General features: G+C 54.5%; 40 protein-coding genes, 1 tRNA gene and 2 pseudogenes (2 of these 43 running past the window's edge). 24 read left to right on the forward strand and 19 right to left on the reverse strand.

Going from position 1 to position 57,671, the window contains the following annotated elements:
* Together RYB66_RS02205 and RYB66_RS02210 are read right to left on the reverse strand one after the other, a co-directional pair.
* Positions 1-295, reverse strand: the beginning of a protein-coding gene (locus RYB66_RS02205) for a hypothetical protein (protein ID WP_316893632.1). The gene continues 503 nt to the left of window position 1, outside the view; only the first 295 of its 798 coding nucleotides appear in the window; its start codon is at positions 293-295; its stop codon lies beyond the left edge, outside the window.
* A gap of 230 nt (positions 296-525) precedes the next feature.
* Positions 526-1,944 carry a mannose-1-phosphate guanylyltransferase/mannose-6-phosphate isomerase gene (locus tag RYB66_RS02210; RefSeq protein ID WP_004661780.1) on the reverse strand — a complete coding sequence of 473 codons (1,419 nt, stop codon included), beginning with the start codon at positions 1,942-1,944 and terminating at the stop codon, positions 526-528.
* Between the two features lie 278 nt (positions 1,945-2,222).
* Between RYB66_RS02210 and RYB66_RS02215 the strand changes: the two genes are divergently transcribed.
* On the forward strand, positions 2,223-3,371 hold the full coding sequence (locus RYB66_RS02215; RefSeq protein WP_057401259.1) for a glycosyltransferase family 4 protein: 1,149 nt from the start codon (positions 2,223-2,225) through the stop codon (positions 3,369-3,371).
* Between the two features lie 46 nt (positions 3,372-3,417).
* On the opposite strand, the gene RYB66_RS02220 is transcribed toward RYB66_RS02215, so the two are convergent.
* Genes RYB66_RS02220 through RYB66_RS02230 form a run of 3 tightly spaced genes read right to left on the reverse strand, consistent with a single transcriptional unit; the run spans position 3,418 to position 7,920 of the window.
* Positions 3,418-4,824, reverse strand: a complete 1,407-nt coding sequence (locus RYB66_RS02220; RefSeq protein ID WP_219170994.1) for a TolC family outer membrane protein — start codon at positions 4,822-4,824, stop codon at positions 3,418-3,420.
* The gene (locus RYB66_RS02225) at positions 4,821-6,143 is read right to left on the reverse strand and encodes an HlyD family type I secretion periplasmic adaptor subunit (RefSeq protein WP_219170993.1); all 1,323 of its coding nucleotides are present in this window, start codon (positions 6,141-6,143) and stop codon (positions 4,821-4,823) included. Before RYB66_RS02225 ends, RYB66_RS02220 begins: the two co-directional genes overlap by 4 nt.
* A 13-nt stretch (positions 6,144-6,156) precedes the next feature.
* A complete protein-coding gene (locus tag RYB66_RS02230; protein WP_004663900.1) occupies positions 6,157-7,920 on the reverse strand; it encodes a type I secretion system permease/ATPase in 1,764 nt (587 codons plus the stop codon).
* An 804-nt stretch (positions 7,921-8,724) separates the two neighbouring features.
* On the opposite strand from RYB66_RS02230, the gene RYB66_RS02235 reads away from it, so the two are divergent.
* The 11 genes from RYB66_RS02235 to rfbA all read left to right on the forward strand — a co-directional run bounded on the left by RYB66_RS02235 (position 8,725) and on the right by rfbA (position 25,180).
* The gene (locus tag RYB66_RS02235) at positions 8,725-9,543 is read left to right on the forward strand and encodes a hypothetical protein (RefSeq protein WP_019741939.1); all 819 of its coding nucleotides are present in this window, start codon (positions 8,725-8,727) and stop codon (positions 9,541-9,543) included.
* Positions 9,544-9,560: 17 nt separating this feature from the next.
* Positions 9,561-11,021, forward strand: coding sequence for a DUF4214 domain-containing protein (locus RYB66_RS02240; RefSeq protein WP_219170992.1), 1,461 nt, complete (start codon positions 9,561-9,563; stop codon positions 11,019-11,021).
* A gap of 146 nt (positions 11,022-11,167) precedes the next feature.
* Positions 11,168-13,615: a glycosyltransferase family 2 protein gene (locus RYB66_RS02245; protein WP_316893638.1), complete on the forward strand. Its 2,448-nt coding sequence runs from the start codon at positions 11,168-11,170 to the stop codon at positions 13,613-13,615.
* Entirely contained in the window at positions 13,615-16,056 is a 2,442-nt protein-coding gene (locus RYB66_RS02250) for a glycosyltransferase family 2 protein (protein WP_316893721.1), read from the forward strand. Before RYB66_RS02245 ends, RYB66_RS02250 begins: the two co-directional genes overlap by 1 nt.
* Positions 16,056-17,222 (forward strand): nucleotide sugar dehydrogenase, encoded by a 1,167-nt coding sequence (locus RYB66_RS02255; RefSeq protein WP_219170990.1) that lies wholly within the window; start codon positions 16,056-16,058, stop codon positions 17,220-17,222. Before RYB66_RS02250 ends, RYB66_RS02255 begins: the two co-directional genes overlap by 1 nt.
* A 112-nt stretch (positions 17,223-17,334) precedes the next feature.
* Positions 17,335-18,381 carry a hypothetical protein gene (locus RYB66_RS02260; RefSeq protein WP_057401266.1) on the forward strand — a complete coding sequence of 349 codons (1,047 nt, stop codon included), beginning with the start codon at positions 17,335-17,337 and terminating at the stop codon, positions 18,379-18,381.
* Between the two features lie 43 nt (positions 18,382-18,424).
* Positions 18,425-20,749, forward strand: coding sequence for a rhamnan synthesis F family protein (locus RYB66_RS02265; protein WP_057401267.1), 2,325 nt, complete (start codon positions 18,425-18,427; stop codon positions 20,747-20,749).
* Positions 20,750-20,815: 66 nt separating this feature from the next.
* Positions 20,816-22,192, forward strand: a complete 1,377-nt coding sequence (locus tag RYB66_RS02270; protein WP_219170988.1) for a glycosyltransferase family 2 protein — start codon at positions 20,816-20,818, stop codon at positions 22,190-22,192.
* A gap of 95 nt (positions 22,193-22,287) precedes the next feature.
* Positions 22,288-23,388 (forward strand): dTDP-glucose 4,6-dehydratase, encoded by a 1,101-nt coding sequence (gene rfbB / locus RYB66_RS02275; RefSeq protein WP_219170987.1) that lies wholly within the window; start codon positions 22,288-22,290, stop codon positions 23,386-23,388.
* Positions 23,385-24,290 (forward strand): dTDP-4-dehydrorhamnose reductase, encoded by a 906-nt coding sequence (gene rfbD, locus RYB66_RS02280; protein ID WP_316893642.1) that lies wholly within the window; start codon positions 23,385-23,387, stop codon positions 24,288-24,290. Before rfbB ends, rfbD begins: the two co-directional genes overlap by 4 nt.
* Before the next feature lie 8 nt (positions 24,291-24,298).
* A complete protein-coding gene (rfbA, locus tag RYB66_RS02285) occupies positions 24,299-25,180 on the forward strand; it encodes a glucose-1-phosphate thymidylyltransferase RfbA (protein ID WP_219170985.1) in 882 nt (293 codons plus the stop codon).
* A 57-nt stretch (positions 25,181-25,237) separates the two neighbouring features.
* On the opposite strand, the gene RYB66_RS02290 is transcribed toward rfbA, so the two are convergent.
* The 8 genes from RYB66_RS02290 to RYB66_RS02325 all read right to left on the reverse strand — a co-directional run bounded on the left by RYB66_RS02290 (position 25,238) and on the right by RYB66_RS02325 (position 36,066).
* Positions 25,238-26,338 (reverse strand): acyltransferase family protein, encoded by a 1,101-nt coding sequence (locus RYB66_RS02290; protein WP_122390804.1) that lies wholly within the window; start codon positions 26,336-26,338, stop codon positions 25,238-25,240.
* Positions 26,339-26,430: 92 nt separating this feature from the next.
* A complete protein-coding gene (locus tag RYB66_RS02295) occupies positions 26,431-28,497 on the reverse strand; it encodes an ArnT family glycosyltransferase (protein WP_316893646.1) in 2,067 nt (688 codons plus the stop codon).
* 49 nt (positions 28,498-28,546) lie between these two features.
* Positions 28,547-28,885 (reverse strand): hypothetical protein, encoded by a 339-nt coding sequence (locus RYB66_RS02300; RefSeq protein ID WP_004660880.1) that lies wholly within the window; start codon positions 28,883-28,885, stop codon positions 28,547-28,549.
* Positions 28,885-29,928, reverse strand: coding sequence for a glycosyltransferase family 2 protein (locus tag RYB66_RS02305; RefSeq protein WP_316893649.1), 1,044 nt, complete (start codon positions 29,926-29,928; stop codon positions 28,885-28,887). Before RYB66_RS02305 ends, RYB66_RS02300 begins: the two co-directional genes overlap by 1 nt.
* A gap of 57 nt (positions 29,929-29,985) precedes the next feature.
* On the reverse strand, positions 29,986-32,481 hold the full coding sequence (locus RYB66_RS02310) for a glycosyltransferase family 1 protein (RefSeq protein WP_316893651.1): 2,496 nt from the start codon (positions 32,479-32,481) through the stop codon (positions 29,986-29,988).
* Positions 32,481-34,061 carry a class I SAM-dependent methyltransferase gene (locus RYB66_RS02315; RefSeq protein ID WP_316893654.1) on the reverse strand — a complete coding sequence of 527 codons (1,581 nt, stop codon included), beginning with the start codon at positions 34,059-34,061 and terminating at the stop codon, positions 32,481-32,483. Before RYB66_RS02315 ends, RYB66_RS02310 begins: the two co-directional genes overlap by 1 nt.
* A complete protein-coding gene (locus tag RYB66_RS02320; RefSeq protein WP_004660889.1) occupies positions 34,058-35,275 on the reverse strand; it encodes an ABC transporter ATP-binding protein in 1,218 nt (405 codons plus the stop codon). The genes RYB66_RS02315 and RYB66_RS02320 overlap by 4 nt, the downstream gene beginning before the upstream one ends.
* Positions 35,272-36,066, reverse strand: coding sequence for an ABC transporter permease (locus RYB66_RS02325; RefSeq protein ID WP_004663883.1), 795 nt, complete (start codon positions 36,064-36,066; stop codon positions 35,272-35,274). The genes RYB66_RS02320 and RYB66_RS02325 overlap by 4 nt, the downstream gene beginning before the upstream one ends.
* Before the next feature lie 533 nt (positions 36,067-36,599).
* Between RYB66_RS02325 and gmd the strand changes: the two genes are divergently transcribed.
* From gmd to RYB66_RS02340, 3 genes are all read left to right on the forward strand, one after another.
* The gene (gene gmd, locus RYB66_RS02330) at positions 36,600-37,631 is read left to right on the forward strand and encodes a GDP-mannose 4,6-dehydratase (RefSeq protein ID WP_003414986.1); all 1,032 of its coding nucleotides are present in this window, start codon (positions 36,600-36,602) and stop codon (positions 37,629-37,631) included.
* Entirely contained in the window at positions 37,631-38,527 is an 897-nt protein-coding gene (locus RYB66_RS02335) for a GDP-mannose 4,6-dehydratase (RefSeq protein WP_122351144.1), read from the forward strand. Before gmd ends, RYB66_RS02335 begins: the two co-directional genes overlap by 1 nt.
* A 115-nt stretch (positions 38,528-38,642) precedes the next feature.
* Positions 38,643-39,755: a glycosyltransferase family 4 protein gene (locus RYB66_RS02340; protein WP_081023440.1), complete on the forward strand. Its 1,113-nt coding sequence runs from the start codon at positions 38,643-38,645 to the stop codon at positions 39,753-39,755.
* A gap of 70 nt (positions 39,756-39,825) precedes the next feature.
* Here RYB66_RS02340 and RYB66_RS02345 read toward each other — a convergent pair whose 3' ends face one another.
* Positions 39,826-42,045, reverse strand: coding sequence for a methyl-accepting chemotaxis protein (locus tag RYB66_RS02345; protein ID WP_410478397.1), 2,220 nt, complete (start codon positions 42,043-42,045; stop codon positions 39,826-39,828).
* A gap of 175 nt (positions 42,046-42,220) precedes the next feature.
* On the opposite strand from RYB66_RS02345, the gene RYB66_RS02350 reads away from it, so the two are divergent.
* Together RYB66_RS02350 and RYB66_RS02355 are read left to right on the forward strand one after the other, a co-directional pair.
* Complete coding sequence (locus RYB66_RS02350; protein ID WP_316893662.1) at positions 42,221-43,342, forward strand: J domain-containing protein; 1,122 nt, start codon at positions 42,221-42,223, stop codon at positions 43,340-43,342.
* 117 nt (positions 43,343-43,459) lie between these two features.
* Positions 43,460-43,536: transfer RNA gene (locus tag RYB66_RS02355), tRNA-Met, on the forward strand.
* A 212-nt stretch (positions 43,537-43,748) separates the two neighbouring features.
* Here RYB66_RS02355 and RYB66_RS02360 read toward each other — a convergent pair.
* On the reverse strand, positions 43,749-45,833 hold the full coding sequence (locus RYB66_RS02360; RefSeq protein WP_005747063.1) for an ATP-binding protein: 2,085 nt from the start codon (positions 45,831-45,833) through the stop codon (positions 43,749-43,751).
* Positions 45,823-47,370: an ATPase domain-containing protein gene (locus tag RYB66_RS02365; RefSeq protein WP_081004101.1), complete on the reverse strand. Its 1,548-nt coding sequence runs from the start codon at positions 47,368-47,370 to the stop codon at positions 45,823-45,825. Before RYB66_RS02365 ends, RYB66_RS02360 begins: the two co-directional genes overlap by 11 nt.
* Positions 47,371-47,638: 268 nt before the next feature.
* On the opposite strand from RYB66_RS02365, the gene RYB66_RS02370 reads away from it, so the two are divergent.
* Positions 47,639-47,902, forward strand: a complete 264-nt coding sequence (locus tag RYB66_RS02370; protein WP_005747060.1) for a hypothetical protein — start codon at positions 47,639-47,641, stop codon at positions 47,900-47,902.
* A gap of 77 nt (positions 47,903-47,979) precedes the next feature.
* Here RYB66_RS02370 and RYB66_RS26480 read toward each other — a convergent pair whose 3' ends face one another.
* Both RYB66_RS26480 and RYB66_RS26485 read right to left on the reverse strand, forming a co-directional pair.
* Complete coding sequence (locus RYB66_RS26480; protein ID WP_369812069.1) at positions 47,980-48,840, reverse strand: methyl-accepting chemotaxis protein; 861 nt, start codon at positions 48,838-48,840, stop codon at positions 47,980-47,982.
* A 45-nt stretch (positions 48,841-48,885) separates the two neighbouring features.
* Positions 48,886-49,983 (reverse strand): annotated as a pseudogene (locus RYB66_RS26485) (cache domain-containing protein); the annotation flags it as partial.
* 391 nt (positions 49,984-50,374) lie between these two features.
* On the opposite strand from RYB66_RS26485, the pseudogene RYB66_RS26490 reads away from it, so the two are divergent.
* A pseudogene (locus tag RYB66_RS26490) lies at positions 50,375-51,259 on the forward strand (methyl-accepting chemotaxis protein); the annotation flags it as partial.
* A 198-nt stretch (positions 51,260-51,457) separates the two neighbouring features.
* Entirely contained in the window at positions 51,458-52,162 is a 705-nt protein-coding gene (locus tag RYB66_RS26495; RefSeq protein WP_369812070.1) for a methyl-accepting chemotaxis protein, read from the forward strand.
* A gap of 138 nt (positions 52,163-52,300) precedes the next feature.
* Here RYB66_RS26495 and RYB66_RS02385 read toward each other — a convergent pair whose 3' ends face one another.
* Complete coding sequence (locus RYB66_RS02385) at positions 52,301-53,065, reverse strand: SDR family NAD(P)-dependent oxidoreductase (protein WP_005746516.1); 765 nt, start codon at positions 53,063-53,065, stop codon at positions 52,301-52,303.
* A gap of 465 nt (positions 53,066-53,530) precedes the next feature.
* Between RYB66_RS02385 and RYB66_RS02390 the strand changes: the two genes are divergently transcribed.
* The 4 genes from RYB66_RS02390 to RYB66_RS02405 all read left to right on the forward strand — a co-directional run.
* Complete coding sequence (locus tag RYB66_RS02390) at positions 53,531-54,799, forward strand: OprD family porin (RefSeq protein ID WP_192485589.1); 1,269 nt, start codon at positions 53,531-53,533, stop codon at positions 54,797-54,799.
* A 191-nt stretch (positions 54,800-54,990) separates the two neighbouring features.
* The gene (locus RYB66_RS02395; RefSeq protein WP_316893667.1) at positions 54,991-55,818 is read left to right on the forward strand and encodes an NAD(P)-dependent oxidoreductase; all 828 of its coding nucleotides are present in this window, start codon (positions 54,991-54,993) and stop codon (positions 55,816-55,818) included.
* Positions 55,819-55,874: 56 nt separating this feature from the next.
* Positions 55,875-56,759 (forward strand): glucurono-1,5-lactonase, encoded by an 885-nt coding sequence (locus tag RYB66_RS02400; RefSeq protein WP_057404078.1) that lies wholly within the window; start codon positions 55,875-55,877, stop codon positions 56,757-56,759.
* A gap of 56 nt (positions 56,760-56,815) precedes the next feature.
* Positions 56,816-57,671 carry the 5' portion of a TRAP transporter substrate-binding protein gene (locus RYB66_RS02405; protein WP_005746511.1) on the forward strand. 170 nt of this gene lie beyond the right edge of the window, so only the first 856 of its 1,026 coding nucleotides appear in the window; the start codon lies at positions 56,816-56,818; its stop codon lies beyond the right edge, outside the window.

Raw genomic sequence — 57,671 nt, forward strand, 5'->3', positions numbered from 1 at the left:
AGTCGGAGACCGGCTGATGCTCAACCAATGATTGCTTGTGGGTACCTATAAAGGAAAGCCCGTTACCTTTATTGGTTGACCAGAAATCAACATCGATGACATAGACATCAACGCCTTGACGCAGAGATACCTCATTCCATTCAGAACTCTTCACGCCTGTAAATCTCAGGCATCGACCACCCCTCAAATAATCCTTAACTGCATTGTCGTCTTCAAGCTTGCAGTAAAAGCTGATGGGTGAATCTTCAGTTGGTGCGGCTCGATCTGTCACCGGATCCCTCGACTGTATACTCATGTAGCTCCCTTTTTTTGATCGCTGCACTCCTAAGCCCTTCGAAGCTTATCAAATTTATTCAAAATATAGGTAACGCTGCTGAAGTCTCGGAAGACCTCTACACAGCGGCAGGATTTGTTACATCCGACGGTATCGCCACAACTACCTGTAAACATTTCCGTGCAAACAAAAACGCCCCACAAGCGAGCTTGCGGGGCGTTTTGCCAAACGTGGAGCGGTGCCTGAGAAACTTACTTCTTCAGACGCCCGTAGCGGTCTTCAAAGCGGACGATATCGTCTTCACCCAGGTACGAGCCCGACTGCACTTCGATGAGCTCCAACGGCACCTTGCCGGGGTTGGCCAGCGAGTGTTTGACGCCCAGCGGGATGTAGGTGGACTGGTTCTCGGAGAGGATCAGTTCCTGATCGTCGCAAATTACCTTGGCGGTACCCGATACTACGATCCAGTGCTCTGCGCGGTGGTAATGCATCTGCAGCGACAGGCACTCGCCCGGCAGCACGCTGATGCGCTTGACCTGATAGCGCTCGCCCAGATCGATCGTGTCGTAGTGGCCCCACGGGCGGTTGACCAGTGGATGAGTGACGAACTCGGGACGCTCTTCTGCCTGCAGACGCTTGACCACGTCCTTGACCTGCTGGCTGTTGTGCTTGTTGGCGACCAGAACGGCGTCCTTGGTTTCGATAACGATCAGGTCCTCGACGCCGACAGTGGCAACCAGTCGATGGTGCGACTGCACCAGGCAGTTGCGCGTGTCGATTGCCATCACATCGCCTTCCAGGCGGTTGCTATTGGCATCATGTGGGCCTACATCCCAGATCGCAGCCCAGCTGCCCAAGTCGTTCCAGCCAGCGTCCAGCGGTACTACCAGCCCGGCAGTGGTGTGTTCCATGACGGCGTAATCCACTGACTCGTCAGGGCACAGGGCGAACTTCTCGGACGAAACGTGCAGGAAATAGCTGTCGGCTTCGGAGTTTTCCAGCGCTATACGGCACGCAGACAATATGTCGGAACGATGCTTGCGCAGTTCGGCCAGAAATACCGAGGCACGGAACATGAACATACCGCTGTTCCACAGGTAAGCACCCGAAGACAAGTATTCGGCGGCCATTTCCGGCGATGGCTTTTCCTTGAAGGCCTCAATGGCGAAACCGCCCTCGGCAATCGCATCGCCGCAGTGAATGTAGCCAAAACCGGTTTCAGCGTGAGTCGGGGTGATACCGAAGGTCACCAGTCGGCCTGCCTCGGCATGTACCTGAGCAATCTTCACCGCTTGTCGGAAAGCTTCTTCGTCATGGATGTGGTGGTCAGCAGCCAGCACCAGCAGAATCGGGTCGGTGCCGTCGGCAGTTGCTTCCAGCGCGGCCAAAGCGATAGCTGGAGCAGTGTTTCGAGCCAGTGGTTCAAGAATGACGCGACGGCTGGCCATCTTCGCCACACGCAATTGTTCGGCGACGATGAAACGGTGATTTTCATTACTGACCACTACCGCAGGAGTGTGCTCCAGGCCATTGAGCCGGGCCAGTGTGCGTTGAAACATCGTTCCCTGATCCTGACCATCTAGGGCAAGAAACTGCTTCGGGAAACTCTGCCGCGACAAAGGCCATAACCGCGAACCGTTACCGCCAGCCAGAATTACAGGGGTGAACATAGACGCTCCATTCTTGGGCCACAAAGGCGTAGCAAAGGCCGCATTATCCGGGTGCTCCAGCAGGTATGCAACATGAAGGCCACTACAATATGCATACCATTCAGCAACTCCCCCGCCGCGGCCATCCCGCACCCCGTGCGAGCCGGGCTTACCCATGTTAGTCTTCGCGCCCGATTCCGTACCTGCCCTTATATATCCACCGCACGCAAGCGCAAATTTGCTGCCTGAGTACGCCATTGAGAAGTGATGCAATTGATCGACATCGAGAACGACAGAACATGGATATAGGCTTGAGCTGCACGGTCTGGGCAAACGGCGAGCGCGCCGGGCATCTGGACGGCATCGGCATCTATTCCAGAGCCCTGTGGCAGGGTCTGGACAGGCTTGGTCAGACTGAAGATATGCATGTGAAGCCATATGCCTTTGGCCGTGACCTGCCAGTCATAGACTGTGGCAAACCGGAACAGCTGGCCAGGGATTACCGCATCCATGCGGTGCTCAGCGGCGTACTCAAGCTGCCATTGAGCAACTCGGCGAACATTGCCAGAGACGTGCAGCTCTTCCATGCCACTGACCACCAGATCCCGCTGATCAAGGGCGTGCCTGTAGTCGCCACGATCATGGATGTGATTCCGGTGTTGTATCCGGAATGGATCAAGCAAGACCTCAAACGCCTGAAAAGCTGGCTGTTCACCACCAGCATTGAGCGCGCCGAGCACATCATCACCATCTCCGAATACAGCAAGCAGGACATGGTTCGTCACCTGGGCATTGCGCCAGAACGCATCAGTGTCACGCCACTGGGCGTGGATCCTGTGTATTTCGAGCGCATCGACACTGCCGAGCGTGACAGAGTGCTGGCTACACACGGCCTCAAACCTGGCTTCTTTCTCGTGGTGGGCACCCTGCAACCTCGCAAGAACCTGCAACGCGTGCTTGAAGCCTTCCAGCAACTGCCCGCGCAGGTGCGCAAAGAGCACCCGCTGGTGATCGTCGGTCGTGACGGTTGGAGCAACGAAGAACTGCTGCCGCAGCTTGAGGCCTTGCAGCAAAGGGGCGAAGGCCGCTGGCTGAGTTATCTGCCACAGAAAGAAGTATTGTCACTGCTGCAAAGTGCCGGGGCGCTGGTGTTTGCTTCGCTGTATGAAGGGTTTGGTCTGCCGGCTATCGAAGCGTTCGCTGCCCAGTGCCCACTGATCGCATCCAATAACTCTTCGCTGCCGGAAGTGACAGGCGATGCCGCCTGGGCTGTGGATCCGCATAACGCCGATAGCATCAGTGCCGCAATGCTTGACGTGCTGGAACGGCCTGAAGAACGTGAGCGCAAGGTGCAGCGCGGGCTGGAGCGTGCGCGTCACTTCAGCTGGGATGCCTGCGCGCAAAACACGCTCGACATCTATCGCAAGGTACTGGCAGCGCGCAAATAGCGCGCCTGCCGCCAGTACGCAGCCCTGAAACGTGCCGCTGGCGAGATCAGGGCTTCTTTTTCAGAGCAGATTCGGCTGCTTTCTCGACTGCCGGGTTAGCCCCGCCCAACCACACATTGACGCTGTCGACACTCTCTTGCGGCGGGCGGCCAGCCCATCGGTTGAGAATAAACAGGTTGGTGATGAAGTCATACTGGGCCTTGAGCAAGTCACGCCGGGCCTTGAACTCGTTCTGCACGCTGGTCAATACGTCGACCGCGTTAACCACCCCATAGGAAAATGCTTTCTGCGCAGCAATGCTCGACTGTTCTGCAGACGCCAGCGCATTCTTGTTGGCGCGGATCTTTTCGACGCTGGAGAACGCTGTCAGGTAAGCGTTGGTGGTTTCCTTGACGACCTGGCGACGCACGCTCTCGACGTCCTGCTCGGTGGCCAATTGCTCGTTGTACAGGCCCCGCACACGCGCTGACGTCGACCCGCCACTGTAAATAGGCACACGCACGCCGATGGTAGCCACATAACTGTCGCTGCGCGGCGAAAGGGTGTTGTCGTAACCCACGTCACTTTGCTGAGCGCCCAGGGTGAAGGTCAGGGTCGGGTAATGCCCGCCCTTGCCTTCGCGCACTGCCGCATTGGCAACGTCCAGACTGCTTTCCCGCGCCTTGAGCAAAGGGTTGCTGTCGATAGCTTGAGCCACCCAGGTATCCATGGACTTGGCAGGCGCCTGCAAGGCGATATCGTTTCTGATCCGGCTCAACGGCTCGTTGATCGGGCGACCGACAATTTCCGAGAGCCCGGCACGGCTGAGCCTGATCTGGTTGCGGGCATCGACTTCCTGCGCTGCAAGCAAATCGACACGGGCCTTGAGGTCCAGCAAGTCGGTAACGACAGCCATCTTTTTGTCGTACATCGCACTGACGCGATCCAGGCTTTTTTGCGTCGCCCGGCGCTCGGCCATGATCAGCTCAAGCTCGTCATCGGCAGACAGCGCCAGGAAATACCGCTTGGCTAGATCGACGGTGGCCTCAGCCTGAGCATCTTCTGCCTGATGGCTTTTCTGCTCCGTCGTGCTTTTGGCTTTCTGATACGTTTCCCAGGCCTGCTTGTTGTACAGGTACTGGGTCAGGTTGAGCGAGTAGCTGGAGTTGTTGTAGATCTCGCGCTCTGTCTCGTCCTTGCGCAAAATGCGGTTGTAGCTGCCGTTTGCAGTAACCTGCGGCAACAATCCACCAAATGCGTCACGCTCGCTGTCCACTGCGGACTGAGCGCGCAGATAAGCAGACAGTACGCGCGGGTCTTCAAGCCGCGCCTCACGAAACAGCGCCATCAGATCAACCGAGTACGCCGAAGCGCTGGTAACTTGCGGTGCAGCAGGCTGAGTGGCGTCTGCCTGGGCCTGCGCACTGATCAGACCCAGGGAAAAAAACACAGGAACGAAGCGCAGCACAATCATTCCTCGATCATCGATTTGATGAAGACGTTGGAGGCCGGTTTCATCAGGTATTGGAGCATGGTCCTTTCACCGGCATTGATCAGCACTTCGGCAGGCATACCCGGCTGCAACTTGCGGTCGCCAAGGCGCTTCAAACCCTTCTCGGTAAGTTTTACCCGTACCAGGTAATAAGGTTCGCCAGCATCATCTTTCAAACGGTCGGCAGAGATACGTGTCACCACGCCTTCTATCACAGGAGTCGTCGCACTATTGAATGCACTGAAGTGGACATCGGTCAGCTTGCCAATTGAAATCCGGTCGATGTCGTTAATAGCAACATGGGCCTCTACAACCAGTTCGGAAGATTCCGGCACGATATCCAGCAACGGCGTACCAGCACTGACAACACCGCCGACGGTATGAACCTTCATGTCCAGTACCATACCGTCTTCAGGGGCTCGAATGACCACGCGAGACAGGCGGTCCTGCAGCGCTGTAGCGGTCTCCTGCAGATCGAAAACCTTGGCCTGCACATCGCTCAACTCTTTTGCCACTTCCGAGCTGAAATTCTTGTTCAACTGGATGATCTGCAGTTCGGTTTCGCTGATCTGCAACTGAGTCTTGGTGATGGTCGATTCGTGATCCGCCACCTCGGACTTGAGCATGTCCAGCTTGCGCTCCTGTTCAAGCAGCCGTTGCTTGTCAACAAAGCCTTGGGACAGCAGATCCTTCAGTTCGGTAATTTCACTGCTGTAGGATTTTTCCAGGCTGACCTTGGTACGGATCATGTCCCTGAGACCAATGATCTGCTGCTTCAACTGCCCAATGCGTTCGCGCTGTACCGATATCTCGGTCTGACGGGAGTTTTTCCGGGTTCTGAATACCTGCTCTTCGCCTTCGATAGCCTCTCTGGCCCGCTGACTGTCGGTACCGCTGATGGTCAGCGGCGGAATCGAGGGCAGTTCGTCGCGCTCAGCGCGCAGTCGCGCCTCCCGAGCCTGGGTGGAAATCAGCTGATTACGGGTCGACTCGTATTGAGAGCGTAGTTGAGAGTCGTCCAGCACGATCAGTGGATCGTCCTTGTGAACAGTGTCGCCATCACGAGCCAGCAGCTCTTTGACGATCCCGCCTTCCAAGTGCTGAACCGTCTTACGATAGCTTTGCACCATCACGACACCGGAGCCGTAAACCGCATTGCCCAATGGAGCCAGTGCCGCCCAGGTACCGAACAGGCCAAATGTAACCAGCACGATTGCCACACCAACCCGGCGAATACCCCGATCGGAAGTAGGCATGTCATCAGAGTGCGCGTCGAGCGTGGATATTGTCTTAATGCTCATTCATGAATTCCTTTCACGCGCCAGGTTGCGCAGGTTGCGCCGGGGCAACACCGGTGGCTGCCGGAGCCACTCGCTGCTGAGCCTGCTGAGCCTTGGCCTGTTGCTGTGCCAGCTCGGCAATGACCTGGTCACGCGCACCGTACAGGGTGATGGTGCCAGCGTTCATGACCATGACCCGGTCAAGCCGCGACAGAATATTCGGGCGGTGGGAAACGATGAATACTGTGGCACCTGACTCTTTGATCAGTTGCAGGGCGACACTCAACGCGCGCTCGCCAACCTCATCAAGATTGGAGTTGGGCTCATCGAGCACAATCAATCGTGGGCTGCCATAGAGCGCGCGAGCCAGACCGATGCGTTGACGTTGCCCGCCAGACAGATTCGCGCCGTCACCGCCAATAACGGTGTCGTAGCCGTCGGGCAGTTGCAGGATCATTTCATGCACACCAGCGGTTCGCGCAGCCAGAACGACCTTCTCGGGGTCCACCTTGGTGAACCGGGCGATGTTGTCGCTGATGCTGCCCTCAAACAGTTCGATGTCCTGCGGCAGATAACCCAGGTGCGGGCCCAGCTTCTGTTTGTCCCAGGCACTGATGTCGGCACCGTCCAGGCGCACCGTACCGTGCTGTGCAGGCCAGATGCCGAGCAGAGCCCTGACCAGTGTCGACTTGCCCGCAGCACTGGGGCCGACAATACCGACGATGGTGCCTGCTGGCGTAACAAAGCTGATGTTACGGATTACCGGATTCTTCCCGCCCGGAGGCGTGACTACCAGATTTTCGACCTGAATATGCCCTTCCGGGTCAGGCAGGGCCATTCGATCAGGTTCGTTATGCAACTTTTCAAGCGTTTCGTTCAGGCGGTTGTACTGCACACGCGCAGCCACAAAGCCTTTCCAGCTGCCGATAATCTGATCGACTGGAGCCAGTGCGCGCCCTAAAAGCAGCGAGCCAGCCATCATCAGCCCCGGATTGATCTGATGCGTAATCACCAGATAGGCCCCCAGTGCAAGCATGATTGATTGCGACCAGTTTCTGAACGTTCTGGATATCGAACTAATGATGCCGCCCTTGTCACTAGCATCGGATTGCAACACCAATACCCTGCGCTGACGCTTGCCCCAGCGGGCCATCAAGGTGTCTAGCATTCCCATTGATTCAATGACTTCGGCGTTACGAAGGTTCTTGGTAGTTTGCAGGTTCGACGTGACATTTTGCTGATTAGCCTCAACCAGCGCTTTGCCGGTGTAGCGCTGATTCAGGTATGCCAGTACCACAAGCACCAACGCAGAACCCACGGTCATCCAGCCGAACCATGGATGAAACATGAACATGACAGCGGTGTAGATGGGTAGCCAAGGCGCGTCAAAGAAAGCAAAAAGGCCGTTCCCGGTGAGAAATTGACGCAGTGAAGTCAGGTCATTGAGCGACTGAGCTGAAGCATCCATTCCCCCGCTGCTTAGCGCTTTTTTGAAGCTGGCACGATACACGTCGCGACTGAGCAGAACGTCCAGCCGGTTGCTCACGCGGACCATTATTCTGGATCGAACCCATTCCAGAGAGCCCAGCGTCACCATCAAAATAGTCATGATCAGAGTAAGCATGATCAGGGTAGGGGCACTGCCACTTGGCACGACTCTGCCAGAGACCTGAATCATGTAAAACGTAGGGACCAGCATCAAGGCGTTTACAAACAGACTGAAGAAACCGACTGAGATAAAGCTGCCTTTGCAAGCCTTGAGGGCTACCTGCAAATTATTTTCGTGTGAGCGACTCATAGAATCCGTACTGATGAGAAAACGGTAAACGCGCGGCAGTGTAGCACCTGCTTTTGGCGCAACGCAGCATTAAAGCGCCATCAAAATACGCAAAATGCAGCCAGGTACAAGTGAAGGTTTCTTAAGCGTCAAGGGGCAAAAACCCTCGATACTCAATTGCTGGATACCCATATATTTACCGAAAGTTCAAAATTTTAACAAGCGAAACAAATAAAAGTGCGCGATATAGAAACTGTCATGTACGCAATAGCGCCTTGACGGCTTTATTAATTTGCCTTCCGGTAAAGCCTATATAAATGCACTCAAGCGGTGCAGTTTCAGGCTGGAACGTTTTATGTCCGAATGCGCCGCAGATTGTAGAACGATCACACCGCCGAGAGCCGCTTGAAGTGACATGTGGCCGACCTCGTAAGTCACCCAGCCTTGGCAGGCTCTGAAGGCGCGGACACATCTTGAATCAGTCTGATCAAGCATAAGAAAAGACCCAAAAAATCTAAGACATTCCGCCACCTATCCGCCAAGCTGCCGCAGCTCTGGGCGGAATCTGAGAGTCAGAAATGTCCTACTGGCGGCGACGAAAATTCGCCCAATTCAAATTGACTTTTCCTACCAAAGGATTAACCTCGCAATCTGGCCAGCACAGAGCCACCAATCCTATGTAGTAGTGCCCGGGTAGCGTGTTATCAGCCTTGTAGAAGGACTAACGGTATAGCCGCTCTGGATAAGAAGGAAGCTTGTTGGGTGCAGTCTCCAGAACTTGATGGACTAAAGATCAGCTCTCGCGTCACGCTGCTTGAGCCGGGAATGTACATTTTCCGCTATGCCTCGCAGCCGCCCGCGGACAAACCTGTGTGCATTGCACTGCAGCAAGCACCGCTTGGTAAGGGTTCCATTGATTTCTTCCCGGCTGAAGGCGTCAGCAAGAACATGCTGACCCGGCTTGGTGACACCATAGTTGCCCGCGTTAAAGGCGGTACTACCACCGTCCTGATTACCGAATACCATATGTTCGACGCAGTCATCGACCCCATCGACTTGCGTATCGACCGAATCGACACTTCCACTGCCATCATGCGCAATTTCGCTATCGTTGCGACCGCAGAGCCGAGCGCGGCGATTTCATCGAGCCCGATGCCTGTTGCGCTGAAGCTGGTTGCGCACCTGCAGGGTGAAGGTGACGTGGTGTCTACGGAAGGCTGGGCGGGTGAGCCTGACGGTTCCAGACGCCTTGAAGGTTTTTCCATTTTATGGGGCGAAAAGCCAGCAGGCGTGGATCTGGTCTACACCAGCACAGTGGCCGGTTCAGGCCCTAGCCCCAATGTCGCTACAGGCGCTTTCACCGGCACTCGTGGCAAGTCTTTGCCTCTGGTCTCGGCAGGTTTCAGCCTGGTAGGACCCAATCAGCATTTTTATGAATTGTCTGGCCACCTTGTCTTCCGCGGCGCTGCGCCGCAGGTCATCGTTGCCAACCAGATGATGTACGGCCCCACCGGCAAAGAGCCTTTGGTGGCGTTACACATTTGCATCGCACCCGCTACGAAGATGAACGCTGCCCGCTATAAGTCTCCGTGGGAAAACTCTGCATTGACGCAGAAAATCAGTAGCACAGGCCAGAAGGCTTGAAGTAACAGGAATTTCCCATGCAATACGATGCCCCGGTAACCGCAACCGAGTTCAGCTCGTTCTTGACCGCTACCAGCCTGACCGACAGCACCACTGCCGCAATCAGCACTCTGCTGGCTCTGGACAGCGCTTCCACTGTAAACCTGGCTAGCTGGGATGGCGTGAACCGCCTGGAAGTCCCTACTGGTCAAACCGCTACTACCGACGTTATCACCGGCACCATCGCTGGTGCACGTGGCGACCTGGTTACCCTGAATGTTACTGCTGAAGTAGCTGCTGCCAAGGCAATCATTCTGGACAGCCAGGCTAACCTGAACGTCAATATCACTCCGACCATCGCGACTGATGCTGCTGCCGACGTTTCCTCGCTGGCTCGCGTTGCTGTTTCTGCTGATGCTTCTGCTACCACTCAGTTCCTGCTGACCACTGGTTCGGGCGACGACGTAATCATCGTCAATGGCGATCAGAACAACTACATCGACGCTGGTGCTGGCAACGACACCATCATCACTGGCAACGGTAACAACACTGTTATCGCTGGTGCTGGCAACAACAACATCATCACCGGCAGCGGTAATGACACCATCGTTCTGAGTGGCACCAACCACGCAGACGTCGTCAATGCTGGCGCAGGCTTCGACGTTGTACAGCTGGACGGTTCGGTTGCTGACTACAGCTTCAGCACTGGCAACAACTTCAACGTCAACCTGACCGGTGCACAAACTGCATCGATCACTGGCGCTGAGTTCCTGACTTTCGTCAACACCACTACTAGCGCTGTTGAAACTGTTGTCTTGGCACAAAGCGAAGCTGAAGCTTCTGCTCTGCGTCTGTATGACGGCCTGCTGGGTCGTGACGCAGATCTGGGTGGCGTTCAGAACTTCACTAGCCTGGTCAATGCCGGTACTTCGCTGACCGATATCGCTAACCAGTTCGTAAATTCCGACGAGTTTGTCAACATTTCGACTCTGGCGCCTATCAACACGCTCTACAACGAGCTGCTGGGCCGTACTACTGGCGCGGATAGTGGTGGCCTGCAAACCTGGCAAACACTGTTGGCTAACGGCGGTACGCTCGGTGATGTAGCTGCAGGTATCGCTGGTTCTGCCGAAGCACGGACTCTCGACCAGTCGAACGGTGACTTTGTTCGTGACCTCTACCAGGTCGCTTTGGGCCGTAGCGCTGATCAGGCTGGCCTGGACAACTGGGTGAATAACCTGTTCAACGGTGCAAGCCGTGCAGACGTAGCCAAGGCAATCGTAAACTCTGATGAAGCTGTACTCAAAGCAGATAGCGATTTCATCGACAACCTGTACCTGACCGCCACTGGCCGTGCTTCTGATACTGCTGGCAAGGCAACCTTCACCAACATCCTGGCTAACGGCGGCACCCACGCTGACGTTGCTATCGGTATCGTTGGTTCGGTAGAAGCAATCGCACATAACGACAACGTTATCGTGCTGCACGGCGCGGTGTAACCAGCCCCGTCGTTGTTACAAGTACACCCGACCGCAAGGTCGGGTTGTATGCAAAAAGGGGCGACTTTCGGGTCGCCCCTCTTTTATTTTTAAAGTGAACACGCCAGCTTATGTCCAGACACCTCGACCGTGGGCGAGAAACGCTCATGGATACGTTCCATCGCCATCGCCAGGCCGATGAGCGTGGCCTTGCCGCCATGGCACTCGAGTGTGCGCTGCAAACCCCTGAATACCGTCCGGAAGCACTTGTCTGGAAAGGTATCGAGGCCCTGCCGCAGGACCCAAAGCTTGCCTTTATTTATTTGCTCAACGCCGCCCACGCCTTTCCTTTGCGTGCAGACACTCATGCCTTGCTTGGGCGTAGCATCATTGCCGCGGGCCACTCGTCACTTGCCAACCTCTATCTGACCAGCGCCTGGCAAAAAATGCCTGAGGACCCATCGCTGCGCATGATGCTCTGGCAGGCGCGTAGCCAGTCAGAGGTGCCTGAAGACCTGCGCCGCATCATTCTGGCTCACCTGCCTGACATCACCGCTGCCAACGAGCTGGCTTTCGTGCTCCGCCTGCTGGCCGCGCAAACCGGATTGCCCGGCACAATAGGTGTGGTCCGCTACCTGCCTGACGTGCAGGAAATTCACGGCTGGGCAATCGACCTGAACAACGTGCACACACCTGCCTCGTTGCAACTGGAAGCCAATGGTCAACTGATCAACATGCTCGCCAGCGCGCCGCACCCTTTGCTGACCGCCGCCGGATTGCCTGCCACTCATGGTGGTATTCGCATCAAGGTGCCCAACGCCACGCCGTCAGTGCAGGTGCGCTTCGATAATGGCACCGCGCTGCTGGGCGGCCCCGTCTCGGCGATGCCGACATTCGTGGCACCGCCCGCGGCGTTGAAGGTGGGCGACAAACAGCCGGTGGACGTACTCATTCCTGTCTACGACGGGCTGGCAGAAACCCTTGAGTGCATTAATAGCGCACTTGAGGCACGCAAACTCAATCGCACGCCCCATAGGCTGGTGGTCATCGAAGACGCAACGCCGGTTCCCGCGCTGCGCAAAGCCCTCAAGGTGCTGGCGGGCAAAGGCAAGATTACGCTGGTGCAGAACCCTATCAACCTGGGCTTCATCCGTAGCATGAACCGTGCGATGGCACTGAGCCCGCGGCAGGATGTGGTCTGGCTGAATGCCGATACCCGTGTGCATGGCGATTGGCTGGACCGTCTGCGCAACGTAGCGTACAGCGATGAAGCCATCGCCTCGGTCACACCGTTCACCAATAACGGTGAACTGATGAGCTTTCCAGAAAGCCGTTTCAGCCACCCGATGCCCAGCGCACCAGAACAAGCCCGACTGGATGACTTGGCCCGGCTGACTGACAGCCCGGCCATGGAGATCGAAACCGGCTGTGGCTTTTGCCTGTATCTCAAGCGCGAGGCTCTGAACAGCGTTGGCTATCTGGATGAAGTCGAGCTATTACGCGGTTACGGTGAAGAAACTGACTGGTGCCTGCGTGCACGCGGCCTGGGCTGGCGTCATGTAGGGGCACCCAATGTGTTCGTCGCGCATCAGGGCGGAATTTCATTCGGCGCTGAAAAAGCGCTGCGAGTGGCGCACAACAACGCCATTCTCAAGCGTCGCTATCCGGACGCCTCTTCGCGCTATGACAACTTTTGCCTTCGCGACCCGATCAGGCCAGCGCGCCAGGCCTTGCAGCGCGCGCGCGTTGCGCAACTGGCAGAACAACTGTCGACGCCGCAACTGAAACAACTGCACATCGGTAACCGTATAGCGCCGCAAGCCCCGTTCAGCCTGACTTGGCGTAACAAGGGCCAGCATGCGCAGGCTACCTTGCACGCCAGCGTTTTACCGCTGGCCTTCAGCCTCGATTACCAGTTACCTGCCGACAACCAGCAACTGCTGGAAGACCTGCGCAGCCTGCCGGTGGATGAGCTGATCTATCAAAATCTTGCCAACTGCCCGGTCGAGTTGTACGCATTGGCTGCACAGCTTGAGAAGCCTTACCGAATCATCTGTCGTGACGACGAGCTGCTCAAGCCAGACAGCCACTGCAAGCAGGAAGATTTCGCGCGCAAGGCGCAGAGCATCCAGTTGCCATGGCGAGCCCTGCGCGAGCGTTACGCCGCCGTTCTGCCACAGGCCAATATTCTGATAGGGCCAGAGCCGCAAAAGCTGGCAACAAACGACACTGCGCCGAGCACCCTGCTGATTGCCGACAGCCTTTCAGGTGCCGACATTGCCGAGCAATGGCTGGAACTGGGCAGACGCATCACACGCGAAAAACTGCCGTTGGTGGTGCTGGTTCCGGGTGACAATCCATGGGTTAAACCGCTGCTCGCGACTGGCGCAATTCATGCGTTACCCAACGCGCAAGGCCTGAGCCTGGCCGACTGCGTCCTGATCGCCGGATGTACCGCCGCGCTGAGCCTGGAACAGAACCCCGGCGCATCGTGGCGCGCTGCGGATCTGGCCGCCGAACTGGGTCTGCCGCTGTACGCAGTACCAGGACCGGTCGCTCGGGAAGCCGGAGCATTACCGATCAACACATTACCTATTTCATTGAGTCGGGCATGATGTCAGAACAAATTTTGGGTAAATCCGACCCAACCGGCAAGCCCATCAGCACTGCCTGCTTCAGTGGCACCATTACCGGACTGTATGGCGACGTGCTTCAAGGCTGGGCACTGGACACCCAGCAGCCGGATGAGCGTCTGGCCGTTGAGGTCTACATCGATGGTGCCTGCGTCTCGTTGGTGCGGGCCGACCAGTTTCACCCCAATGCCGGCGCGGGCGATCAATTCCACGGCTTTGGTGTACAACTGCGCCAAAGCTGGCTGGAGGATGCAAAACACATCAGCGCCCGGGTGGCCAATAGCGGTTACTGGCTTGCCGGTGACTTGCATCTGCCCACTACGCCCAGCAAAGAGCATGCACCGATCGCGTCTCAGGTCTGGCACAGCGGTGGTCTGCGGATCGGCGGCTGGTCATGGGACCCGGATGCGCCGCAACGTCATGTGCACATTACCGTCCGCGAAGGCAGCCGGGTACTTGGCAAGGTTGCTTGCGATACCCATCACCAGGCACTGGTTTATCGCGCCACCAGCGACCACGGCTTCAGTTTTGATCTGCCTTGGGAACTGGCCGACGGCAAACTGCATACTCTGGACATCGAAAACGATCTCGGACATACGCTTTCCGGCAGCCCGATAACCCTATGCTGCTGGCACGACGGGCTGGAGGGTTTGCTCAAACAGCATGAACACGCACCCACCGAGCAAAATCTGGCATTACTGACCCAAGTCGCAGCGGATCAGGCACTGCGCCTGCCGAAAAGCGCGGGCTTTCATCATTACCCGCAGTGGTTTGAACGGTTTCAACCCGCAACGCCCGATCCTCAGCCGCAGGGCAGAATCGGCCTGCTGTTGATCAGTCAGGGCGACGCTACGCTGGAAGCTGCCAGTCTCGCCAGCCTGAAAAACCAGCCAACAGCGCCTCATAAGCTGACCAAGGCAGCGCCGAGCGACGTGCTACCTGCGCTTAAGCAATTGCTGGAGGCGGGCTGCACCGCCGTGGTTCCGCTAGTGGCCGGTGATCATCTTGGTCCCTACGCGCTGCAACACCTCGGCGCACTGCTTGCAGATGGCAGCGCCTGGGGTTATGCCGATTGTGACCGGGATGGCCCGCAAGGCGAGCGCAGCCTGCCGTGGATGAAGCCCGTGTGGGATCTCGACCTGTTCATCGGCGCGGATATATTCACACCCGGTGCAATCTTCGGCGCTGCGATCATCGACAAGGCACTGGCCCTGTTACCTGCAACCGACGCCCCACAAACCCTCGATTGGCATCATCTGAGCGCAGCTATCGCCCTTGCCACTGAGACCAGCCAGGCCGTCGTCACGCATTTGCCGCACGTTCTTTACCACCGCAGACAGTTCGCAGCCGCCAGCCCGGAGCAAGCCGAACCGTCTGCGCAACGCCTGCATGCGATTGCCTGGCTGAGCGAAAGCCTCGCAACGGGTGCAAACGTTACGCAAGTACCAAACTTCCCGGCACTGCTGCGCACGCAGTGGCCATTACCGGCCACCCTGCCCCGCGTCAGCTTGATTGTTCCAACCCGAGACCAGTTGGGACTGCTGCGTGCCTGTATCGAAGGGCTACTGACCGCGACCGATTACCCGGAGCTGGAAATCATCGTTGTCGACAACCAGTCCAGCGATCCGCAGACCCTTACTTATCTGGAGCACTTGTCTGAGCGCGGTGTAAGGGTTCTGCCCTACCCTCACCCGTTCAACTACTCAGCGATCAACAACTACGCCGTCACTCATGCCACAGGCGAGCTGATAGGCCTGATCAACAACGACATTGAAATCATCGAAGCAGGCTGGCTCAAGGAAATGGTCAGCCAGCTAGTGCGCCCAAATGTCGGCGCAGTGGGGGCCAAACTGCTGTGGCCCAACCGCATGGTGCAACACGGCGGCGTGGTAGTTGGCGTCAATGGCCTGGCCGCACACACCGGCAACAACCTGGAACAACGCGACCCCGGCTACCTGGGCATGAATCAGATCACCCGCCGCCAAAGCGCCGTGACGGCCGCATGCCTGCTGTTGCGCAAATCGGTCTTCGACGAGCTTGAGGGGCTGGATGAACAGGCTTTCCCGGTGGCGTTCAATGACGTGGATTTGTGCCTGCGTATTCGCCAACAAGGCTTGAACCTCATATGGACGGCCTTCGCAGAACTCATCCATGCCGAATCCGCCAGCCGCGGCAAAGATCAGACTCCAGAAAAGCGCGCCCGCGGGCAACGCGAACAACAAGGCTTTATCGAACGCTGGTCCCAATCTGGCCAAAGCGATCCGTATTATCATCCGGCGCTGAGTCTGGATTATCTGAGTGGGCCTTATGGGGGGTTGGCGATGCCGCCAAGGAGTTACACACCTCGAAATCACAGGGAGAGAGTACATAACCATCATCATCAATACGCTGATGGGACGTTTGCAATCAAGGAAACGCTTTAATGAAAATTGCTGTTGTCGGTACAGGTTACGTGGGCTTATCCAACGCTGTACTTTTGGCTCAGCACAACAGGGTTGTTGCGCTGGATATACTTCCAGAAAAAGTCGAACGCATTAATCAGGGATTGGCTACCATTATCGACCCAGAAATAGAGAACTTTCTCAAAACGAAGGAACTCAATCTTTTGGCCACTACTTCTAAATACGAAGCGTACGACGGTGCCGCGTTCATCGTCATTGCAACGCCCACCGACTATGACTCTGAAACAAACTGCTTCAATACATTATCAGTCGAATCTGTCATTCAAGATATTCTGGACATACAACCCACCGCCACCATTGTCATTCGCTCGACCGTTCCGGTGGGTTTTACGAAAACAATGCGCGAAAGATTCAAGTGCAACAACCTGATCTTCGCTCCTGAGTTTTTGCGGGAGGGACGTGCACTTCATGATAACTTGAACCCTTCCCGCATTGTGGTAGGCGACACCTCGGCTGTCGGCCAGGCATTCGCAAACCTACTGGTGCAAGGCGCATCAAAAGAAAACGTAAACGTATTATTAACAGACTCTACAGAAGCAGAAGCAATAAAACTATTTTCAAACACTTATCTTGCGATGCGTGTTGCGTACTTCAACGAGCTTGATACTTACGCAGAGCATCTCGGGCTAGACGCTCGACAGATCATTGATGGGGTCAGCCTGGACCCACGTATAGGCAACCACTATAACAACCCGTCCTTTGGCTACGGTGGCTATTGCTTGCCTAAAGATACAAAACAGTTGTTAGCCAACTATTCAAACGTACCAAACGATATTATTCGCGCTATCGTGGATTCCAATACGACACGCAAGAACTTTATCGCCGAGTCCATACTCAAGAAAAACCCGACCACCGTCGGAATCTATAGACTCATTATGAAGTCGGGATCTGATAACTACCGTGCTTCTTCGATTCAGGGCATTATGAAACGACTCCAGGCTCAGGGCGTTGAAGTCATTCTGTACGAGCCCGTTTTAAAAGAAGACGTATTTTTTGAAGCGCGTGTCATGAAAAATCTTGAAGAATTTAAAGAAAAAGCTGACTTGGTCGTCGCAAACCGAATAACCAAGGAAATAATGGACGTGCGTGACAAGGTATACACCCGCGATTTGTACGGCGAAGATTAGAACATGGCTTTTTATAGGTGCGTTCGCAGCGAGGACCTGGCGCTTTGGACCGGATGCCATACGTGAACAGCCCTGATAACACTATTAAATTTAAAGGCACAAGGTTGATACAATGAGAAGTTCTTATCAAGCGCTCTACGATTTCGGATACAGTTTTTTATCGCCTGTGCTCAACCATTACGTTCGCCAGCTGGAAAAATACGCGAAGACTCACCGTCCTGTTTGCCTGGCACGGGAAGGCTGGATTTTCTTCAAACTGCTCAATCAATTGGAATCAAAGGGGCTGATCGAGCTCCCTCATAAACCGGTCTATTTAAAAGTTTCCCGAACACTGCTCTTTAGAAGCTATCTAGGGGACCAGGATACGTGGGACGTGGCCTTGCAAAGCAAATTCAAAGGTTCTGTTCTAGACCTGCTGAAAAATCGCTTTGGGTTACAGTTGCATGAAGCATTCGGCTTGCTTCCACCGATGCTTTTGGATTTCAACCTGACATTACCTGATGACAAAGCTAAAGTAATTCAATGGCTGATACCGCATAAAACCAGACTTCAAGAGTATGTCTCCCCTACTCGCACCGCCCTGAAACACTACTTTAAACAAGAGCAACTATTGGACGATGGCCCTACCGCGATCATGCTTGATCTGGGTTACGCGGGGACTATTCAAAAGCTGATTACGAAAATCATAGATCGAGATACCCTGGGGCTTTACTTCATTGCCAGTAAAGCAGGGGATACTGTGATCTCGAAAAAAACCGCTCGAATGAAGGGCGTCTTTAAGGAGAACGTGGACTGGTCACAGGGCTACCTGATGCTGGAAAGATCTCTTCTACTGGAAAGCTTGATGACGGCACCTCATGGACAGGTGGTTGATATCAGGTTACGTACGGACAATCAGCTCGATTTTTTCTATGGCCGTGCTGCAGCACCTCAACGTTACTATCAAGACCTTGAAACCGTTATGCAAGGTGCTATTGATGGAGTGGAGGAATCCTTTCGTAACGGTATCGAATATAGCGTGGAGGAAGTAGAAGCTATTTATGCAGGCTTCGCTCTTTCACCCAGCGCCATACCCAGTGCAGCATTCCATCTTTTTAGTATTGATGATGATTTCTCAGGAAATGGGGTTATCAACCCTACACAATTGTTCGGATTGTGAACGCCGTCCCCATGACCAAGAACTCAGTTGAAGAGAAGCGACCATGAACACAAATCAAACCACTGAAAACAAAAAACTACAAGCCATTATCCAGCTCATTGAAAACAGTGGATCATTTGACAAAAAATATTATACTTATCAGCTCAAAAAAGCAGGAAAGAAAACAAAAAACCCTGTCGAGCACTATCTTCTGGAAGGGTGTAAAATTGGCTTGGAGCCGCACCCTTGCTTTGTAACAGACTTTTATTTTGAACATAACAAAGATGTTCAGGAGGTCAATGCGCACCCTTTCATACACTTTGTAATGTACGGATATAAAGAAAACAGACTTACACGTGAAGGCTTTTCTCTTAGTCGCTACAGAGAGCAGCACCCTGAAATCGAAAAAACGGGTGCTAACCCGTTTAAACACTTTACAAAAAAATATGGCCAGCATCAGCCGGTTCCAAACCTTGTAGAGGCACCGCAACAAATCAAGTTACCCCAACTGAGTGCCACTGATATTAAAAGCCTCTCTGAACAAGCTGTTCAGCTAGGTCTGTTTGACAGCCAGTGGTATAGCGAACGTTACGGAAAGCAGTTCGATAGCAGCGAAAATGCTTTTGCAGACTACCTGGAAAAGTCTCGTTTTTCCCCAGTAAACCCATCAAATTATTTCGATACCGAGACCTACCATCGCATGAACACCGACGTGTACCATGCGCAAATCAGTCCTTTATATCACTATCTTATTTCGGGTCGGCAAGAAGGTAGGACTTACCACGCCAACGTAAAAAAGTGGCAACCCAATAACGTTCTTGACGTTCAGACGACGTTAAAGCCTGAAGCCGCTCGCCTCAACGTAGCGATCTGTCTGCACATTTTCTATGAAGACTACATAGAGAAGTTCTCACACGCACTGGCAAATTTTCCAATAGCAGTTGATGTGTTCATTACACTCGCCGACCCGAATCACAAGAAAAAAACGATAGCTACTTTCGGCCAGCACCCTCGTGTAAAAAACCTGAAAGTGAGCTGCGTTCCTAACCGAGGAAGAAACTTCGGCCCCTTGTTGGTTGAGTTCTCAAAGGATTTGATGGCCTACGACCTTTTTTGCCATCTACACTCCAAAAAATCCTTGTACTCCGGAAGAGAGCAGACCCAATGGGCTGATTACCTGACCGAGTATTTGTTACGTGACGCTAATATTATCACTCGCTTGCTGAATGCTTTTGTCGACCATAAAGATCTCGGTCTGTATTATCCAACGACGTTCTGGATGATGCCGTCCTGGGTAAATCATGTAACCATGAATAAAGCCTTTATGAATGCCTGGCATAACGAATGGCAAATAGACCCCTGTGAAGGATTTCTGAGTTATCCCGCAGGAGGAATGTTTTGGGCTCGCCCAGAGGCGCTCAAAGAAATGCTGGAGAAAGAATATACTTACGATTTTTTCCCGCAGGAGCCCCTGCCAAATGATGGATCCATGCTTCACGCATTAGAGCGCGTCATTGGGCTGCTTGCAGAAAAAAATGGTTATAAGCAATTCTTCTACTACCCCACCTCGGGCCAGCTCACACTCGACCAGAGCTACACGACTCATAGTTACTGTCAGCGCCTGGAAGATGTTCGAAATCAGCTGAGAAATTTCTCGACGATCAGCTTCGATGTTTTTGACACCTTGGTACGCAGGCAATATACAGTTGCTGATTACGCTAAACTGCTGCTTGGTCAGGAGCTTGAAACAAAAGGTGTCGTGGTTTCAGCACAAGGATTTGTGGACCTGCGCAACGAAGCGGAGTACGAATTACGTAAGCGCGCAAACTTTCAAGGGGATGTTCGCTTAAGCGATATTTACTTAGAAATCGGCTTAAAATTGAAAATCGCCGAAAGTGAAGCGCAACGCATGATGCAACGCGAATTCGAAATAGACCTCGGCATGATTCTTGCGAAAGATGAAATGGTTGATCTGTTCAATGAACTGGGCAGCCATGGACATGTGCTCTGGGTAATCTCCGATACGTACTACAGCAGAGAGCAAGTGGGACTGATGCTTCGCAAAGCCGGGGTGACAGGCGCCTACCGTCTGCTAGTCTCTAGCGAGGAGCAAAAGCGCAAAGATAACGGAACGATGTGGCATATGGTAAAAAATGACCTTGAGCACCATGGCGCAACTCCCCATATCCACATTGGAGACAACGTCGTAGCCGATTGCCAGATACCCGGCGACTTTGGTTTGACCACCCTGCACATTCTGCACCCCAGCGACAAGTGGCAAGCGTTGGGCTTTCCGAAAATCAGAGAAAGCTCGCCCACACTCAACGAATACGAAATTAAAAAGTGGGGAAGGCTTGTCAGTACCGTCGGTCGTTTGCCATTTATATGAAATCCCTATGCTTGACACATTTAAATATTAATTAAAAATTTAAAGCCTGGAAGCGAGGACACTATAATGCAACCCAAAATAAAATTGGCTGCCATTGCAAAAAATGAAGGCGCTTACATCCCGCAATGGGTTTTCCATCATCTGAAGGTCGGTTTTGATCAAATAGAAATATGGATAAATGGAACCACTGATAACTCTGTAAAAATTATAGAAGAGATCGGCGCCCACCACCCAGGCAAGCTGGTTGTTCGTAACGCTGACGCCTTGCTGGAAGAATGCAAAATTCGCAGCGTCAATTTTCAAATTGAAACGTACGCAAAAGTTTTTGAAGAAACCAGGGCATCGGGTGAGTTTACCCATATTTTTTTCCTGGACCTTGATGAGTACTGGATTTCACTTGACCCCAGCATATCCATAAAAGAGTTTATTACTCGACAAAAGAGCTTTGACACCGTTTCTTTTCAGTGGCTTATCGACATACCAAACTATGAAAGAGACATCTTCACTCCAATACTCGCCGCCGAGAATATTTTACAGAAAGACCGGCACGTTAAAACGTTGATTGCTTTTTCCGAGAAGAAAACAAAAATCCTGATTCACAACAGCATTGTGGACGACGGTATCACTCTCTTGGGAAATGGTGATGAGCTCATTGAGACGCATCCGGAGCAGGAACACAAGCAGAAGGTGTCCAATGAGTACTTTAATGAGACCAAAAGAAATATAGATCAATTTTTCATCCTGCATCTGGTGTACAGATCACAAGCAGAATACGTCGCCTCGCTCATGCGTGGTCGAGTACACGTCAATGACAACAACGTATTCAAGCTCAATCGCTTTGGCTACTCTCCCTATGAAAACGATGACCAGCTTTTAATTCGCTTTTCCGAGTCTCATATTCAAGAGTACAACAAGGAGTACGAGGACTTCCTAAGCGCCAACAATCTACGATCCCTGCTCAAGGAAGCGCAGCGCTTTGTTTATGAAAAGTGCAACAGGGTCCTCGACTTGCTGGATCAAGACCCCTCATTATTGGAAATCCATGATCAGCAGCTGAGAGGCGTGCAGCTTCAAAAACTCGAGGACACTCGGCTGAAGTCTGAGTCCCCTCATTACCACATTGATGTCATAAAGCTTTTTACCGATGTTTTGGATATCCGCGGATGGGTTCATGACCCACTTTCCAGTGCCCGGATCAAGTTAGAGGTAACGACCCATCCTTCCAACACCGTTCATATCGAAGCCATAGAGCGTCCGGATGTATTGAACGTCCATCCGGACGCACATCTGGACTGCGGGTTCAGGATTTCCATAAAGCTGGATAGCTCAGAACTCAGCGCACTTGATCTTGCTACTCTCCCCTTCAGGATTGTAGCTGGAAGTCGCCATTTAAAATTCGAGTTAAGAACAGATAAGACTATCACCGTGGTTCATCCCGAATGATCCGCATTTTCATATAAACGCTGACCTGGGACCCCATTCAAGAATAGGGTCCCGGTTTTCATCGTAGTAATAATTGTCTATCCCCGAGACCCTCAATGATCCTAGTCACAGGCGGAGCCGGCTTCATCGGTTCAAATTTCGTTCTGCAGTGGTGCGCTCGCAATGACGAGCCGGTGTTGAACCTGGATGCGCTGACGTACGCTGGCAACCTGGCCAACCTGCAGTCGCTGGAAGGCAATGAGCAGCATCGTTTTGTACACGGCAACATCGGTGACGCCGAGCTGTTGACCCGGCTGTTCGCCGAACATCGCCCGCGGGCTGTGGTGCATTTTGCGGCGGAGTCGCATGTGGACCGCTCGATCACCGGCCCGGAAGCGTTTGTTGAAACCAACGTGATGGGCACGTTCAGATTGCTTGAGGCAGCCCGCGCCTACTGGAATGGCCTGGAAGCAACCGACAAGGCTGCGTTTCGCTTCCTGCATGTGTCTACAGACGAAGTGTATGGCACGCTGGGCGCGAATGATCCGGCGTTCACCGAAACCACGCCGTATATGCCAAACAGCCCCTACTCGGCCAGCAAGGCTGCCAGTGATCACCTGGTACGTTCCTATCACCACACCTACGGCATGCCGGTACTGACCACCAACTGCTCGAACAACTACGGGCCGTTCCACTTTCCGGAAAAGCTGATTCCGTTGATGATCGTCAATGCATTGGCTGGCAAGGCGCTCCCAGTCTATGGTGATGGTCAGCAGATTCGTGACTGGTTGTATGTCGAAGATCACTGCTCCGGCATACGTCGCGTTCTGGAAGCGGGTGCGCTGGGTGAGACGTACAATATCGGCGGCTGGAACGAGAAGGCCAATATCGATATCGTTCATACCCTCTGTGCGCTGCTTGATGAACTGGCCCCCGCAGCTGCGCGTCAGGTCATCAATCAGAAAACAGGCGAGCTGGTCAGCAACTACGCTGAGCTGATTACCTACGTGACCGATCGCCCGGGACATGACCGCCGCTATGCGATTGATGCACGCAAGCTCGAGCGCGAGCTGGGCTGGAAACCTGCGGAGACGTTTGATACAGGTATTCGCAAGACCGTAGAGTGGTACTTGACCAATCAAAAATGGGTGAGCGGTGTGATGGATGGCAGTTATCGTGACTGGATCGTGCAACAGTATGAGGCTTCCAACGCATGAAGATTTTGCTGCTGGGCAAGAACGGACAGGTTGGTTGGGAGTTGCAGCGTTCTCTGGCAGCGCTGGGTGAGGTGATTGCGCTGGATCGTCAGGGCGCTGATGGCCTGTGTGGGGACCTTGCCGACCTTGAGGGTCTGACCGCCACGATTCGTAAGCTGGCCCCCGACGTTATCGTCAACGCAGCAGCTTATACCGCTGTGGACAAGGCTGAAAGCGAGCCGGATGTGGCCGTGCTGATCAATGGCGAGGCACCCGGCGTGCTGGCTCGGGAAGCCGCAGCGCTGGGCGCCTGGCTGATTCACTATTCTACCGACTACGTGTTTGATGGCAGCGGCGATAGCCAATGGCAGGAAAACGCACCTACCGGCCCACTGTCGGTCTACGGCCGCAGCAAGCTGATGGGCGAGCAGGCTATTCAGGCCAGTGGTGCCAAGGCGCTGGTTCTGCGCACCAGTTGGGTGTATGCGGCGAAAGGCAACAATTTTGCCAAGACCATGCTGCGCCTGGCGAGCGAACGCGACTCGCTGAACGTGGTGGCGGATCAATACGGCGCGCCGACCGGTGCCGAGCTTATAGCCGACGTGACAGCGCACATTCTGCACAGGGTGTCGGGTGACCAGGACTCGGCTACGCTGGCCGGCGTTTATCACCTGGCCGCAGCCGGTGAAACGTCATGGCATGGCTTTGCCCGGTTCGTTCTGGAACATGCCGAGCGCAACGGGGTGCAGCTTAACGTCTCGCCCGACAAGATCGGCGCGATTCCTACAGAAGCATATCCTCTGCCTGCACCGCGTCCGCACAATTCCCGGCTGGCTTTAGGTAAACTCGAAACCACTTTTCAACTGAAGATGCCGCCCTGGCAACAAGGCGCACAACGCATGCTGGATGAAATTCAGCGCTAAGGACTCTCATGGCTCGTAAAGGAATCATTCTGGCTGGCGGCTCGGGTACCCGTTTGCACCCGGCCACGCTTTCTGTCTCCAAGCAGTTGTTGCCGGTATACGACAAGCCGATGATCTACTACCCGCTGTGCACGCTGTTGCTGGCCGGTATCCGCGATATTCTGATCATCTCGACACCTCAGGACACGCCGCGCTTTACCCAGTTGCTGGGCGATGGCAGCCAGTGGGGCCTGAACCTGTCCTATGCCGTGCAGCCAAGCCCGGACGGCCTGGCTCAAGCGTTCACCATCGGTGCGGACTTCATTGGCAACGATGCGTCGGCATTGGTATTGGGCGACAACATTTTCTACGGCCATGACTTCCAGTCGCTGCTGCTCAACGCCAGTAACCGTGAGTCGGGAGCCTCGGTGTTCGCTTATCACGTACAGGACCCCGAACGTTATGGCGTGGCCGAGTTCGACGACAGCGGTCGAGTGCTGTCACTGGAAGAAAAGCCCAAGGTTGCCAAATCGAACTATGCCGTCACCGGCCTGTATTTCTACGACAATCAGGTGGTGGATCTGGCTCGTCAGTTGAAGCCTTCTCCACGCGGCGAGCTAGAGATTACCGATCTCAACATGCTGTATCTGGAGCAGAAGCAGCTGCACGTTGAGATAATGGGCCGCGGCTATGCCTGGCTGGACACTGGCACGCATGACAGCCTGCTGGAAGCCGGTCAGTACATCGCCACCCTGGAAAAACGCCAGGGCCTGAAAGTCGCCTGTCCTGAGGAGATCTGCTACCGCGCAGGATGGATTGACGGCGCGCAGCTTGAAAAGCTCGCGCAGCCGTTGATCAAGAATGGCTACGGGCAGTATTTGAAGAACGTGCTGAAAGAAAAGATTTTCTGATTGATCGAGTCGAAAAGATCGCGAGGCCGTTATTGACGGCATCGCGCTCTTCCAGCGCTAAACGGTTGCCCGTTGAATGCTCCATGCTTTGAAGCGACGGCGTAACCACTGCTGCACGGGCGCTTCGAAGAATCTGTGACTGGCGAAGCTTAGCGGAATCAACACCGCCATGAACAACAGCAGCATCCACGCGTTGTAAAATATCTCGCGACTGTAGCCCAAAGCATCGAACGCCATTGCAAACAGGATCTGCAGTGGGAAGTGCAACAGGTAGGATGAATAGCTGACATCTCCGATGGCTCCGAACCGCCTCATTAGCGTCGGCTGCAAATAGGACAGCGAAGCTATAAACATTACCGATGCAGGGAAAGCGACGCCCATGAGCAGGTAGATGTTCAGGCCAGGCGATAGCCAGACGATGCTCCATCCGGCCAGCATTGTTATCAACGCCATAATGCAGCTCACTTCACGGCCTACAAGCCTGCTCAGCCTAGCAAAAATCAAGTACGCCAGCCCGCCACTGAAGAACGAAAAAACGCCGGCAGACAGTTTGTGATACTCAGGGTAGGTGAACCAGGATATGAAAATCAAAAGCGGAACGAGGAGATAGCGAGCCTTGCCCATGAGGCATACAATAAAAAACAGGCCATACAAAAATATTTCAACCGATACCGACCACACGGGACCGTTGAAAGACCAACCTCTCTCCATCCCCCACGCCGGGATCATCAAGACATTAAGAAATGCATGATAAAAATCGTTGTACTGATAGATGAAATAGACAGCGTTGTGTTGAAAATAGACGAACTGAAGTAAAGCGACCGCTGCAAAGCTGATGATATGCAGTGGGTATAATCGACTGAACCTGTTTATAAAGAAGCGAGACGCGTTTATTTTGCGTGATGCAATCTCATTAAAAAAAAGATAGAAAAATACGAACCCAGATATACAGAAGAAAAGCTCGACTGCCAAGGCGCCGTACTTATACAGGATAGTCAGGTGCTCAAAAAAGGGTTGTCGAGCCACGTTGAAAAGAGCGGGTTGGTCCCCCACATAGAAAAAGTGCTGCCAATGCCAGAACACTACTGACAATGCCGCGATACCACGAAGCACATCCAACGTGTAAATGCGTTCTGACCGGCCAATCTGTTCGCTCATGGCATCCTTTTTTCAAGCTGCGCTCTGTCAACTCAATGAGTGAGCATTCCAAACGTCTGGCGGGTTGTTAAGTGCCCGCCAGTCCATAGACATTAATCGACCTTGCGAATTTCAAGCTGATCCAGGCCAAGGCCAAGGGTGCGATCATCCTGACTCATACCGAGTTGCTTGGGTGACGTAGGCAAGGGCACCTTGATGGTCAATACGTCCGCACTATCAACATTGACAATATCCAGTGTGTAGGAGGCGTTGTCTCCAGTCAGTTTTACGGGATAGCTACGGTGGCCTACCAAAACCTCAAATGGCTTATCGACATTTGGACCGAATGCCTTGGCCGTCAGTACGAGTTGGAACTTCTCTGGTAAAGGTTTAGCGAACCTGAAGACAATGTCACTGCGATCCGACCAGGCTCCCCAGCTTTCGGCGTGAGAAAGCCCAGTGACCTTTATCACCGTATCAGGCAATGAGGAATGCCTGAAGTTAATATTCAATGGGTAAAGACTGGTTATTTTTTTCGCCAGGAAGAAACCATTAAGCCTCATCACCTCAAATTCATCTTTTGCGAATTCGATATCTCCGATGGCCAAAACCCATTTTTTATCAGCTGGGGTCTGAGCCGCGGTGTAAGGAACACTTTCGACAAAAGAAAGATCGCGTGAAGCCCCCAAGTCGTCGATATAGACCAGAGACCTTAGTGTTGCTGCAACGCTATTGCCAACCACCACAAGGCTGGACAGCTCGTTCGCAGGCACATAGCTCTTTGCAAAGAGCCCTGCTTTGTCGTACGCGTCTATCACCATTCGCTGTCTGACTTCTGCATTGCTGTGGAGGGCAGTAATCCCCACCGAAAGCGGCAGGTAAAAGAGAAGGAATACGATAGTTCCAGAGCTTGCCGACAAGCACCACAACGCAACCGCGACTGCCGAGAAAGCGGCCAGCGCAATGAACCATTTCACATTTAGCGTATAACCGCGCAACTCCGGACTGTCGACGTAGCTCGGGGTAAATGGATGCATCAGTGTCATCGCGGCATAGCCGATCATGGCCAACACAAGAATCGCGGTAATAAATCGACAGTACTTTAAAGAGGCGGTGTGCACGGCATTGATTTGAGTAGCAGCAGCAATGAACAGCAGCGGCAGCATGAAATCGTAGTAACGCATGTGCAGTCTGAACGCGGTCTCGACCACGTTAGTGCCTGCCACCGATGCTGAAAACAAACCAACGACTACAATAAGATTGAGCAACAACACAAGGGTACAAAAAACAATTTTGTCTTCTGGCGAAATGCCCTTTTTCGTCAACGCTTTTATCGAACCAAATATGATGATTGCCACAGAGGTGCCAAACATCATGAAGGTGGCTAATAGATGCCCCTCAATAATACGTGGTGCCGCCGAAAAAATATCGAGGTATCGCTGTAGCGAAGAAGCGCTTGACTCGAACGTCGAGGTATAAAAATTGCCAAAAAGCGTTAACCCCGACGTACCAGCAATGATGAAACTCACGGCAAATTTAGTCGCCAGCATCACGACCACAAATACAGCACTGTTCTTGAGCCCCGCTATTAGCCACGTGCTCATACTTTTATAGGCAAAGAACACTATGCACAGGCAAAACGCCGGAATCATAAACATCGCGTGTGGTTTGACAAGCGATGAACAGCCCATGATGAAGCCAAACAGTGCCCACTCCTTCGTCGAGGATTGGGCATTCAGGCTCATAAAGTAACAAATCCCGACCCAGAAGGATAAGAAAAACAACGGCTCAGGCATGAAGTAAGCCGTGTAGCTATTCACAGGGCCCAGCATACTGAGAAACACAATCAACACGGACAATTGACTGCCACAAAAACGTCGAGCGGTCATGTATATAAACGGTGCAGCGGCCACAAAGAACACAGTATTGAAAAGCTTCGAACACTCCAAAAAGCCACTGCCGCACAGGTTGGTGGACTTATAAATGGCGAGATAAAGATAATCCGGAATATAGGCGGCAGACAAAGGCATCAATCTGGCCATTGAACTGTACGTGTACTCATCGCCCAAGACGCCTGGGTACAGCCCAATGGACCGTACCAAGAGTACGATCAGGGCCAGGACCATAATGCCCGCAACCGCTGCAGGCGCACCTAGCTTTATTCCGTTTTTAAATTGCATGCCGCTTCCCACTCTACAAATATAATGCCACGTTTCATACGCAAGACAGCTATGACTTGACGGCCAGTACGATGCCAAACATGATGAACAGGACACCTACGAAATACTGGACCTGAAAGCGCTCGCCCAAGATGAAATGGCTACCGATGGGCACTAATACAAATGCCATTGCCATCAAGGGGTAGGCTTTACCAAGCTCTATTTTCTGAAGCACCCATACCCATGCGATCGTCGTTAGCCCATAAAGGGCAAAGGCAGAACCCAGTATCATGATGGTTTTCATGTCAAAAAAAGTGCCTGCTTTCTGCAAGGAAATGGCACTTAGTTTAAACATTATCTGTCCCGCAGCGATCCCCAATACACACAAGACAGCGATGGCATATACCATTACACAGCCCCTGCTTTGGATTTTACTTTGGTTTTGACCAGGTGAAAGGGCCTTCTGGGCACAGAGGCGATATCCTGCCCCAAAAATGCCAATATCAGCTGAATACCCAGGATAATCGGCAGTGCTGAAAGCATGACTGTACCGGCCGAGTTGGGAATGCCAGTATAAATTGAACTGATCCAGTGAGAAATACCGAACACGCTGCCGGAAAGCAGCAGCGTCAGGCCCACGGGTAATTCAATGGAAGCAAGCGACATATCCCTCAGGTAATAGTTGTAGAAGATTCGCTTACCAAAATTCCTGACGTGCTTGACAAAAAACTCACCCACGACCTTGGATACTTTCAGGTTACTGACTTCATCACCATATTTGGCATGCATGGGAATGTCTACGACAACGGCACGCAAGGTGTTGAGCCGAAAAAGAATGTCTGTTTCAAAAAAATAGCGACGGCTTATCTTGTCCAAAGGCAGGTGTTTCGCTACATCTCGATGAATCGCTGTGTAACCGTTGGTCGGATCAAACAAGTCCCAATAACCCGAAGAAAATTTCGTCATAAAGGAAAGTACGGCGTTTCCAAACAGACGAATGCGCGGCATTGCACGGATCTCTTCAAGATCAAAAAAACGATTGCCTTTTGTATAATCCGCTTCGCCGGCAAGAATCGGATTAATGAAGTTCATGATCAATGCAGGGTCCATCTGACCGTCGCCATCGATCTTTACAATCACGTCCATATTTTCTTCGATCGCGGCTTTATAGCCGGTCATAACTGCACCACCAACGCCCTGATTCTCAGGGTTACGCAGAACAACCACGCGTGGGTCGGTACAGTGTTGCTCGACATACGCGCCAGAATTATCCGGGCAGCAGTCGTCAACGACATAAATTCTGTCAACTTCTGGTCCGATATCCGCAATCACACCCAAGATGTGCGCAACCACTTTATAAGAAGGGATCAAGACTGCGATCTTGCTCCGCCCCTCGATATCGACGGTAGAGGTCACGTCTGGCTTGATCTGGTGTTGCTGGCCGATTGTCATATATGAAATTACCTGTTGGTCCAAATCTTCTGATAGTGGGGCTGCGACTCGACAGTATCAGTCGCTCAATATGAGTGCTGCCTGCAGTTGCCTCGCGCTTTGCTCCCACGTCAGCCAAGGCATGTCACTTGAGTCTGGATGCGTAGAGCTCTTGTATAACTCCAACCAGGCCGCGATTGCTACGCTTAGGTCAGTCGCGTCCAAGCCGCTGAAATAAAATGCGTGGGCACCCGCGATTTCCTTGAATACAGGCAGGTCACGAATAATCATTGGCAGATTATATTGAGCCGCTTCAATCAATGGCAGACCAAATCCTTCGCCCTCAGAGGCAGCAATCAGGCAAGTCGTCGCCGAATAGATTTTCTCGAGGTATTCATCACTGATGCCTTCCAGCCAGAAAAGTCTGTTGCCTTTTTCAGGGTGGTTTTCGAGACGCACAACAAGTTCGTCGACAAGCCAGCCTCTTTTGCCGACGATCACCAGGTTGATATCCTGGCCTTGCTCCCACAGCGTTTCAAAAGCAGCCAGCGTCTGTGCATGACCCTTGCGCGGCTCAATGGTGCTTACCATCAGAAAGCTCGGCTTTTGCGCCAGACGTGCCAGCAGGTCCCACGCATCATCAGGTAAACCTGCTGATGGCATGCTGTTGTCAATATCGGCGCCCAAGTGGAAGCTTTTGACATTCGGCTTGTTGCCGGCACATTTGTCTGTGTTGTCCGCGAGCCATTGCTTGAGTTCATCTGCAACGGCGCCTGATATGCAAATCAGGTTACTCGCGACCATACTGATTTTCTGCAGCCAGTCGTTGAACAACTCGGCGTTAGGTGCCACCCACCAGTCAGGGCGATGGAACAGCAGCAGGTCGTAGACGATGTAGCTGACTTGCACACCCATCTGACGCATCTGGCTGTGCAGCGGATAGAGCTGGCTGGCCAAATGCATGTTCAGGTCCAGAGACAGATAAATGTCATCCTGAGCGAAATCGATAATGGCGTCGGTCGTTTCCGGGAATTGCGCATAGATCCGCGAGGCGAAAGCATTGGCATAGTAATACTGGCCGTCCGCGTAATAGATCGGTCGAACATTCAAGCCTGCGGGCTGCTCGTTCAGAAACTCGTGAAGCAGGCTGCGCACAACGCGCTGAATACCTGACTTGGCATCACTGTGAACGATGCTGGATACATCCAGCAGCAACTGTCTCTGATCGGCGCCGACGAAATCGAAAGCAATACTTTTTGCGATCTGGAACAGTTCGATATCCGTAGGCGCGCTGTCCGATAGCGAAACCAGACGTTCCAGCAACTCGGCACCCGGATCAGGTTGATCAATGGTGTCGTCAACAATCGGGGAATGCCTGAGTTCAAGGGCAGCAATGGCCTTTTTGGCGGACTCGTCCCATGAGAACTTCGTACATTGCTCACTGGCATTGGCAAGCAATCTTCCCCGGAAGCCTTCGTCTTCCAGTCCTTCGATCATTTTCTCAGCGATGGACTTGACCGACAGCGGATCAAACAGCGCATCAGCAAAGCCGATGACTTCCGGAACGCTACTGCAGTTGGAACCAATAACAGCAGCACCGCATGCCATGGCTTCCAGTACCGGAAGACCGAAACCTTCGTGCGTGGACGGGAAGACAAACAGTTTGGCCAACGAATACAGGGCAATCAGATCAGCGTCATTGACGTAACCGGTAAGCACCAGCTCCGAAGATTTGACTCCGTATTGCTCTGCAAACGCGAGCAGCTCCATTCTCTGCTGGGCATGCAACTTACTGGCGATCACCAACTGATGACGGCTCTTCAGGGTTTGGGGCAACAAGCTATACGCTTCAAGCAACCGCGCGAAATTCTTACGAGGATCAAACCCGCCCGGTGCGTAGAGGATGAATTCGGACTTGATGCCTAGGCGCGCGAGCATCGCCGTGCTTTTGCTCAGGTTCACTTCATCTGGAATGAACTGGTCGCCAATGGCTGCTGAAATGTTGGCTATTTTCGCCCGATCAATGCTCAGGTGAGTAACCGCTTCCTGGCGCGAGGAGTCGGAAATGGCCAACAGCGTATCGGCCTTCTTCAGCCAGTCTATTTTACGGTGGTAGTAATCCTTCAGTTCCGCCGTAGGGAGATAGACATCCTCATTCATGAACGGAATCAGGTCATAAAGAATAACGGCAGTCTGATAGGTAGCGGGGATAGCCCCGACGGAAGTTACAGCGTTGGCCCAGTAACCTTCAAACAGGCTACTGACCAGCACTGCGTCTGGCTTGAGCGAGGCCAGGAAGGACTCTCGGACAACTTCGGATGCTCGCGCCACCCAGGGAGTGGGGTTGGCGTCACTGGGCACATCGAAGATACGAATTCGGCTTTCCGGGATAAGCCCGGAGAACGCTGCCCTGATGTCCGGAATGCTCTCGGACATGCAATTGTTGAGTGCCAGCCAGATTTCATGCTCTCCGGCATTGCGTGCCATGGCCTGGGCCAGGGAAAGAGAGTAACGGCCAATACCGCGAAAACGACTTTCAGACTGAGCGCCTTGTAGATCAATGACGATACGCATTAACGGTTTTCCTTGCGCTCAAAAGCCAGCTTCAAATCAGAATAAACACGCGCCACTCTTGGGCTTGCAGTTGGAAAACCATCGTCAGATGCTTCTGTTACCGCAGTAACAGGGCTCACCTCATGAGGCTGAGGCTGAATAATTCCGTGCCGCAAAGCAAATTGCCGGACGCTGTTGAACAGGCTCGGGTATGCACGTGCCTTGTTGGCAAGGCGCATCCGCAGCCCCGGCCTATTTAGAACGAACCTTAATGAACGAGCCAATACCGAGCGTGTTGCGCGCCTGGCTATATTGAAGGGCAACCTTGCTGCTGTGCCGGAAAGTTTGGCGGAAACACGCAGAGGGTGGGTGATGCGCCAAGACCTGCTGTGTTCGAGCTCGTTAATACGCGCTTCGTAAGCAGTTGCCTTGAGCCACCAGTGGTGTGCATTGATCAGCGAGTCGTTCAAGCGAACATGAAGATCATGCAGCTCCTGATGTTGGGCTTGTGCAGCAGAGACCTTATGCGCCGCAGCATCCTGCTGTAACTGCTCCACCTGAGCCTGAACATGCTGGAGCGCCGAAAGCGACTGACTCAGATGCTGCTCAGCCTCACGGGCACGCAGCAGAGCTACATCCTGATTCAGCTGGACATTATGAAACCGTGATTCGGCCAACTCCGCACGTAGCGTTGCCTCTCGTATCTGCGCTTCCAGACCGCCTACCCGAATTTCCAAATCATTATTTTCTTCCAGGGCACGGACGGCAAGCTCAAGATCCTGCCCCTTTTGCTGGACCTGACTCAGTTGCTCACGCAACTCGGCGTTGGCCACATGACTTTGCTCGACCCAACCTGCTATCTGAGCGTCATAACGTCTGGAGATTGACTCAAGCGACAGGCCGTATTCTCTATCAAAAACAGCATCGAACTTCTGCATCTGCTCAGGCGCTGCTTGTTTTTGCGCGACGATCGCGTAGTCAGGGCTGACACCGTGCAGCACGCTGAACAAGTCGACAGGACCACCTTCGGCCAGCGCGGACGATTCTTGCAGACGAAGGAGTTGCGAACGGCCAAACCGGGAGTATTCGGCCAGAAAGCTCAACAGCAAATGCGGTATCGGACAGTTATGCGTGGGGTCCAGATAAAACGTCTGCGTGCCGACCACCAGGTTTTCTGAGTTGGGCGTTTCGAGAATCAGCAGCCCGGCGGGCTTAAGCACCCGAAGCGCCTCGGCTACCAGTACTTTCAGGTAATCAAACGGAACATGCTCAGCGATATGAAAGCCTGATACTACGGTCAGGCTTTCATCCGGCAGGCTTTTCAGTTTTTCCAGCGCATCAATATTTTCAACAGGAAGCCCTGACGCCTTACAGGCCTCTAGCATGCCTGCATCCAGATCGATGCCAAGCGCCTGAAAGCCGTTCTGGATCAGAATTTCCAGCCACTCGCCGCGTCCGCACCCCATATCAAGAGCAGAACGCTCTGGATACATTTGCTTCAACGGCTCAAGGAATGGTATGTAAACCTGCTGGCGCTCATGAATCAGCTCACGCGAGCCACGATAACGATCTTCAAAGGCGCGGTAGAACGGAATACTCATCGGCTGCACTCCACGACAGGTGGCAACCAGGCCATTCCGACAAACTCACTTTGTGAAATATTGACGACGTTGAACACGAGCGTTAGATCCACCCATTCATAGTTGCGTGATAGATGACTGTCGGTTGTATGCAGTGCCACGGCAACCGAATACGAGCCAGGCCCGAGATTGGCCGTGAAGTTGAAAGAGTAATCCAGGGATTCGCCCGCCTGCAGATCACTGACTTTGCAGCCCATGTGATGGGTATTGGTCCCATAGACCGGCTGGCCCAGGCGATCCTTGATCAGATAACCCACAACCAGTTCGGGAATTGCACTGTTTACTTTGGCATTGATGCGCAAGGACACCGACTCGCCAACGGGAACATATTCAATACGCTCGCCAGCAGCGTTATGTAGAGTCACCGGGCCGATGGTAGCTTCGCCACTACCAGACCGCGTCTGTACCGAACCGTCTTCGAGTTCGCGAAGCTGAACCGTTGCGTTCTCTTTTTCAGCGATCAGGGCATTGTAGAAGTCCATGACCTCTTCAGGCTTGCCGTCTTTTATGACGGTGCCTTTTTCAAGCAGGATTGCCCGATTGCACAAGGCCTGGATCGAGCCGCGGTCGTGCGAAACAATGAGCAGAGTCGTGCCCTGCTGCTGAAACTCGCGAATGCGATCAAAGCTTTTATGCTGGAAGTAGCTGTCGCCGACCGACAGAGCTTCGTCGACAATCAGGATTTCGGGCCTGATCGCAGTGGCTACGGCAAACGCCACACGCATTTGCATGCCGCTGGAATAGGTGCGCACTGGCTCGTCGAAGTATGTGCCGATTTCGGCAAACGCTTCGATTTCCTTGATGACTTCGTCAATACGGTCAGCATTGAAGCCCATCAAGCCAGCAGCGTGATACACGTTCTGCCGACCTGTAAGGTCAGGCGTAAAGCCCATGCCCAGTTCAAGAATTGCAGCGATGCGCCCATTGACCTGAACATTGCCTTCAGTTGGTTGCAAGGTACCGGTGATCATCTTCAACAGCGTTGATTTGCCCGCGCCGTTCTGCCCGACGATGCCAATGGCCTCACCGGCATGAATCGAGAAATTGACGTGCTTGAGGACCCAGTGTTCTTCCTTGGGTTTGGTGCTTATTCCGAACCAGCGACCTATACGCTGAAACTCGGAGGCGTAAACACGATAGGCCTTGCCCAGATTCTTGACAGTCAACAGACTCATAGTACGTCCACCATTTCCGGTGCTGCACGGCGAAACATGAACAGCCCCAACAGCATCAGGCCAACGGCAACCGCAGCGGTTACAGCCATGCTTTGCAGATCAGGCGCTCGCGCGTAAACCAGAACATCGTGATAAGCACTGACGATCGGGAACATGGGATTGATGCCCATGACGCTTTTGAATTGCTCGGGAATGATGTTGAGCGGGTACACGATCGGGGTGAACCAGAACCAGACCTGCAAGAGAATTGGGATCACCTGGCCAACATCGCGCACAAATACGTTCAGGACGCCAAGGATCAGACCCAGGCCGACGGCCAGGGCAGTCACGACCAGGGTCAGCGGAATCAACCAGAGCATTTGCCAGTGCGGCCATTGCCCCAGTGCAGCAAAGACCAGCAGTATCGCAGCGAACAGCAGGACATAATTGAGCAGGCATGAACCCGCGACAATCACCGGCAATGTAATGCGCGGAAAGCGCATCTTCTTCATCAAGTTGCCTTGGTCTATGAACAGCGTCAGGCAACGACCGATGATTTCCGAAAAATAGCTCCAGGCCAGCATGCCCGCCATCAGGTAGACCGCGTACGCGTACTTGTTATCGATGCCGGGTAGTTTGGCTGCCAGAACGTTGGACAGAACCAGCGCGTAGATCGCAACCTGTGCCAGAGGGTTGATGATCATCCACAGCCCGCCCAGGCGGCTACGGGAGAATCGTGCGGAAAACTCGTTACGTATAGATGAAAAGACGAATCCCCGGTAACCCCAAAGGCTTCTGAACAGCTCCAACATTGATGACTCCTGAAAAGGGTGAAGTCGTGCTTACCCTGAGTGTTCCTGTTTCGTGCAGTTAACATGCAAGGTCCCGACGACAGTGCGCGGGGCGATGGTTTCACCTGACGACGAAACGCAAAAAAACAGAAAAAGGTTTCTGGGGGCGCACTATATCGCCTTCGCTGAAATAGTCACCGTTTAGTCTATAAATCGGCACCTTGCAGACGAATTATTCATGAATCATGTCGGCGAAAAATGATGAAATCCATCTGAAAATCAGGCAATTGGAGAACACCTGCGCATCCGCACCGTTATGAGTGGCGACGAACGGTCAGGTCAGGGTAATGCCCTTTGGCCACATTAATAATTACGGCAAGCGGTCGATAGCAGAGGGTTGCGGTGTTCAAATTGGCATAATATCTGCCAGACAACCGGGTGCAGCAGTCGTCTACACGCTTGCTAACCTGTATCATTAGCCGCCTCGAATACAGCACAAGCCCCCCGTGAACAATCTGGGGCACCCGATCTTTGATGGAGTTAAAAAATCTAGCATGAAAGCAATCATTACCGGCATTACTGGTCAAGACGGCGCTTACCTGGCTGAGCTGCTGCTCGAAAAAGGCTATACCGTTTACGGCACCTACCGCCGTACCAGCTCTGTCAATTTCTGGCGTATCGAAGAGCTCGGGATCCAGAACAACCCTAATCTGCATCTCGTCGAGTATGACCTGACTGACCTGTCTGCCAGCATTCGCTTGCTGCAAACCACTGGCGCTACCGAGGTCTACAACCTTGCGGCACAAAGCTTCGTGGGTGTGTCGTTCGAACAGCCGTTGACCACTGCCGAAATCACCGGCATTGGCGCGGTCAACCTGCTGGAAGCCATCCGTATCGTCAACACGAAGATCCGCTTCTACCAGGCCTCGACTTCCGAGATGTTCGGCAAGGTTCAGGCTATTCCGCAAGTAGAGAGCACACCTTTCTACCCACGCAGCCCGTACGGCGTGGCCAAGCTCTACGCTCACTGGATGACCATCAACTACCGCGAGTCGTACGACATCTTCGCCACCAGCGGCATTCTGTTCAACCACGAGTCGCCGTTGCGTGGCCGTGAGTTCGTAACCCGCAAAATCACCGATTCGGTTGCCAAGATCAAACTGGGCCTGATCGAGTCGTTCGAACTGGGCAACATGGACGCCAAGCGCGACTGGGGTTTTGCCAAGGAATACGTCGAAGGTATGTGGCGCATGCTGCAGGCTGATGAGCCGGACACCTTTGTCCTGGCCACCAACCGCACTGAAACCGTACGCGACTTCGTGAGCATGGCATTCAAGGCCACTGGCGTGACCATCAAGTGGGAAGGCGAAGCCGAGTCGGAAAAAGGCATTTGCGCAGACACTGGCAAGGTACTGGTTTCGGTCAATCCGAAGTTCTACCGCCCAACCGAAGTCGAGCTGCTGATCGGTAACCCTGCAAAAGCCAAGGAAGTCCTGGGCTGGGAACCGAAGACCAATCTGGAAGAGCTGTGCCGCATGATGGTCGAAGCGGATCTGCGTCGTAATGAAAAAGGCTTTTCGTTCTGATGAGTATTGCCGGCAAGCGCGCACTGATCACCGGAATCAACGGCTTTACAGGCCGTTTCATGGCGAACGAGCTTGCCGCCCAGGGCTGTGAAGTCCTGGGTGTCGGCAGTCAGCCTTCCGACAGCCCTGGCTACTATCAAGTGGATCTGGCAGACGTGGCCGGTCTTCGCACGCTGCTGGCAGACACTCAGCCGGATATCGTCGTGCATCTTGCGGCGCTGGCGTTCGTCGGGCATGGCGCAGCGGACGCGTTCTATCAGGTCAACCTGATAGGCACCCGCAACCTGCTTGAAGCGATTGATGCCTGCGGCAAGGTGCCTGACTGCGTGTTGCTGGCGAGCAGTGCCAATGTCTATGGCAATGCTTCATCCGGCATGCTGGATGAAACAACTCAGCCTGCACCGGCCAATGACTATGCCGTGAGCAAACTGGCGATGGAGTATATGGCCAGCCTTTGGCACGCCAAATTGCCCATCGTCATTGCCAGGCCGTTCAATTACACCGGCGTCGGGCAGGCAGAAAACTTTCTGCTGCCCAAGATCGTTTCGCACTTCACACGCAAGGCCAGTACTATCGAGCTGGGCAACCTTGATGTGTGGCGTGACTTCAGCGATGTACGTGCGGTTGTCAGTGCCTATCGCGGCCTGCTGGAAGCCCGCCCGCTGGGGCAGACGATCAACGTCAGTTCCGGTGTAACGCACTCGCTGCGTGAGGTGATCGACATGTGTAGGGAGATCACTGGTCAGGATATCGACGTTCAGGTAAACCCTGCGTTCGTCCGGGCCAATGAGGTCAAAACCCTGTGTGGGAACAACGCTCGCCTGCGCGCGTTGGTCCACGACTGGCAGACCCCGCCGCTTCGGGAAACACTGAGCTGGATGTTGACCTCCGCTTGATTGGTGGGCAGTTACAAAATAAGGCCTGTCTACCTGGTAGACAGGCCTTTCCTTTTTAAACACCCTTAAAGCCCGTGGTGAAAGACTCAGCACGCATGGCTGAATCAGGCAGACGATGATCAAGGTTCTTCACTTCTTCAAAACCTACTACCCGGACACTACCGGCGGGATAGAACAGGTCATTTTCCAGCTCGCACAAGGCTGCCGGGCTTTCGATGTGGAAAGTCAGGTGCTGACGCTAAGCCCGTCTCCCTCCCCCGCTCGCCTGCAGGTCGGCGACCATCAGGTCACGCGGGTAAAGGAGAACTTCAATCTGGCGTCTACCGGCTTTTCCGCCAGGGTCTTCAGCCAATTCAGGGAAATGGCCGCAGAGGCTGATCTGATTCACTTCCATTTTCCGTGGCCATTGATGGATCTGGTGCATTTCGCCACCAGCCATGGCCGACCGACAGTGCTCAGTTATCACTCGGACATCATCAAGCAGCGCACATTGCTGAAGCTGTACGGCCCGTTGATGAACCAGTTTCTCAAGCGCATGGACCGCATTTTGGTGGCCTCGCCCAATTACCTGCGGACCAGCGAAACCCTGAAGCCTTTCGCTGACAAGACTGTAGTGGTTCCTTACGGACTGGATCAGTCGGCGTATCCGCTGGTCCCGACTCAGAAACGAGCAGAATGGCAGCAGCGTGTGCCCGCCAGGTTCTTCCTGTTCGTCGGTGTGCTGCGTTATTACAAAGGCCTCCATACGCTGCTCAGTGCTCTGGAGGGCGTTGATTACCCGGTGGTTATTCTGGGTGGCGGGCCTCAGGAGGCAGAGCTCAAGGCGCAGGCCGAGAAGTTGCAGTTACGCAACGTGCTGTTTCTCGGCCGACTGGATGATGAAGACAAGGCGTGCCTGCTACAGATGTGTTACGCGCTGGTCTTCCCTTCCCATCTGCGCTCGGAAGCGTTCGGTATCTCGCTGCTTGAAGCATCGATGTACGGCAAGCCGATGATCTCCTGCGAGATTGGCACGGGTACTACCTACGTGAACATTGACGAAGAAACCGGGCTGGCAGTACCACCAGAAAATCCGCTGGCCTTGCGCGAAGCGATGCGTCGCTTGTGGGAAGCCCCGGACGAAGCTTCAGGTTTCGGGGAAAACGCTTTTGCACGGTTCCAGCAACTGTTCACTGCCGAGCGAATGTGCGCATCGACCGTACAGGTTTATCAAGACCTGCTGAAGTGAATGCCTCGCGCGCCATTCAATGAAAAGCCCCACCAGCGGGGCTTTTCATTGATAGCGTGAAGCATCACCATCACCCCAGCCGGAATCGCGCCGTATTGTCATTCAACGCCCGACTGCCCTGGCTCAGGGTATCCGCTGCCTGATTGACCGCTCGCGCACCTTCCAGCAAACGTCCGGCTGCCTGATCGACCTGCTGGATGTTGCTGCTGACCTCGTCGGCGGTCGATGCCTGTTCTTCCACGGCCGTCGATATTTGCGCCAGCGTATCGGTAACGCCCTGCACTGCCGTGGCGATTTCGCCCAGACGAACACCCAGGCCGGTTACCGACTGCGCATCGTTGACGGCTTGTCCGCAGGCAGCTTCCATCAGGTTCACAGCCTGAGTCACGGTGGAGCGCAAGCTGTCGACCGTCCCGGCGATCTGAGCGGTCGAGGCCTGCGTGCGTTGCGACAGACTGCGCACTTCATCGGCAACCACCGCGAACCCGCGCCCTTGCTCACCTGCCCGCGCCGCTTCGATCGCCGCGTTGAGCGCCAGCAGGTTGGTCTGCTCGGCGATACCGCGAATGGCGTCCACCACCGATTGAATCTGTTGGCCCTGCTCGCTGACCCGGCCCAGGGCGGCGGCGGTTTCGGTCAGACGCTGATTGAGCTGCTGGATGCTATCGGTGGTGCGCTGGCTGTCCTGGCTGCTTTGCTCGGCAATACGCCGGGTATGCCTTGCGCTTTCAGATGCCTGCTCACAGCTTCTGGCCACACCTTGAGAAGTAGCGGCCAGCTCAGTTGCTGCCGCAGCGATCTGGCTGATCTGCTGTTGCTGGTCTTCGACCTCGGTCAGCGTCCCGCTGGACTGAGCATTCAGCGTCAGCACTGCATCGCCGACACGCACGGTTTCTTGATTGACGCCCAGCAGACTGTTGCGCAGCTGCACAACCGCGACATTGAGCGCCCTGCTGATAGCGGCAAGCTCGTCACGCCCCTGCACGGCCACTTCGACACACAGATTGCCGTCACGCAGCGATTCAGCCAGCGTGGTAATGCCGCTGGCGCTGTTGCGAATCGAGGATTGCAGGCAGGCGAACAGATAGATGGCCATGATCACCAGAACACAGAAGATCACCGCCATCGGGATGAACTCCATATTGGAGGTTTCATGGTAGTAATCGAGACGGCCGTTGAGCGCATCAAGCGACTGCCTGCGCAGACCTGCCGTGCTGCCGGTCAAGGTGTCGATGCTCTTTTCAAACTCTTCCGGCTTGAGTTTGATACTACCGCCGAAAACCCCGTCATCAATGACCTTCAGTTCGGTTTCCAGCACTTGTTTGACCGCAGCGTACTTGTCGGCCCAAGGCTGCAACTGCTCGGGGAGCTTGGATAACAGCAGGCTGGCAGCCTTCTGCATCTGATCTTTGGAATCATCGATACGACCGCGCAGATCGCGCATCTGCAAGCGGCTCTGCAGGCTGAACTGACCCGAGGCCACCGACGTCTGCCCCACACTCGACAAGCGACCGATACGCTCGATCAGGTCCGGTACTTGCTGGGTGGAAAGCTGCATGAGCATGTAGGTTTCAAGCCAGGGGTCGAGAATCAACCCGCTGTCCATTGCGATTTGCTCGCGCAGCGCCTGAACCAGGTTCAACACCGTCGTGAAGCGCTCATAACCATCGGGCCACCAGCCCACTGTACGCAGTGACGCAGTGTCCAGACCAGTGACTGCCGCCTGAAGCGCCTTGAAACGGGTCATCGTGTCGGCGGGCGCATTTTCGCGCTTCAATGCGGCATCAACGCCTTCCAGGGCTTTGCTGATACGCGGGATGCCTGCATCGACGTTGGCCATCGCAGCTTTCGCGGCAGGGGTCGGCTCGCGCAGAATGTCGGCAGCCTTCCAGCGAGCGGCATGGTCGCGCTGGGCAGCCAGTTCAATATTCAGATCATCAAGTGCCAGCAACTGACGCACGCCCGATTGCTCTCCGGAAATGACATCGAGCTTGTTGCTGTACTCCTTGGTGATGACCCATGCGCTGCCCGCCAGCGGCAACATGAACAGCAGGAACAAGACCTGAAACTTGCGAGCGAAACCAAAATGTCCCATCAGGCGCATGCCTGGTGACAAAAGACTGTTCATGTCCTGCGACTCCCCGTGAACACCTGCCAGACCTGAGCAAACAGAGGCGATGCTTTTTTTAAAAAACGCTAACAGCAAAATGCCATGTTCTTGTTTCAATGGCGATACGTGTCGCCTCACATTGGTACGAAAAGCACGGCCGATGATGGGTTTTCGTACCATATAGCGCAGCAATTGACGTACCGCCGACACTGAAGCAAGAACCGGACCGTACACGAGGCTGGGAACGTTCTTTCAGGGCAGCACAATATTCATCCCGAACAGGGCACTGGAAACGTAAACTTCGGCAAACCGATTGACCCCGTCTTAGCGCTCCCCTCGTCAAGGAGGTCTTGCCATGACCACACCGCCCGCCTCACCGCGTATCGTCGCGCAACCGTCCAGGCCTCAACTGAGCGCCGGTCAGAAGAAATTCAACACGTTGATGGAAAAGCTCGAAACCAGGCGCAAACTTCTGCAGCAATGGCTCGTTATTTCAACAACCTGCGAAAAGCTCTGGGTCGAAGAGCTGGTCCCGATGCTCAGCGAGCAGGCCGAAAACGAAATTACCAAGCTGCGCCTGCTCGACGTGGCCTTCGATCAGTTCCGTCTGAGCAAGAAAGACAGAGCCACGTTGCTGGAAATCATCTGTGTCATGACGATGTCGCTCATGGGCGGCGAACACGATGAAGAACTGAAGCAGCTCTACCTCAAATACACCGGCAGCGATTACGACGAGGATGAGCGCCTGCAAAACCAGCTGTTCAAGTCCTCGCTGGAAGAAGAGCTGGGCGTGGAACTGGGAGACGATGTCGACCTGAACTCCATAGATGATGTGACCCAGCACATTGAAGAGAAACTGCGCGAGCAGGCCGAACAGGCGCAAAGCACCCAACAGCCGAAGAAGCCCACTGCCAGCGAAATTCGCCGTGAACAGGAAGAGGCGGAAGGCAGCCAGTCATTGCGCGAAATCTACCGCAAACTGGCCAGCGCCTTGCACCCGGACCGCGAGCAGGATGCCGATGAGCGCGAGCGGAAAACGGCGCTCATGCAACTGGTCAACGAAGCGTACGAAAATGACAACCTGCTGGCGCTGCTGCAAATGCAAATGGAGATCGAGCAGATCGACCAGACGCATATCGACAACATCACCGACAAACGCCTGAAGCACTTCAACCGTATCCTGAGCGAACAACTCAGAGAGCTGGAAGACGAAATCCACGACCGCAAAATGCTGATCCGGGAACAATTCCTGATGGACCCCTATGAGGACATCCGACCCAAGACGGTCAATGCAAAATGTGCGAAGCAGCTCAAGGCCATACGTGAACACCTCGACGACGCGCAGGATGAACTGGACGCACTGACTGACCCGAAAAGCCTTAAAGCCTGGCTCAGGGATCAGCGCGACATGGCAGAGATGTTGGAGCGGGCAGAAGAATTCGATGATCTGGAGTTGCTGGACACCCTGCTCCGGTAAAAGCCCGAAAAACCTGCCTTTCGCGAGGTCAGCCAGCTAACCGGTTGATCGCACGCAATTATTTTTCACAACAACGCTTGACACATATGCGTTCTCCGAGAATAATGCGCGCCACTTGGCTACATAGCTCAGTTGGTTAGAGCATAGCATTCATAATGCTGGGGTCCGGGGTTCAAGTCCCTGTGTAGCCACCAAGTACAGAATGACAGATTTCAGCTGAAGCCTGTCATTCAACAAGAAGCCCGCCTCGTGCGGGCTTTCTTGTTTCTGGCTTCCATCCGGGTCTACCCCCGACCATCGCTCCCGTGTATGCCCTCTCCAATGCTTCAATAAAAATTGACCCAGGAAGTGGGTAACAGGCTAACGACACGAGGCATATTCACCGACTGGACGTATACCGGAACGCCTACTCCAGAACCGCACTCACATCGCCTTCCAGCATGCTCGCCACCCTGATGGCAAGCGACTCCAGTGTGAAGGGCTTCGTCAGAAGCTGCATATAGGGGCCGAGAAAATCAGCCCTGGTCAACGCACCTTCCGCATACCCCGTGAGAAATAAAACCGGCAGACGCGGACTGAGTTGTTGGAGAATTTCGGCCAGTTGACGACCATTCATTCCTGGCAATCCGACATCCGTGAGCAGAAAGTCGATCTTTTCCAGGTCGTTAAAAACCCTCAAGGCCTCTTCACCGTCACGTGCGACGTGAACCCGGTATCCAAGCTCTTCGAGGACCTCCTGGTTGATCAAGCGCACAGAGTCGTCATCTTCGACCAGAAGAATAACCTGACCCTGACCCGTGCTGAATTCCGAGGACGTAAACGGTGGGTCCGATTCAACCTGCTTATATTTGGGCAAGCAGATTGAAACAGTCGTCCCGACTCCGGTTGTGCTTTCGATTGAAAGACGTCCATTGCTTTGATTGGCAAACCCGTAAACCATCGACAGTCCCAAGCCTGTGCCTTGACCAATAGGTTTGGTCGTGAAGAAGGGCTCGGTTACCTTGTCCAGCATATCCTTGGGGATGCCATGCCCTGTGTCGCGCACCTGCACACATACATGCCGCAAAGGCTCGTCCTGGGCTTCCTGCTCCACGCATGTAGCAATGGTTAAACCACCGCCATGCGGCATGGCGTCTCTTGCGTTGATCACCAAGTTGAGTACGGCGTTCTCCAATTGGTTGGCGTCTGCAAAAACCCAGGGATCTTCGGGGCTCAAATCGAACTTGATAATAATTTTTTCAGTAACGGTTTTCTGGAGCAGGTCGGCAAGAGCAGTGATGAGGTTATTGACCGATACTGCTTTTTCATCCAAAGACTGGCGTCGGGAGAATGCGAGCAATCTATCCGTGAGTGACGCGGCCCTTTGGGCTGAAATGAGTGCGGCGTCCATGAATCGCTCAACGCCTTCCAGTCGCCCACTGGCCATTCGGAGCTTGATCAGGTCGAGCGAGCCAATTACCCCGGTCAGCATGTTATTGAAGTCGTGGGCGATTCCGCCGGTCAATTGACCTACGGCTTCCATCTTCAAGGACTGTCGTAACTGCTCTTCGGCGCGGGCTCGCTCTTCACTCTCGGCCTTGAGCTGCTCAACAGCAGCGTTCAGCTCTTGCGTTCTGGCTTTGACTTGAATCTCTAGCTCTTCATTGAACCTGCGCAAATTCAGCTCAGCCTGTTTTTCATCGTTGATATCAACGATGACGGAGGCCGCACCAATTATGTGGTGTTTTTCGTCATACAGAGGTACAGCACTGACACGCATCCATGATTCCCGACCTGCATCCCGGCGATGATAAAAGTCCACGCCGGTTGCCGCATCGCCTCTCAGAGCTCTGGCACCAGGGAACATGTCGGGCTCCAGGCGCTGACCTTGCGCATCGAGCCCTACCCACCTTGCAGCGCCATCTGTCTGTCTGGAAGGAATCACATTCTCCGGCACATATTGGCGATACAAAGGATTGCTCACCAGGGAGGTCCCTTGTGTGTCCATGAAGCAGACTCCAACCGGAATATTTTCGAGCAGGATCTGCAACCGGGTTCTTTCTTCAGCCAATTGAGTGAGACTTTGCCGCATCTCGAACTGACGCTCACGGGCTCGCCAGGCCGCGGCGATCGCGCTCAATAACGAGGACGAGCTGAGAGGGCGCTCCAGGACGATCACATGTCCTGCCGATTTTGGCAGCCTGCGCCTGGCCATCTCGGTGTCTCGCCCAGAACGACCTTTATTCGACGCGAGCAAGATGACGGGGATCTCCGACCAGCCCGGTTGCCGGTCCAAAGCGTTTCCGAAACTCAGCACATCCCCCGAAAGGCTCTCCTCCGTGAGTATCACCAGACCAGTGCTTTCACCCAGAGCGATTGAAAGCGAGGCCAGGTCGTGGTGAGCTTGAACGGGGTAAATATCGCCAAGCAGTTTACCGAGGCTTATTGCATCTCCCTTGAAGGGAGCCACAATCATCAGGGTTTTGCGTTCAGAGAATTGCTCAGTCGCCACGCTTGCGCTCTTCCATCAGCGGAAGGTTGGCACCGAAGTACTCTGGAGTACCCGTCAACACGCCGCGGAAATCGACTAATGGCGCACCGACGCGAATACCCCTGGAATCAATCCGGAGTTCGCGAATCGCGTCCTCATGGGCTCCGGTGCGATGTTTCAGAACAGAGATGGCCTTGCGCAAACGCCCTTGCGCCTCGAAGAAGCGAATGAGGATGACAGAGTCCGCGACATAGGAAATATTCAGGTTGGTTGACATCGACCCTACCAGACCATGCTGAGGATTGATCAAGAACGTAACGACGCCCAGTTGGCTCAGGTATGAAAGCAACTCGTGCATCTGCAAGATCAATTGCTGTTCCTGTGGCATCGCCGCCATATAGCCGTTAAGGCTATCGACAACGATCATGGTACTACCGCGCTCTTCGACCTCTGTGCGAACCCGCCACGCAAATTCCCCGGGAGAAATCTCGGCAGGATCGATTTGCTGGATGATCAACTGACCGCTCGATACGTGGCGACTTAACTCCATGCCCATGCTGTCTGCCCGGGAGATCAAAGTAGCAATGCGCTCATCGAATTCGTAGATGGTGCATTTTTCACCTCGTGCGCAGGCTGCCGCCAGATAGGCAAGGGTAACGGTGGTCTTTCCAGAGCCAGCAGGCCCTGTGACCAAGGTACTGGTTCCCCTGAGCGGGCCACCGACCAACAAGTCGTCCAGCTCCTTGACACCGCTAGGCACAGGCTCCGCTTTGAATGGGACATGGTGAGTGGCCGCAATCAACCTCGGATACACCTCCAATCCGCCCCTGCGAATAGTGAAGTCGTGAAAGCCTGCGACAAAGTCAACGCCTCGTAACTTTTGCACCTGAAGTCGCCTGCGGGCGGCACCGAAATCCAGTGTCAGCCTCTCAAGCGTGATCACACCGTGGCATAAGCTATGCAGATGGTTATCGCGTTCCCCCGTGGAAGCCGTGAGATCGTCCACAAGCAGGACCGTGATATCCCGACCTGCAAAATATTGCTTGAGCGCCAACACCTGGCGACGATAACGCAGAGGATCCTGAGCCAGAAGCCGCATCTCGGAGAGGCTGTCGAAGACTAGCCGTCTGGGCTGAAGTTTATCGACTCGCTGCTGAATAAGCTTGATGGTATCGCCCAGCTCCGCCTCCCACGGATGCAGTATAGACTGCTCGTACTCATCGCCCAGTACTTCCTCTGTTGAGGAAAACTCGAACAAATCAATGCCGTCCAATGACCAGCCATGTGAGTGAGCGACGCTTTCAAGCTCTTCGCTGGTTTCTGAAAGCGTGATGTACAACACGGACTCACCGGCCTTCACCCCATCGAGCAAGAACTGGAGACCCAGCGTTGTCTTGCCTGCTCCAGGCGTACCCTCGAGTAAATAAAGCCTGTTGTTCGGCAGACCACCCTTAAGGATCGAGTCAAATCCGGCATTGCCCGTCGAGACAATCGGACGAGGTAGAGTCATTTTAGCCTCAAGGGAAAATGTGAGAGCACGTGTAAGTGTAAGGCCCATCAGTATGGGGCCACCTTGAAAGCTGCGCCATTGGCAGATGAGCCGTTTCCAAAATAAATCAAACTTTGAAGGAGGGCTATTTCGTCGATTGAAACCAATAGCATTGCCGAGGATGCAATGAAGCTACAGTCCGAATGTTTATGCGGACTGACGGTGCTTAAACTTCTTGGCTTGCGAAGCTGAATCACAGCCCTCAACGTCGTCTGTCTGGTCTATGCTGGAAATTGATGGTTCATGAAGGGCCAGCATTTTTCACAAGGAGCAAAGCATGCGCAAACTCGTACTCTCAATGACTGCCGCTCTCTTCCTCGCTGGCGCTGTGGCGCCCGCGGCCTTTGCAGAGAGTGAGTTGGAAAAGGGCGTCCGACACGATAACCGTGAGCTGGATAAGGGTGTTGATCATGACGCCAAAGAAGTGGACAAGGGCGTCAAGCATGATGCTGACGAGGTCGACAAAGGTGCAAAGCACGATGACAAGGAACGTCACAAGGCTGACAAGCATGTCGATAAAGAGGTTAAAAAAGATCTGTGAAAAAAAGCCTGCCATCGAGCAGGCTTTTATAGTCGGACCCCGTATAAAGGGTCCGACCTCTGTTACTGGATGTACGGTCAGATCTTGAAACTGTCGACCAGTTGCTTCAAACGACCGGCTTGTTGCGAAAGCGCGGCACAATCCTTGAGGGTTTCATTAAGGTTGGCCACACCTTGCTGATTAAGTGTGTTGATCTGGTTGATATCGATATTGAGTGTTTCCACAACCGCGGTCTGCTCTTCCGTGGCAGCGGCAACCGACTGGTTCATGCCATCGATATCACCAATGCGGCGCGTTACATCGCGCAGACGACTGCCCGCCTGATTGGCAACTTCGACACTTTCCTGACTCGACACCTGGCTTTCATTCATGTTGAGCACGGCATGCTGAGACCCGGTTTGCAGCCCGCCGATCATCTTGTGAATTTCATCAGCCGATGTCTGCGTGCGATGAGCAAGGTTGCGCACCTCGTCGGCAACCACGGCAAAACCACGTCCGGCTTCACCTGCACGGGCCGCTTCGATGGCAGCGTTGAGCGCCAGCAGGTTGGTTTGCTGCGAGATGCCTTTGATCACGTCCAGAATGTGGCCGATGTTGTCGGTACTGGCGTTAAGCTGCTCGATCTGCGTGCACGAGTCGCTGATTTTGGCGGACAACGTACTCATGGCGTGGATGGTTTTTTCGACCACCACCTGACCGTCTTCAGCCTGGGTGCGGGCCTCACTGGCCTGAATCGAAGCGTCCGAGGCGTTGCGGGCAATCTCCTGAGTGGCCGCGCCCAGTTCGTTGATCGCAGCGGCAACGCTGTTGGTACGGGCGCTCTGCTCGTCAAAGCCGACGATTGAAGAGTTGGAGGAATTGACCACTCGCTGCGACAGGTCATGCACCTGCAGTGTTGCGGAGGAGACCTCAGCGATGGACGCGTGCACGCGCTCCACGAACTGATTGAACGAGCCACCCAGCTCGGCAAACTCGTCCTTGCCCTGAATGCTTAGACGACGGGTCAGATCACCCTCGCCTTGGGCGATGTCCTGCATCGCACGACCCATGTCGGTCAGCGGCCGCATCAGCGCACGGATCAGCAGGCTCAACAGCAAGGCAATCACGGCCACCGCAATCAGTACGGCGACCATCGCCGAGCTGCGGAACTGGCTCAACGGTGCATAAGCCTTGTCCTTGTCGATCGACAGACCAATGTACCAGTCGGCCGAAGGCAGCCCGGTGATCGGGGTAAACGACAGCAACCTCTGCTGACCATTGAGCGTGACCTCACGCAGGCGCGCATCCAGACTGAGGGGCTGGCCCGGGTAGACGTCCTTGAGGTTTTTCATCACCTGTTCCTTGTCCGGGCTGACAATGATCTGCCCGTCCCCACTGACCAGAAAGGCGTAACCGAGCCCGCCGAACTCCACCGAGTTGATGATCTTGACCAGCGTGTCCAGGCTCAGGTCACCGCCAGCCACGCCAGTTATCTGGCCTGCAGTCTTGACCGGGCTGGCGATAGTCACCACCAGGCCGCCCACGGAAGCCAGATAAGGCGGGCTGAGAATGGTTTTGCCGGCGTCGACGGTGGACTTGTACCAGGGCCGCTGACGTGGATCGTAGCCAGCCGGCATATCGACATTGGGCCGCTGGGTGAACACACCTTTGCTGTCACCGACGTAGGTGAACTGAAAGGTCGACACCAGCGAAGACTGCGACACCAGTCCGCTCAGGTCGGAATTGACCCCTTGGAAGGCTACGTTCTGGGTGAGGTTTTCCAGCACCAGAATGCGTCCGCTCAGCCAGTTCTGCACGCTGCTGGCCGTCAACTGACCCGCCTGGCCCACCGAGGACTCAAGGTTCTGATTGATGGTGGTGCGTTGCAGGTAGTCGTTGTAAAGGGTGAACAAGGCAAAGGCCAACACCACAACACCGGCCGCAGCCAGAAGAATTTTATGACGAAACTTCAAATTCATGACAAGGCATCTCAACGTGACCGGAAGAAGGCTCAGATGCCAGAACAACTTGTGACGTAAAAATGTCACGCACTGCAAAAGCAATGAACCTGAAGCGGGTAAGGTTTCCACTGTCGCGAGCATAGACAATATTTTGCCGCACCCTATGAGAGGCGGCGCTCTATTTCAGTCTTTTCAGCGATTCTTTATAGCGGTGCATTGCCGTGAACGATAGGGCCTGAAAAAGTATTTCAAGCGTTTTGAAACTTTTTCTTTTTTTTATTTCAGCTTGGCCACCACCTGCCGATAGTGTCTGTATACCACCCCCTTCCCCCCTGACCTGTATGCCATGCCTTTCAGGGGCTCTACTGCTTTTAAATGGCTGTTGTTGGAGAATTCAATGAGTAGCTGGTTTGCAAACATCAGCGTCAATATGAAGCTGGCCCTCGGTTTCGGTCTAGTACTTGTTTTTACTGCGATTCTTGCGCTGACTGGCTGGACCAGCATGAGCGGACTGATCAATCGCAGCAACTGGATGAGTGACATTACTTCGCTCAACTCCCAGTTGACCAAACTGCGTGTGACCCGTCTGCAATACATGGTCGCTGACGGCGACGAGAAAGTCGCAGAGACCGTTCAGGTCTCGCTGGACGGCTTCAAGAACTATCAGCAAAAGCTGCTGACCTCGTTCAAAAGTCCCGAAAACGTGAAAATGCTCGAGCAACTGGGAGTGGTGATCGCTGACTACCAGAAATCGCTGAACAACATGCGCGGCGGTTACAAGGCCAGCATTGTGGCGCGTGATGAGCTGAGCACGAATGCCGGCAAAAGCATTGATGTGTTTGAGCTGCTTCAGGCTGAAGTGAAAAAAATGGACCCTGCCGATGCCAATCGGTTCGAGCAATACCAGATCGTCACCGATGCAAAGGAAAACCTCAGGCTCGCGCGTTATGAGGTGCGTGGCTACACCACCAACCCTACGGCAGAAACTGAACAGACCGCCGTTGCAAGGCTGGATTCTGCCATCAAGGATCTGGACACGCTGAAAACGACGTTCAGCGGCACCCAGGCTGATCAGCTCAAGCAGCTGGAAACCTCGTTGGCCGCGTACCGCAAAGCCCTGCAGAGCTTCAAGGCCGCAACTGCCGACATCGCTCAGGCTCGTAAGGAGATGACCGTACAGGGCCAGGATATCGTCAAGATCAGCGAAGCCATGTACCAACTGCAACTGGATCGCCGCGATCAGGAAAGCGCACAGGCTCGCACTACGCAGATCACCTGTACGCTGCTGGCAATTATTCTGGGCATGATTGCAGCGGTGATCATCACCCGGCAGATTACCCGTCCATTGCAGGAAACTCTGGCAGTGGTCGACCGTATTGCATCAGGTGACCTGACCCAGACCCTGGCAGTCACTCGTCGTGACGAGCTGGGCGTTCTGCAGCAAGGCATTCAACGCATGGGCAGCACCTTGCGCGAGCTGATTGGCGGTATCCGCGACAGCGTTGTGCAGATTGCCAGTGCCGCCGAAGAGCTGTCAGCGGTTACCGAGCAGACCAGCGCCGGCGTCAACAGCCAGAAAGTCGAAACCGACCAGGTGGCCACCGCCATGCATGAGATGTCGGCAACGGTTGCAGAAGTGGCTCGTAACGCCGAACAGGCCTCGCAGGCAGCGTCCAACGCCGACCGCGAAGCGCGTGACGGTGACAAAGTCGTGGGCGAAGCGATTGTGCAGATCGAGCGTCTGGCCAACGAAGTGGGTCGCTCGGCCGATGCCATGAACCAGCTGGAGCAGGAAAGCGACAAGATCGGCAAGGTCATGGACGTCATCAAGGCTGTGGCCGAACAAACCAACCTGCTGGCCCTCAACGCAGCCATCGAAGCGGCCCGCGCCGGAGAAGCCGGACGTGGTTTTGCCGTGGTTGCCGACGAAGTCCGCGGCCTGGCACAACGCACGCAGCAGTCCACAGTCGAGATTGAAACACTGGTTGCAGCCCTGCAAAGCGGCACGCGCCAGGTGTCCAGCATCATGCTCAGCAGCCGCGAACTGACCGTCAGCAGCGTACAGCTCAGCCGTCAGGCGGGTACATCGCTGGGCAGTATTACCCAGACGGTCTCCAACATTCAGGCAATGAACCAGCAGATCGCTGCCGCAGCCGAGGAGCAGAGTGCCGTAGCTGAGGAAATCAGCCGCAGCATCGTTAACGTCCGCGATGTGTCCGAGCAAACCGCCTCGGCCAGCGAGGAAACCGCTGCCTCCAGCGTCGAACTGGCACGCCTTGGCGGGCAGTTGCAAACGATGGTCAGCCACTTCCGTATCTGACCTCCCGTAGCAACCTTCAAGCCCGGCTTTTGCCGGGCTTGTTTGTTTCAGGCACGTGTAAACACAGGTTTGCATTCAACGTAGCGAAGCAGCCCGGAACGTTTCCGGGCTGCGAGCATATGACTCTCGTCGACCGCATCAAGCCTGCGGCGGCTGTCCGTTGGACGCGGACAATCCGCCATCCACCGGCAAATTCACGCCGGTCACGAAGCGTGCGTCTTCACTTGCCAGGAAGGCAATGACATCGCCGACATCTTCAGCTTCGCCTGGACGCCCCAGCGGGATGCGCTCCATGAATTTTGCCATCAGTGCCTTGTCGCCAAGCATGTCTTCAGTCAGTTCGCTGCGAGTCAGTGACGGGCAGACGGCGTTGACGCGCACACCGTCGGCACCGTGGTCCATCGCCAGCGCGCGGGTGAAATTGGTGATTGCGCCTTTGGCCGCGTTGTAGAAGCTCATGCCCCAGTCGCCGCCCAGGCCGGAAACCGACGAGACGTTGATGATGTTGCCTTTGCTGGCGATCAGCGCCGGCATGGCGGTACGGGTGCAATAGAACACGCCATCCAGATCCACTGACATCAGTTCTTTCCAGTCGTCTACGCCCAACTCCGTCACTTTGCCGGACTTGACGATACCGGCGTTGTTGACCAATACATCCAGACGGCCGAAATGCGTGGCGACCTCCTTGAACAGCGCTTCCACATCGCTGGGGTCCGCCACATCGGTAGCACGGACCAAATGCCCTTCGCCCGCCAGTTGCGTGGCCACTTTGTCGAGTTTGTCGCGATTACGGCCGACCAGTACAACGCTTGCACCTTCCTGGGCAAAACGCTTGGCGGTGGCTTCGCCGATCCCGGAACCAGCCCCGGTCACGACAACAACTTTCTGGGTGAAACGATTCATGCAGCAGCTCCAAAAAAATAATGGGGTTATGAGGTGGACTGCCCGGTTGCACACAGCGTTCAGTCCAAATCATTCACTGCCTTACGAGGGGTTAAAAATCAGGTGAATCGGTAAACCTCGACTAACAGCGCGTTGACAAACCGAGGCCGCGCTGCAAATATCACCGCGGTTGTACGACAACCTATAACGCCAAAAATAAAAACAAGACTGGGCCAACCATGAAAACTCTCGTCTGTACGTCTGCTCCACCGATTATCGAAGCCTCATCTGTTCCGACAGTTTCGCAGCACCCGACATCCTTTCAGATTCATAACATTCGCTGATACATGGCGAACGGTACTCGGCCGTCTGTCGGTCGAGGCCATGCCTGGCAACAGGCGTCACGTAATCCTCAAAGGTGTCGGCTACTGCTTGCGCGCGGCCAGAAAAGAGGACGGTTTCGATAAACAAGGGAGCAAAACAATAATGACATCTCACACTTCCCGCTCACGCATCCTGCTGGGTGTTGGCGGCATGACACTGATTTTCCCGATGCTCGGCATGGCAGAGGGTTTCGTCGACGATACCAAAGCCACACTTACGCTGCGTAATGCGTACTTCAACCGCAACTTCACCAACCCGGCCTTCCCCAACAGCGCAGCGCCGCAGAGCAAAGCCGAGGAATGGACACAAAGCTTTATTCTCGACGCCAAGTCGGGCTTCACCCAGGGTGTGGTCGGTTTCGGGGTTGACGTGCTGGGCCTGTATTCGCTCAAGCTCGATGGTGGCAAAGGCACAGGGGGCACTCAGTTGCTGCCGATCCACAGCGACGGTCGCCCGGCCGATGATTTCGGCCGTCTCGGCGTTGCAGGCAAGGCGCGGGTTTCCAAAACCGAACTGAAAGTCGGTGAATGGATGCCGGTGCTGCCGATTCTGCGCTCCGATGACGGTCGTTCGTTGCCGCAGACTTTCCGCGGTGGCCAGGTGACGTCCAAGGAGATCGACGGCCTGACGCTGTATGGCGGGCAATTCCGCGGCAATAGCCCGCGCAACGATGCAAGCATGGAAGACATGTCGATGAACGGCCGAGGCGCGTTCACGTCCGATCGCTTCAACTTCGGCGGCGGCGAGTATGTCTTCAACGACAAGCGTACCCAGGTAGGTGTCTGGTACTCGGAGCTGCAGGACATCTACCAGCAGCAGTTTTTCAACCTGCTGCACAGCCAGCCGGTCGGCGACTGGACCCTGGGGGCCAACCTGGGTTACTTCATCGGCAAGGAAGACGGAAACAAACTGGCCGGCGATCTCGACAACAAGACCGCTTACGCATTGCTCTCGGCGCGCTATGGCGGCAGCACGTTCTATGTCGGCCTGCAAAAGCTCACCGGCGATACGGCGTGGATGCGCGTCAACGGCACCAGCGGCGGCACGCTGTCCAACGACAGTTACAACTCCAGTTACGACAACGCCAAGGAGAGGTCCTGGCAGTTACGCCATGACTATAACTTCGCAGTGCTCGGCGTACCCGGCCTGACCCTGATGAACCGCTATATCAGCGGCGACAATGTGCATACCGGCAACATCACCGACGGCAAGGAATGGGGACGAGAATCTGAACTGGCGTATACCGTACAAAGCGGTGCACTCAAGAACCTGAACGTCAAATGGCGCAACTCCAGCCTGCGTCGCGATTTCAGCACCAATGAGTTCGACGAGAACCGCGTGTTCATCAGCTACCCTATTTCGCTGCTGTGAAACCTGTGGCGAAGCCTGCCTGAAAGCGCATCTATAGGGGCAGGTTTTGCCTTGTTACAAATGTGTCTGCACAGGCGGGCACACAGGTCGTTTTTATACTTTGGCCGCGTTGACAATCAGCGTATGCGGTGTCGATAATTCGGCAAGTCATACGACAACAGATGACAAAAATAACAATCGGGACTTTTCTCATGGCATCGGCTCATACCACTCAAACTCCCTTCAATCGCCTCCTGCTGACCGGTGCGGCAGGTGGCTTGGGCAAGGTCTTGCGCAAAACACTGCGCCCCTACGCAAACGTGCTACGCCTGTCCGACATTGCCGAGATGGCACCGGCGGTAGATGACAGTGAAGAAGTTCAGGTCTGCGATCTGGCTGACAAGGACGCCGTATACCGCCTGATCGAAGGTGTGGACGCGATAGTGCACTTCGGCGGTGTGTCAGTCGAACGGCCGTTCGAGGAAATCCTCGGTGCCAACATCTGCGGTGTGTTCCACATCTATGAAGCGGCCCGTCGTCATGGCGTGAAACGCGTGATCTTCGCCAGTTCCAACCACGTGATCGGTTTCTACAAGCAGACCGAAACCATCGACGCGCACTCCCCGCGCCGCCCGGACAGCTACTACGGTCTGTCCAAGTCCTACGGCGAAGACATGGCCAGCTTCTACTTCGATCGTTACGGCATCCAAACCGTCAGCATCCGCATCGGCTCGTCGTTCCCTGAACCGCAGAACCGTCGAATGATGAGCACCTGGCTGAGCTTTGGCGACCTGACCCAGTTGATCGAGCGCTCCCTGTACACGCCAGACGTCGGTCATACAGTGGTCTACGGTGTTTCGGACAACAAAACCGTATGGTGGGACAACCGTTTCGCCAGCAAACTGGACTACACCCCCAAAGACAGCTCGGAAATTTTCCGCGCCAAGGTTGAAGCCCAACCGGAGCCTGCGGCTGACGACCCGGCGATGGTTTATCAGGGCGGTGCGTTTGTGGCCTCCGGCCCCTTCGGCGATCAATAAACAGCCCCTTCCGACTACAGAACTCTGGTTGCAGAACGTTGGAGATACGACCTGTCATGGATGCCGAACTGATTGTAGATGCACAAAACGCCACTGGCGAAAGCCCGGTCTGGAGTGCACATGACCAAGCGTTGTACTGGGTGGATATTCCAAAGGGCACCTTACTGCGCTGGAGCCTCGCCGATGGCAGCATACGCAGCTGGAAAGCGCCGCAGATGCTGGCCTGCATCGCAGCCGACAGCCGCGGCGGCTGGATTGCGGGGATGGAAGACGGCATTTGTCATCTGCAGCCCTGTGAAGACGGCAGCCTGATCAGTACTCTTCTGGCAAGCGTCGAACATGCACAGACAGGCATGCGCTTCAACGATGGCCGATGCGACCGGCAAGGACGCTTCTGGGCCGGTACCATGCTGATGGACATGGCAGCAGGCGCAGAGGTAGGTGCGATGTATCGCTACAGCGCCGGGCAGAAGACACTCGATGCACATTTAAAGGACTTCATTGTCCCCAACGGCCTGGCGTTCAGCCCGGGCGGCAAGACCATGTACCTGTCCGACTCGCATCCCAGCGTGCAGAAGATCTGGGCTTTCGATTACGACACTGATAGCGGCACGCCGCACAACCGTCGCCTGTTCGTGGACATGAACCACCACCTGGGCCGCCCTGACGGTGCAGCAATCGACACCGATGGCTGCTACTGGATCTGCGGCAATGACGCGGGCCTGATCCACCGTTTTACGCCCAACGGAAAACTCGACCGCTCGCTGGTCGTGCCGGTTAAAAAACCGGCCATGTGCGCTTTTGGCGGCCCCAATCTCGATACCTTGTTCGTAACGTCCATTCGCCCGGGTGGCGATATCAGCGACCAGCCATTCGCCGGTGGTCTGTTCGCTTTGCGCCCTGGTGTCAAAGGCCTGGAGGAACCCGTGTTTCAGGGCTGACAGTGCCCAACGAAAATCCCATAGCTCGACCAAAAATAACAAAATCGGAGATATCCATGGATTTCAAACGCAAGCTTCTCATCGCTGCACTTCCGTTGGCCTTCTGCGTGTCAGGCATGGCTCAGGCAGAAGTCAAAATCAAGTTCGCCGAGGTTCACCCCGCAGGCTACGCGCCGGTCGTGGCGGAACAGAACATGGGCAAGAAGCTCGAAGAGCAATCCAAGGGCGAGATTACCTTCAAGATGTACGCTGGCGGCGTGCTCGGCTCCGAGAAGGAAGTCGTTGAACAGGTCCAGAGTGGTGCCGTGCAGATGACCCGTGTCAGCCTGGGCATCGTCGGCCCGGTCGTGCCGGACGTCAACGTCTTCAACCTGCCGTTCGTGTTCCGTGATCAAGCGCACATGCGCACGATTATCGACGGCGAGATCGGCCAGGAAATTCTCGACAAGATCACCAACTCGCAATTCAACATGGTCGCACTGGCCTGGATGGATGGCGGCACCCGCAACCTGTACACGAAGAAACCGGTACGCCAGATTTCCGACCTCAAAGGCATGAAGATCCGTGTTCAGGGCAACCCGGTATTCATCGAAACCATCAACGACATGGGCGGTAACGGTATCGCCATGGCCACTGGCGAAATCTTCAGCGCCCTGCAAACCGGCGTAATCGATGGTGCGGAAAACAACCCGCCGACCTATTTCCAGCACAACCACTACCAGAACGCGAAGTTCTTCACGATTACCGAGCACTTGATTCTGCCCGAGCCCATCGTGATGGCGAAAGCCACCTGGGAGAAGCTCAAGCCGGAACAACAGGCGCTGGTGAAAAAGCTCGCGCGTGAAGCTCAGATGGAAGAGCGCGCGCTGTGGGACAAGTCTTCGGCCGACGCAGAAACCAAACTCAAGGCAG

The organism is Pseudomonas syringae group sp. 243L2, assembly GCF_032587875.1.
Taxonomy (GTDB): Bacteria; Pseudomonadota; Gammaproteobacteria; order Pseudomonadales; family Pseudomonadaceae; genus Aquipseudomonas; species Aquipseudomonas amygdali.

Bases quoted from the DNA above. Each gene is read 5' to 3' on its own strand.
- RYB66_RS02340 (WP_081023440.1), top strand. From the start codon at position 38,643: ATGATCAAGGTTCTTCACTTCTTCAAAACCTACTACCCGGACACTACC.
- RYB66_RS02295 (WP_316893646.1), bottom strand. From the start codon at position 28,497: ATGCAATTTAAAAACGGAATAAAGCTAGGTGCGCCTGCAGCGGTTGCG.
- RYB66_RS02300 (WP_004660880.1), bottom strand. From the start codon at position 28,885: ATGGTATATGCCATCGCTGTCTTGTGTGTATTGGGGATCGCTGCGGGA.
- RYB66_RS02255 (WP_219170990.1), top strand. From the start codon at position 16,056: ATGAAAATTGCTGTTGTCGGTACAGGTTACGTGGGCTTATCCAACGCT.
- RYB66_RS02385 (WP_005746516.1), bottom strand. From the start codon at position 53,065: ATGAATCGTTTCACCCAGAAAGTTGTTGTCGTGACCGGGGCTGGTTCC.
- RYB66_RS02390 (WP_192485589.1), top strand. From the start codon at position 53,531: ATGACATCTCACACTTCCCGCTCACGCATCCTGCTGGGTGTTGGCGGC.
- RYB66_RS02305 (WP_316893649.1), bottom strand. From the start codon at position 29,928: ATGACAATCGGCCAGCAACACCAGATCAAGCCAGACGTGACCTCTACC.
- RYB66_RS02345 (WP_410478397.1), bottom strand. From the start codon at position 42,045: ATGGTACGAAAACCCATCATCGGCCGTGCTTTTCGTACCAATGTGAGG.
- gmd (WP_003414986.1), top strand. From the start codon at position 36,600: ATGAAAGCAATCATTACCGGCATTACTGGTCAAGACGGCGCTTACCTG.
- RYB66_RS02265 (WP_057401267.1), top strand. From the start codon at position 18,425: ATGAACACAAATCAAACCACTGAAAACAAAAAACTACAAGCCATTATC.
- RYB66_RS02260 (WP_057401266.1), top strand. From the start codon at position 17,335: ATGAGAAGTTCTTATCAAGCGCTCTACGATTTCGGATACAGTTTTTTA.
- RYB66_RS02270 (WP_219170988.1), top strand. From the start codon at position 20,816: ATGCAACCCAAAATAAAATTGGCTGCCATTGCAAAAAATGAAGGCGCT.
- RYB66_RS02250 (WP_316893721.1), top strand. From the start codon at position 13,615: ATGTCAGAACAAATTTTGGGTAAATCCGACCCAACCGGCAAGCCCATC.
- RYB66_RS02325 (WP_004663883.1), bottom strand. From the start codon at position 36,066: ATGTTGGAGCTGTTCAGAAGCCTTTGGGGTTACCGGGGATTCGTCTTT.
- RYB66_RS02315 (WP_316893654.1), bottom strand. From the start codon at position 34,061: ATGAGTATTCCGTTCTACCGCGCCTTTGAAGATCGTTATCGTGGCTCG.
- RYB66_RS02290 (WP_122390804.1), bottom strand. From the start codon at position 26,338: ATGAGCGAACAGATTGGCCGGTCAGAACGCATTTACACGTTGGATGTG.
- rfbA (WP_219170985.1), top strand. From the start codon at position 24,299: ATGGCTCGTAAAGGAATCATTCTGGCTGGCGGCTCGGGTACCCGTTTG.
- RYB66_RS02395 (WP_316893667.1), top strand. From the start codon at position 54,991: ATGGCATCGGCTCATACCACTCAAACTCCCTTCAATCGCCTCCTGCTG.
- rfbD (WP_316893642.1), top strand. From the start codon at position 23,385: ATGAAGATTTTGCTGCTGGGCAAGAACGGACAGGTTGGTTGGGAGTTG.
- rfbB (WP_219170987.1), top strand. From the start codon at position 22,288: ATGATCCTAGTCACAGGCGGAGCCGGCTTCATCGGTTCAAATTTCGTT.
- RYB66_RS02230 (WP_004663900.1), bottom strand. From the start codon at position 7,920: ATGAGTCGCTCACACGAAAATAATTTGCAGGTAGCCCTCAAGGCTTGC.
- RYB66_RS02335 (WP_122351144.1), top strand. From the start codon at position 37,631: ATGAGTATTGCCGGCAAGCGCGCACTGATCACCGGAATCAACGGCTTT.
- RYB66_RS02235 (WP_019741939.1), top strand. From the start codon at position 8,725: ATGTACATTTTCCGCTATGCCTCGCAGCCGCCCGCGGACAAACCTGTG.
- RYB66_RS02350 (WP_316893662.1), top strand. From the start codon at position 42,221: ATGACCACACCGCCCGCCTCACCGCGTATCGTCGCGCAACCGTCCAGG.
- RYB66_RS02240 (WP_219170992.1), top strand. From the start codon at position 9,561: ATGCAATACGATGCCCCGGTAACCGCAACCGAGTTCAGCTCGTTCTTG.
- RYB66_RS02245 (WP_316893638.1), top strand. From the start codon at position 11,168: ATGGATACGTTCCATCGCCATCGCCAGGCCGATGAGCGTGGCCTTGCC.
- RYB66_RS02365 (WP_081004101.1), bottom strand. From the start codon at position 47,370: ATGGGCCTTACACTTACACGTGCTCTCACATTTTCCCTTGAGGCTAAA.
- RYB66_RS02370 (WP_005747060.1), top strand. From the start codon at position 47,639: ATGCGCAAACTCGTACTCTCAATGACTGCCGCTCTCTTCCTCGCTGGC.
- RYB66_RS02225 (WP_219170993.1), bottom strand. From the start codon at position 6,143: ATGAGCATTAAGACAATATCCACGCTCGACGCGCACTCTGATGACATG.
- RYB66_RS02210 (WP_004661780.1), bottom strand. From the start codon at position 1,944: ATGTTCACCCCTGTAATTCTGGCTGGCGGTAACGGTTCGCGGTTATGG.
- RYB66_RS02310 (WP_316893651.1), bottom strand. From the start codon at position 32,481: ATGCGTATCGTCATTGATCTACAAGGCGCTCAGTCTGAAAGTCGTTTT.
- RYB66_RS02215 (WP_057401259.1), top strand. From the start codon at position 2,223: ATGGATATAGGCTTGAGCTGCACGGTCTGGGCAAACGGCGAGCGCGCC.
- RYB66_RS02400 (WP_057404078.1), top strand. From the start codon at position 55,875: ATGGATGCCGAACTGATTGTAGATGCACAAAACGCCACTGGCGAAAGC.
- RYB66_RS02320 (WP_004660889.1), bottom strand. From the start codon at position 35,275: ATGAGTCTGTTGACTGTCAAGAATCTGGGCAAGGCCTATCGTGTTTAC.
- RYB66_RS26495 (WP_369812070.1), top strand. From the start codon at position 51,458: ATGTCGGCAACGGTTGCAGAAGTGGCTCGTAACGCCGAACAGGCCTCG.
- RYB66_RS02220 (WP_219170994.1), bottom strand. From the start codon at position 4,824: ATGATTGTGCTGCGCTTCGTTCCTGTGTTTTTTTCCCTGGGTCTGATC.